This window comes from Saccharomonospora sp. (assembly GCF_027317685.1).
Classification (GTDB): Bacteria; Actinomycetota; Actinomycetes; order Mycobacteriales; family Pseudonocardiaceae; genus Saccharomonospora.
Genome location: NZ_DAHVQP010000044.1, coordinates 1 through 57671 on the forward strand (window position 1 = coordinate 1; position 57671 = coordinate 57671).

A 57671-nucleotide genomic window follows, 5' to 3' on the forward strand; every position below is an offset into this window, starting at 1 on the left:
GCCGATGAACCGGCGGGTCCTGTACAACCGCGCGTCGGCCGACCCCCAAGGCCGACCGTGGAGCGAACGCAAGGCACTGGTGTGGTGGGACGCCGAACGCGGGGAATGGACCGGCTACGACGAGCCGGACTTCGAAAAGCATAAGCCGCCGGACTACCGCCCGCCCGACGGCGCGGTCGGACCCGAGGCACTACGGGGCGACGACCCGTTCATCATGCAGGCGGACGGCAAGGGCTGGCTGTTCGCACCGAACGGGTTGGAGGACGGTCCTTTGCCCACGCATTACGAGCCACACGAATCACCCGTGCGCAACATGTTGTACGGCCAGCAGGGCAACCCGACCCGACAGGTCTACGGCCGCTTGGACAACCCGTCCAACCCGGCGCCCCCGGAAGCGCACTTCGAGGTGTTCCCGTTCGTCTTCACCGCGGCACGGCTGACCGAGCACCACACCGCGGGCGGGATGAGTCGCCAGTTGCCGTACCTGTCCGAACTGCAACCGGAGTTGTTCGTGGAGGTGTCACCGGAGTTGGCCGCCGAACGCGGGCTCCAGCACAGGGGCTGGGCCCACGTGATCACCAGTCGGACCGCGATCGAGGCACGCGTGGTCGTCACCGACCGGATGGCTCCCTTGCGAATACACGACCGAGTAGTCCACCAGGTGTGGATGCCCTACCACTGGGGTCAGCTCGGCCTGGTGACGGGCGATGTGGTGAACGATCTGTTCGGGGTCGTGCTCGATCCCAACGTGTTCATCCAGGAAAGCAAGGTCGCCACGTGCGACATCAGGCCAGGCCGTCGGCCCCGGGGACGGGCGCTGGTGGACTACGTGGCCGGGTACCGCCGCCGTGCCGGGGTCACCATCGAGACAGGCACCAAGATCGCCACCACGGGGGACCTCGACGTGGCCCACACAGAGCCGCGTGACACATCGTCCGGCGCATCGGAGGGGCGATGATCTCCGAGAACAGTTTGTACGGCCCGCTCGACGATCCTGCCGCCGACGCGGGCCACACGGAGCAGCAACCACGGGTCGGTTTCTTCACCGACACGTCCATCTGCATCGGCTGTAAGGCGTGCGAGGTGGCGTGCAAGGAATGGAACCTGGTGCCGGACGACGGGTTCAATCTGCTTGGTATGTCGTTCGACAACACCGGCATGCTGGGTGCCAACTCCTGGCGCCACGTCGCGTTCATCGAGCAGGAACTCCCGCTCGGAGAGCAGGACACCGGTCTGATCGGGCTACCGACCGGCCCGTCAGGCAGCCAGGCCTCCGCCGACGTCGTCGAATCCGCCCTACGGCAGACCGAGCACGGCGGTGGACAGTTGGGGACCAAGCCTGTCGACCTGGGTCTGCCGTCCTTCGACCTACCCGGTGCCGGCACAGGAGCCGAAAGCCGCACCGACTTCCGGTGGCTGATGAGTTCGGACGTGTGTAAACACTGCACTCACGCGGGCTGCCTCGACGTGTGCCCCACGGGAGCGCTGTTCCGCACCGAGTTCAGCACGGTGGTGGTGCAGGAGGACATCTGCAACGGGTGCGGCTACTGCGTGTCGGCCTGCCCCTACGGCGTCATCGACAGACGTGAGGGTGACGGCCGGGCTTGGAAATGCACGCTCTGCTACGACCGTTTGCGGGACGGTCTCGAACCCGCGTGTGCCAAGGCGTGTCCGACGGACTCGATCCAGTTCGGACCGCTGGATGAGTTGCGGGAGCGTGCCGAGCAGCGCGTGAACGAACTACACGACCTCGGTGTCACCGAGGCGAGGCTGTACGGACACGACCCGGAGGACGGAGTGGGCGGGGACGCCGCGTTCTTCCTGCTGCTCGACGAACCGGAAGTGTACGGATTGCCGCCGGATCCCGTGGTACCGACGCGAGACCTGCCGAGCATGTGGAGATACGCGGGGTTGGCGGCTTCGGCTTTCCTCGCCGCGGCCGTGTCGGCGTTCATAAGGCGTGATCGCGGATGACCGACCAGGACCGACTGTTGCGCGAGCCACGCAGTGACGTGGACGCCGCCGATTTCCGTGCTCGCATGTTCAGGGGAGGCCGCAAGCGGCGCGACGATGACGGCAGTCGTGAACCGGAGACCGTGCCCCGCGCCGAGTTCCGGTCCTACTACGGTCGTCCCGTCATCAAGCCACCGGTGTGGGACCACAAGATCCCGGCCTATTTCTTCACCGGTGGCCTGGCAGCCGGGTCGGCCGTGCTGGCGGCGGGAGCGGATCTCACCTCACGTCCCGCGTTGCGGCGATTCGGCCGCCTGAGCTCGCTCACCAACCTGGGACTGAGCACGTATCTGCTCATCGTCGACCTCGGTCGGCCGGAACGCTTCCACCACATGCTCCGGGTAGCCAAACCCACGTCCCCGATGAGCATGGGAACCTGGGTCCTCGTCGCGTTCGGGCCGGGCGCGGGTCTCGCCGCGGTGGCCGAACTGATGCCGAAGCGGCTACGTCGAACGCTGTTAGGGCGGCTGTTGCTGCGCACGGCCCGTCCCGCGGGACTGTCCGCGGCGCTCATGGCTCCCGCCCTCGCGTCCTACACCGCCGTGTTGGTGTCTCAGACGGCGGTACCCGCGTGGCACGGGGCGCATCGTCACCTTCCTTTCGTCTTCACCGGTTCGGCCGCGGCCAGCGCCGGCGGTCTCGCCCAGATCCTCACACCGGTTGCCGAGGCCGGGCCCGGGCGTACGTTCGCCGTCACGGGAGCGGGACTCGAACTGCTCGCCTCGAAACTCATGGATCGCCACCTCGGCTTCGTCGGGCGCGCGTACGAGCGTGGCCGTCCCGGTCGGCTCCGGGCCTGGTCGCATCGCCTCACCGCCGCGGGGGCTGCCGGGTCCCTGCTCGCGGGCGGGCGGAGCCGCGCCGCCGCGGCGCTCTCCGGGCTGGCCCTGCTCGGCGGGAGCCTCCTCCAAAGGCTCGCCGTCTTCGAAGCCGGCGTGGCGAGTGCGGAGGACCCGGAGTACGTCGTCGTCCCACAGCGCATGCGGCTCGACGAGCGGGCAGCGGCGAAAACCGAGCAGCCCGACGAGTGAGCGGACTCTCCGACCGGCCAGTCAGAGCGATTCTCCGGTAATCCGGCCGCCCATACCCCCGCGGGTGAGTCGCTCGGACCGTTCCGAGCTCGTCGTCGCGCAACACCTACTGGTGCCTGCGGACCCCTCCGCAGCCGGAGTCGCGGTGCTTTCCCGGACCCGACACCTCCTCACCCGGCCCGATCGGATCGCGCCCTGGCAAGATCGATCCCGTGCCGGCCACGGCGAGTCGAGGAGGAACATGACGACGACGGCCCCCGACCATGAGGGCAGCTCGCACGGTGATGCGGCAGTGGAACCCGTCCGCTTCGCCCTACCGACGCGTTCCCTGCCCATCCACGCCGTGGAAGAGGCCGTCCGGCACCAGCTGATCACCGATATCGGTGCCGAACGACTGGAGGCGCTGTCCCAATCCTTGGACCGGGTGACCTTCGGTGTGGTGCTGCACTGGTTGTCCAGCTACCAGCGGCGCTCCCTGGACACCAAACGCGGCTACGCCGACGACATCCTGCGGATCGCGGAATGGTTCACCTCCAGTACCGGCCGGCGCCCGGCCGAACTGTTGACCGGCCTCACGTTCGACACGGTGACCGCCTGGTCGTTGTACGCCAAGAGCAGAAGCTGGTCGGCACGGACTCAGCGCCGTTACCTGTCCGCGTTGTCGTCGCTGTTCGAACATGCCCGCCGTGTGCACCGGATCGACGTGGACAACCCGGTACACCTACCCACTCATGCCCCACCGCTGGGCACGTCCACCAACGGCCGCCCGCCCGGCGCGACTCGGGTGCTCGAGTTGTCCGAGGTCGCCGCGTTGGCGGAGGCGTGCGACAGCGCCGAGGACCACCTGGTGTTCGAGTTGCTGTTCGTGCAAGGGCTACGGGAGTCCGAAGTGGTCTCGCTCGATATCGAGAACCTCGACCGTTCACAGGTTCCTCCCGTGTTGTCGGTGGAACGCAAGGGCGGCAGGTGGGTGCGTCGCAGGCTCAGCGATGCCGCCGCCCGGCACCTCGACGCCTATCTCGGCGCCCGTGACCACGGTCCGGTGTTGATCCACCCGCGCACAGGTCAGCGCCGCGACCGGCACCAGCTCATCAGCATCACCCGACGGCTCGCCCGCCACGCCCGCCTGCCACAACCGCAGAAGGTCACCCCGCACGTGCTTCGTGCCACGGCCATCACCAACCTGTTGGACAAAGCCAAACCGCTGCAGGAGGTACAGGAGTGGGCCGGCCACGCTCACGCATCCACCACACGTGGCTATTGGGAGCGTCGCAACAGCATCCAGCGTGATGCCGCGCTGTCGTTCTCGCTGGCCGCCGATCTCGCCGAAGCCGCGGCGGGTCTGGACCGGCACTGACCTGGTCCAGACCAATCCGGTGCCAGGCACTACCCGATCAGCGTCGCCGCCGTCCTCACCACCGCGTCGCGGACACCCGTGCCATGCCGTAGGACGCTGATCCGTCCCAGCCAGCGGACAGCCGTCGCGATGCGCTGGGTTGGTTTCCGTCGCAGCCGACCGGGACGACACGTTCGCCAGGCACCGGGCCAGAACCAGCCCGTCGAGCAGCGTCTGACACGCACCCTGCCCCAGGTCGGGGGTCATGGTGTGCGCGGCGTCGCCGAGCAGTGCCGTGCGTCCGATGGCATACCGGGGCAGTGCCGAGGCGAGATAGGTCAGTGAATGCCGCAGTGTCCGCGTCAGATCGGCGTGCCGCAGCACGCTCGGTACGGGCTCGGCCCACCGGCCGAACCGCTCCCACAGCAGTTCTCGTTCCACGTCCGGGCTGCCCCGTCCGGCCGGGATCGGCAGGACTGCGTAGAAGTTGGTGCGACCGTCCCGCAGCGGCGAGTAACCGAACTTGGCCGCGGGCCCCCATACTTCACCGGCTTGGTCCACGCTGGCCGAGACCACCCCGCGCCACACCGTGTGCCCTGTGGGACGTAGGCCGTGGGTGGGACCGAACAGCCGTTCTCGCACAGCGCTGTGAGCGCCGTCCGCACCGATCACCACGTCCGCGTCGCATTCGAAGGGGTCGGGGCCCGGCCGACCGAAGCGCACCGTGCCCTCGGGCAACGCCCGGAAGAGCAGGTCGAGCAGTTGTGGCCGTGCCACGACGTACACCGTCTCCCCGGTACGGCGCCGGATACGTTCGGTGTCGATGGTGACGAGCCGACGCCCGTCGGGCCGCAGGATCGATCCCGGCTCCTGTGGCGCACCTCGTCGGCGTAGTTCCTCGACCGATCCGAGCCTCTCCAACGCCGAGACCGCCTGTGGCCACATGCCCAGCCCCGTGCCGTCGTTCGACAACGCGGCCGCCCGCTCATCGACCGTCACCCGCCAGCCGGCCCGGGTCAGCCCGACCGCGGCGGCCAATCCTCCGATGCCCCCACCGATGATCCGTGCATCCATCACCCGACACTACTACGCCCGTAGTGCCACTGACTACGGGTGTAGTGTTCGGGTGTGACCACGCGCAGGGACCAGGTACTCGACGCCGCGGTTCGCATTCTCGGCACGCGGGGAATACGACAACTCACCCATCGGGCCGTCGACGCCGAAGCTCGTCTATCCGAGGGCTCTACCTCCAACTACTTCCGCAACCGCGACGCGCTCGTGGCGGGCGTTCTCGACCGGCTCGTCACACAGGACGAACAGGCGTGGGGCCTGTTCTCTGCGGACCTGAGCAACACCGAGTTGACCTTGGACGGATTCGTCGACGCCGTGGTGCAGTTCGTGGTGGAACTGGCCGCCGCCGCGCGGATCTCCACCCTCGCCCGGCACGCGATCTTCCTGGAGGCCGCACACCACGAGCATCTGCTTCGCCAGGTGGAGTCGCGCAGGAACACGCTACTGACCTGGGGCGCGACCTGGCTCGAACAACTGGGCTCCCCTCATCCCGAACGTGATTTCGCGGTTCTACGGTCACTGTTGGACGGCCTACTGATACACCAGTGCACGCTGCCCGACCCTGATTTCGACCCGACGTTCGCCATCCGTGCGCTGTTCGACGGATTACGGAGACACTGGTAACCCCAGCAGCCTCAGGACGACCATCGCGTTCCCGAGCGCATTACCCGGGCAGGGGGCGGGTATCGCTCACGCGAGCCGTCAAGGGAGGACACGATGAAATACCAGAACCTCGTCGAGTCCGTACAGGACCGCACACTGCTCGACAACAGCGAGAACGCCCGCGAGGCAGTGGAGGCCGTGCTGACCACCCTCGCCCATTGCGTGACACCGGATGCTCGGACACAATTGGCCGAACACCTTCCCGGTTCGTTGGAGCAGACGATGGAGGTGCCGGGCGAGACCGAGATCCGTGACAGTAACGCGCTGTTGATCGAGATCGCCCACAGGCTCGACAGCACCCCCGAACACGCCCGCTATGTCGGCCAGGCGGTCATCGATTCGCTGCGCACGGAAGATCCGGGGTTGGTCGACGAACTGCGTGGGGAGCTGCATTCCGACCTTCTGGCGGTGCTGGAGCCTGCGGGTGAGCCGCCTCATCGGGCGCGCAGTGTCGACCCCGGTGTTCCCACCGAACTGTCCGACGCCGACGTCGAACAGGCCTTGCGCCGGTTGCCGGAGTGGACCGGGGACCACAGCGGCATCCGACGCACGGTCGTGCTACCCCAGGACCGCCACATTCCCCTGGTCAACGGGGTGCAGACCGAGGCGCGCAAGACCAACGACCACGTGCGGGTCGATCAGGACGGTGACAGCGTGACGTTCACGCTGAACACGGGCCGCGAGGGGGTTGTGACCGAACCCGACCTCGAACTCGCCGAACGCATCGACCGCGTGGTCGCCGAAGTGGGATCCGGAGGTAGACCCGGCTGACCAACCAGGGCACGGCAGAGGGCCCGTTGACTGACGAGCTTCTACGCCACAGTGAGCGATGGCGTGGCCGAGGCCAACGACCTCGATGGGAAGTCCGAGCTGCCACCGCTGAAGGGCCTGCCGCAGACGGACTTTCCCGAGGACGTCGCTGCGATGGCGAGCAGGTCGACTCCGCCGCCGTTGAACGCGCGATTGCGGACCTTATGGCCCTGGTACGGGTTACCGGGGAGGCGATCGACAACGACGAGTATCAGGTGCGAGCGGGAATTGACTGGACCGGCGGGCAACCATTCACGATCCTGACACTGGACAACATGGATTCGATGATGTATCGGTCCCCTTGTACCGCTTCACGCGAGTCGAAACGACCGTGAATGCCGTAAACCTGGTCTGGACTTCCGCTGACACGTGCATGACCTAGCCCAAGACTGCGTCAACCAGGGCGGCATCTCGCGTGTACGCATGATCGAACCGCTGCCACATGAGGACTGATCACTTCGTCGTGCCCGTGACACCTGCAACTGGTGGTGGCACGTGGAAAAGGCAGGGATAGGACACGTCGCATTCCCTCGCATCGAGCCTATACAGGCAGGCAAATCCATCTGGCCGGGACCACGTGGAGCATCCGGTCGTCATCAGTCCAACACCAGTGCCGACCACGGTGACCCTGTCGAGCGTTGCCGAGACTAAGGCATCGGTGAGCGTGACTCCAGCATCTCATCGTCGTCATACACCGGAGTGTCGGCAGTGCCTTATTGACGCTTGATGTAAATGGGATTAACTTTTTTGTACTCGCTTACAGCGATAGTTCAGGCAGTCGTGTCGATGCTTGGGATCCACTCAGCGAGTTGGTCGGGTCCATGAAGCGGCGCACCTGATCTGGGCGGCATCGCCACCTCGGAGCTTGAGGAGGGCTGCCTATCCATGGGGCCTCGGACACGAGGCAGGAGGCGAGAGTTTCGCTCTCGAAAGCCGCATGTCGCAGGTCGACCGAGGACGCAGGCGCCGCGAGTGGAGGCGAAGCGGAAGCGATGGCCATGGCTAGCCGCCGCTAGCTTGATCGTGAGTATCGTGGCAATTATCGCGTCATTTTTTACCAATCCGGTGAATGATAAGTTACGCGATATCGAGCTCGCCGAGAGGCCTGCCCTGATTGCAGAAGTGCGTGAATCATGGAATGACGGGTTAGATGGCTGGACCTGGTATTTCCCCAACGGGATATCTCGCGAAGAGGTAGAGTCCCTGGAGGAAACCCATAACACACTCGCATACTCGCGCACTCGCGATAATTGGGACGAAATTGATCGATCTATCGATAACATCATGCGCGAAGCGGGCGGCAAGCGTGTTGGCCTCTAAGAGGAAAGTAGCGCTTCACGGCACCGTGTGGATCTCGTCGGAAACCGACGCCATAAGGTTCGCATAGTTGATATGCACGTTAATGTCTTGGAACGAGACCCTGTTCCCCCGGCGGGACTCTGATCATGCTTTCCGTGCAAGGTGGAGGGCCTGTTGACGTCGTTTCGGTCGACCTTGACAGTGATGATACTCGTCCCTATAAGACCGAATGGGCCCCGGACGGGAGCGGTAAGACTACACGCCCGTTCCTCGATACGCAGGCAAGGCATGCAGAGGAAGGGGAAATGCTTCCTTTTGAGTTCGTTGCCACCACAGAGAGTTGTTGGTGCAAATGGGAGATTGTCGTAAAAGTGGCCTACGACGACATGGAAGAAACGGTTGTGGTTCGAAGCGATGGCACAGAGAATGGCCCTCCTTTCGAAACCATCGACTGGTCCTTCGACGATGATTTCGGCTATGACAGCATCTATGATGATCGACCTGGGAACAGGCCAATGGGTTCCGTGCGACTCCAGCGAGCCCAGCTTTTCTGGCGCGTGCGAGGGGCTTTGAATTAGCGTTCATGCAGTGCACGGTGGTCTGATCTTTTGCATTGACTGTGCGCCTTCTCATAGGCAATCCCACGCACGCATGGAGCGCGCTCCTGGTTGGACGGCCATCCACCCACCACCGACGGCGACTGGGCGGAAGTAGCGCGACAGGTGCTATGCCTACACGAGCTCACCGCTGATTACCCGATGCCGAAATACGCTGTTTGCGCCTGTCGTCAGGTATGGCGAGCGCTGGCCGGTAACCCCACCGCGGTGGTCCATGGTGACCTTTCCGCGCACAACCTCCGGATCAACCAGGGCCGAGTTGGTTTCCTCGACTGGGACGAAGCACGTGTCGACCACACCGCGCTCGACCTTGTCGACCTGCCGGCTCATGACCTCATCACTGGTCCCCGGCACCTGGCACAAGCAGCCTCGGCGGCTTGGGAAGCAGCAAATGGATGGGCCGCAGAACCCGATTACGCCCGAAGCCGCCTCACCGAACTGCGCCGACTCCACAACGCCACCGACACGGGATGCCGGTGAACAACCTCGAACCGGCGATGAGAACCGCCTTACGTTGCGAGGTTTCTTCACGCTTAGGTCCCTTCACCCTGTGTGGTGAGTAACGGCCCCAGGCTCCGCCGGCATTGCGGACTCGGCAGTCGGTGGTTCGCCGATGCGCGAGCGATGGATGCCTGCGACCAAGACGAACGGGTTTTTGCATCAGACTGTGGCCAAACAGGCGCAATACCGGGTTGCAAACAAGCCAGGCGTGCCAGGCTGGGCGCATGTCTTCCGTCTCCGAAAACTCCGCCAGGCCCGCCGACGGGGCCCGCACCGAACCGGCCAACGACTACGACACCTTCGCCGAGGCGTACACAGCCGAGAACGAGGACAGCCTCATCAACGCCTACTACGCGCGGCCCGCGATCATGAATCTGGCCGGGGACGTGGCCGGGCGGCGGATCCTCGATGTCGGCTGCGGTTCCGGCCCCCTGGTCGCCGCGCTGCGCGAGCGGGGCGCCATCGTGACCGGCTTCGACTCCAGTGCGAAAATGGTGGAGTTGGCCCGGCGGCGACTCGGCGCCGAAGCCGACCTACGCGTCGCCGACCTGGGCGGGCCGCTGCCCTATCCCGACAGTGCGTTCGACGATGTCGTCGCGTCCCTAGTGCTGCACTACCTTCGGGATTGGACCGCGCCACTGGCCGAGTTGCGGCGCGTGCTGCGACCCGGCGGCCGACTGATCGTCTCCGTCAACCATCCCCTCATCTTCAAGCTAGTCCATCCCGACGCCGACTATTTCGCGACCTGCCAGTGGTCCGAGGAATACACCTTCAACGGACAAAACGCCGTACTCACCTACTGGCACCGGCCGCTGCACGCGATGACCGACGCCTTCACCGCCGCCGGATTCCGCACAGCTGTCATCAGCGAACCGCCCCCGGCACCGGGTGCCCGCCAGCGGTTCCCCGACGAACTCTCGGATAAACCGGCCTTTCTGTGCTTTTTGTTCTTCGTCCTGGAAGCCGTCTAACCGCATCGCCCCGCCTGAACGGCGTCTGGCGCGACACCATCCTGCTCGAACGCCGATTCCCGGTCCGCTGAACCAGCCGGGACACAAACGTGTTCGACGACTGATGCAGGATGGCGGCATGACACAGCGCCCCCGATGGTTCACCGACACCAAGCCAGGCCACTCCCAGTGGTACATCGAACGGTTCCGGACGATGGCCCGCCAGGGCGCAGACCTGGAAGGCGAGGCCCGCCTGATCGACGCGATGGTCCCTCCGGGTTCACGCATCCTCGACGCCGGTTGCGGGCCCGGTCGGGTGGGCGGAGCGTTGCACCGGCGAGGGCACACCGTGGTGGGCGTCGATGTCGACCCGGCCCTGATCGAAGCCGCCGAGCAGGATCATCCGGGGCCGCGGTGGGTGGTCGGCGACCTGGCGACCGTCGACCTGGCCGCGATAGGAGAGCAAGAGCCGTTCGACCTCGCCGTGATGCCGGGGAACGTGATGGTGTTCCTCGCTTCGGGCACCGAGCGCGCCGTACTGCAGAACCTGTCCGGCTGCGTGCGCCCCGGTGGGCGGATCGTGATCGGCTTCCGTCACGAGGAGACGTATCCCTACGAGAAGTTCGACACGGACATCGCCGCTGCCGGACTGACTCTCGAACACCGGTTCTCCACCTGGGAGCTCGACCCGTTCACCGACGACTCCCAGTTCGCGGTGAGTGTCCTGCGGGTGAGGTAGGCGGTACCAGGAGCCCCTCGCCCTCCCGCCCGGTTCTCACTCCTCCGTTTCCGGGTTCCAGTCGAGCAGCCGAACCTTGGCCACCGTGCGCACGTGACGTCGCATCGCGGCGGCCGCTCGCGCGGAATCACCGAGACTGATCGCATCGAAGATCGCCTGATGCTGTCGCAGCGAACGGTTCGGCCTGCCCGGTTGACGCAACGACTCGGTACGACTCTCGCTGACCTGCTCAGCGATGGACCGCATGAACTCGGCGAGCAGCGCGCTCCGAGCCGCGGCCGTCACTGCCGCATGGAACCGGCGGTCACCCTCGGTGCCGTAACCGCCCGCCTCGACCTCGGCACGCATGTGGCTCAACGCGGACTCGAGCTCGTCGAGGTCCTCCCGCGTACGCCGTTCGGCGGCGAGTTCGGCGAGTTTGGCCTCGATCGCCTCCCGCGCCTCCAATACGTCCGGCAACCGTCGGCGGCGAGCAACGAGCTGGTCCACCGGTTCGGCGTCGAGGGTGTCGCGCACCAGATAGCTGCCGCCCCCGTGACGGGTCTCGACCAGCCCCTGCACCTCCAACACCACGATGGCCTGCTTGACCGACGCCCTACTCACACCGAGCCGCTGTGCCAGTTCCCGCTCCGCGGGCAACCTGTCGCCCGCGCGCAGCCGCTCCTCGGCGACGTATTCGCGCAATCGGTCGATCACCTGCTCGTACAGCCTCGGCCGCGACATCGGACGCAATGCGTCGGACACGTCCACTTCCCTCGCTGGTCACACGGTTTCCCACTCGGTCGTCCACGGAGCCTAACAACGAAAACTGGCTGAGCCAGTAAACCAGTCGCCCCTTGACAAGTGCGGCGAGGGAAAGCAAAAGTGGTTCAGCCACTCGGCCACCCGGCCAGTGCACGAGGGCAGTCCCAACGACGGGAGCGCACGTATGTCCCCACAGCTCGTCGCGATCCTCGTTCTCGCGCTGGTGTTCCTCGTCTCCACCACACGATCGATCAACATGGGGGCGATCGCCTTCGCGGCCGCGTTCGGTGTGGGAACACTCGTCGCCGACATGGACGCCGATGCGATCTTCGCGGGCTTCCCCGGTGACCTGTTCGTGGTGCTCGTCGGAGTCACGTACCTGTTCGCCATCGCCAAAGCCAACGGCACCACCGACTGGCTGGTGCGAGCGGCCGTCCGGCTGGTGGGTGGGCGACTCGCGCTCCTGCCCTGGGTGATGTTCGTACTCACCGGAGCACTCACGGCCATCGGTGCCGTCAGTCCCGCCGCCGTGGCCATCGTCGCACCGCTGGCACTGGGCCTCGCAGCGGAACACGGCATCAGTCCGCTGCTGATGGGAACGATGGTCGTCCACGGCGCGCAGGCAGGCGGGTTCTCCCCCATCAGCGTCTACGGCACGATCGTCAACGGAATCGTGGAGCGTGAGGGGCTGCCGGGCAGCGAAGTGGTGTTGTTCCTCGCGAGCGTCGCCGCGAACCTGATCATCGCCGCGATCGTGTTCGTGGTGTGCGGAGGTCTCCGACTCTCCACGACAGCCATGGCGACACGCCAGTTGACCACCGCCGGCAGCGGGAGCGGTGGCAGCGGCGGGAGCAGCGTGAGCGATGGACCTGGCGCCACCGCCCCGATGGGCATGCCCGACACCGCTGACGACTCCTCCCGGCTCACCCCGCCCCGCGTCGCCACCCTCGTCGCCCTGGTCGCGCTGGTGGTGTGCGCGCTCGGATTCGGCCTCGACGTCGGGCTGACCGCTATCACCCTCGCCGTGGCGCTGGGTGTCTTCTGGCCCGAGACGAGCAAGCAAGCCATCGGACAGATCACCTGGCCGACCGTGCTCCTCATCTGCGGCCTTCTCACCTACGTCGGTGTGCTGCAGGAGATGGGGACGATCGACTACGCGGGCAATGCTGTGTCCACTGTGGGCATTCCGTTGCTGGCCGCGCTGTTCATCTGCTATATCGGCGCGATCGTGTCCGCGTTCGCCTCGTCGGTGGGCATCATGGGTGCCCTCATTCCACTGGCGGTTCCGTTCCTGTTGGAAGGCACCGTCGGACCGATCGCGATGGTCGCCGCGTTGGCCATATCGTCCACAGTGGTGGATGTGAGTCCCTTCTCCACCAACGGTGCACTCGTGCTCGCGAACGCTCAAGGAGTGGACCGGGACCGTTTCTTCCGGCAACTCATGGCTTACGGAGGCGTCATCGTCGCGGCAGCGCCCGCGGTGGTGTGGTTGATACTGGTCGTACCCGGATTCGGGTGATCGGCAGCCGGTTCAGACGACGGTTGCCGACGATGTTCGAAAACGAGGAGATCGTGTGAGTGTGCTCTTCCCCGCTCTGAACACAGCGCAGTCCGAACCCGCTCTCCGGTTCGGTGATCGCGCCCTGACCTACGGCGAACTCCGCGCTGTGGCGGGCTCGCTGGCCCACCGACTGCGGGCTCTGCCGGGTGAGTCGCCTCGGGTCGCCGTGTGGGCCACGCCGAGCCCGGAGACCGCCGTGGCCACGGTCGCGGCCCTGCTGGCCGGAGTGCCCGCCGTGCCGATCAACCCCAGGATCGGGGAGCGCGAGCTGGCGCACATCGTCTCCGACAGCTCTCCCGCGCTCGTGCTCACCGAGCCCGGTGTCACACTGCCGTCCGGTCTGGACTCCGTGCCCCGTGAGGAGGTCCCGCTCGACGGGACGGACACGTCCCTGCCCGAGGAGCCGGACGCGGAAGCACCAGCGCTGATCATCTACACCTCCGGCACCACCGGTGCGCCGAAGGGCGTGGTGCTGCCCCGGCGAGCCATCACCAGCACGATGGACGCCCTCGCCGACGCCTGGCAGTGGACGTCCGACGACGTGCTCGTCCACGGCCTGCCGCTGTTCCACGTGCACGGGCTGATCCTCGGCACGTTGGGACCGCTGTACATGGGCGGCAGCGTGCGCCACGCCGGCCGGTTCTCCCCCGAAGCCGTCGCGGCGGAGTTGGCCGACGGAGCCACCATGATGTTCGGCGTTCCCACGATGTATCACCGGCTCGCGGACGAGGTGGAGCGCAATCCTGAGCTGGCGGCCGTGCTGCGTGGAGCCCGCCTGCTGGTGTCGGGTTCGGCGGCGTTGCCCGTGCACGACCACGAACGTATCGCCGCGGCGACCGGGCAGCGTGTCGTCGAACGTTACGGCATGACCGAAACCCTTATGAACACCAGCGTCCGCGCTGACGGAGAGCGCAGGCCGGGCACCGTGGGCCTGCCGTTGCGTAACGTCGAGCTGCGGCTCGTGGATGAGCACGGCAACCCCATCGAGGTCTGGGACGGCGAGACCGTCGGCGAGATCGAGGTGCGAGGCCCGAACCTGTTCAGTGAGTATCTGAATCGCCCGGATGCCACGGCGGAGGCGTTCCACGATGGGTGGTTCCGCACCGGCGACATGGCTGTCCGCGAATCCGACGGGTATGTACGGATCGTGGGACGCAAGGCCACCGACATCATCAAAAGCGGCGGCTACAAGATCGGCGCCGGGGAGATCGAGAACGCGCTCCTGGAACATCCGGGAGTCGCCGAGGTCGCGGTGACGGGCGAGCAGGACGACGACCTCGGCGAGCGGATCGTGGCGTGGGTGGTGCCGCGCGGAACTCGGCCGACCGAACGCGAGCTGGCCGACCACGTCGCGCGCCTGCTCACCCCGCACAAGCGGCCCCGAGTGGTGCGCTATCTCGACGCCCTGCCACGCAATGACATGGGCAAAGTCATGAAACGGGCGCTCCATGGCTGAGTCGGCTCGGGAACTCCTGACGTCGCTCACGACCACGTTCGCCGAGCTTCCGGGCGACGTCGGGGTCTCTGCTGTGGACGGTCCGATCGGCTGGCATGGCTACGGCGACGCTCGCACGGCCGCCGCCGATCGCACCGGTGAGCGCGAGTCTGTGGTGTGTGGTGTGGGCACGGTCGGCGACACCGAGGCCGTGCTCATCGCCTTCGAGTTCGGTTTCCTGGGCGGTTCGATCGGCGAGAGCACGGGACGCAGGATCGAGTCGGCCTTCCAGCACGCTCGTTCCTCACGTCTGCCGGTGGTGTCGTTGATCGCCACCGGTGGCAGCCGCATGCAGGAGGGTATGCGCGCACTCGTCCAGCTCCAGCGGCTGGCCCGCGCGTCGGCACTCACCAGGAAGGCCGGGCTACCGCAGATCGCGGTGTTGTGCGGCCCTACCACGGGTGGTGGTTGGGCGACGCTGGGCGCCGGAGCCGACGTGGTGCTCGCTCTGCCGGAGAGGCAAGTGGGGTTCGCCGGTTCGCGCGTACGACCACCCGGCGATCCTCACGCCTACACCGTCGAGGCCCACGTCGAGGCCGGTCAGATCGACCAGGTCGTGGAGCGGTCCCGGTTACAGGAATCGCTGGAACGTTGGCTGCGGCTGTTGACGACCCCGGCGGCCCACGCTCCCCCTCCGCCGCGTGCGCTCGGCGCCGACCTCTCGCTACCCGAGACGGGATGGACCGCGGTCACGCGAGCACGGGACGCGAACCGGCCTCGCGCCGGCGCGTACGTGGACGACTACTTCGACTGGCGTGAGGAGATCCGGGGCGATCGCTGCGGCGGAACGGACGACGGCGTGGAATGCGGCTTCGGCTGGCGTGCCGACGGATGTGTGGCCTACGCGGCGCAGAAAGGCACCGCGACACGGCCGGCGGGGTTTCGTACGGCCGCACGGTTGGTGCGGTTGGCCGATCGTCTCGGCATCCCCGTGCTGACGTTGGTGGACACACCGGGTGCCGCCAACGACGGTGACGCCGAGCGCTCGGCGGTGGGCCCGGCAATCTCCGAACTGTTCGAGGCGTTGGCCTCGATGCAGGTTCCCGTGACCACGCTGCTGATCGGAGAGGGTGGTTCCGGGGGTGCGCTCGCCTTCGCGGCGGCGGATCGCCTGTGGGTGACTTCGGATAGTTACTTTTCGGTCACATCTCCGGAGGCCGCGGCGTCCATCCTCAAACGACCGGACGACGCGATCCCCACCACCGCTGACCAGCTACGCTTGCGTCCACAGGACCTTGTGGAGCTCGGTGTCGCCAAGGGAATCGTCGGCCGTTGACCCGCCTCAAGGCGGGTCAACGGCCCTTCCAGAACCGCTTCCGCTGCGTACACTGTCGCGCTGACCCATACCCGAATGCGGGAGGAGCGCCGGTATGGACTCGCTGATGGACGCCGTCAGCGAAGTGAACGACGGGTTCTGGACCTATCTCGTCATCCCACTGTTGGCGTTGCTCGGCCTGTACTTCACGGTGCGGACGAGCGGCATGCAGTTCCGGATGATCCCCGAGATGGTCCGTGGCCTGCGCAGCGCACCGGAGCGTGCCCAGGACGGCAAACGCGCCATCTCGTCTTTCCAAGCGTTCTCCATCTCGGCCGCCGCTCGCATCGGCACCGGCAACATCGCGGGTGTGGCTCTCGCGATCGCCATCGGAGGCCCCGGCGCCGTGCTGTGGATGTGGATCATGGCGATCCTCGTCAGTTCCCTGGCGTTCGCGGAGTCCACTCTGGCCCAGCTGTTCAAGGTGAAGGACCGCGCGGGTTACCGAGGAGGGCCCGCCTACTACATGCAGCACGGGTTGAACGCCCGCTGGATGGGCGTGGTGTTCGCGGTCGTCATCCTCTTCACGTTCAGCTTCAGCTTCAACATGGTCCAGGCCAACAGCATCGCCGAGGTCGTGTCGAACTCGGTCACCACGGTCACCGGCGCTGCCCAGCCCGCGGGATGGCTGGCCCCGGCGATCGGCCTGGCACTTGTCGCCCTGGTGGCCGTCGTGGTGTTCGGTGGGGTACGGCGCATCGCGACGGTGGCGGAGAGAACCGTCCCCTTCATGGCACTGATCTACCTGCTGCTGGGCCTGGTGATCGTCGGCATGAACCTGGAGAAGCTACCCGCCGTGTTCTCCGACATCATCGGTTCGGCGTTCGGCTTCGAACAGATTGGTGGCGCCGCCGTGGGAACCACGATCATGCAAGGAATCCAACGCGGCCTTTTCTCCAACGAGGCGGGTATGGGTTCCGCGCCCAACGCGGGGGCAACGGCCGCTGTGAGCCACCCGGTCAAGCAGGGACTGGCTCAGGCTCTCGGCGTCTACTTCGACACCTTGGTCGTGTGCTCCGTCACGGCGTTCATCATCCTCGTCTCGGACCCGACCTACGGCGAAGCAGCAGGCGCGACGGTGACCCAGAACGCTATGGAAACCAATCTCGGTACCTGGTCGCTGCACCTGTTGACTTTCATCGTGTTCCTGCTCGCCTTCACCTCGGTGCTGGGCAACTTCTACTACGGCGAAGCCAACCTGCGATTCCTCATCGGCGACGACCGGGCGGTGCCGATCTTCCGGATCGTGGTGCTCGGCATGCTGTTCCTGGGCGCGGTCAGTTCCCTGGAGCTCGTATGGGGTATCGCCGACGTCACCATGGGAGTGATGGCGGTGGTGAACCTGCTCGCCGTCGCACCGCTCGGAGCGCTGACCATACGGTTGCTCAAGGATTACCAGCAGCAGCGCCGAGCGGGTCTGGAACCGGTGTTCACCCGTGACCGGATGCCCGACGTCCGGGGCGTGCAGTGCTGGGAGGTCGACCGGGAGACCGCGCCCGAACGCTCGTGACGGCGCGGAGCGGAAAGGATGCGAAAAACACGGACTGACTCGCGCCGAATGGACGTCCGGGTCGGTCCGCCATATCGGGACGTTCCCGTTTACCTCCTGGCAAGGCCGGGAAGACCGACGGAAAAGGTGTCGTGGCGCCGAACCGGGGAGCAGTCCGATGGCTAGGCAGGCCAAGCGCATTACGTACCGTCGGATTTACGACGATCCCGATCCCTCGGACGGGACTCGGGTCCTGGTCGACCGGGTGTGGCCACGGGGTGTGAAGAAGGAGAACGCCCACTACGACGAGTGGCTCCGCGACGTCGCGCCCTCCACCGAACTGCGTAAGTGGTACGGCCACGATCCCGAGAAGTTCGCCGAATTCCGCCGACGCTACCTCGCGGAACTGCGTGACGACGAGCACGCCGAGCACGCCGCTCGGCTCCGGGACATCGCCGACCACGGCGGTGTGACCCTGTTGACCGCCAGTCGCGACATCGAGCACAGCCAGGCCGCTGTCCTCGCGGAGTGGCTGGACGAAGCCACCCATTGAGCAGGCCACCGAGATCCGGTGCGATGTCCACCGGCACCGACCGAGGGAACCCGAAACGCCCTGAATCGGATACCGGTGGCCGCCGCTGACACCGGATCTACATGCGCCCTCGAGCGTGGCGGAAGATCGTGAGGAGACGATGCAGAAACTCTCGTTGGAAGCACTCGCCAAGAACCACTTGGAACGCGCGGTCAACGCCAGTTCAGGCCGGAGCGCGAGCACCGTCTACGGCGGTCACGAACACGTCCTTCGGCAGACGGTCATCGCGTTGACCGCCGGGACCCACTTGACCGAACACGAGAATCCCGGCGAGGCGACGCTGATCGTGCTCCGTGGGCGCGTGCGACTGCACTCCGGAGGTGCCGAGTGGGACGGGCGCACGGGGGATTTCATCGCGATCCCCCAGGAACGCCACAGTCTCGAGGCGCTGGAGGACAGTGCCGTCCTCCTCACGGTCGCGAAGTAGAGGTGGGCTCGCCCGCCACTCCGATGTCGTCCAGCAGTACCGTGCCGCCGGTGGCCCCGTCGAACTCCAGTGTCACGGTGGCGAGTTCGGCCGCATCGAACGCGGTATCACCACCGACGTCCTCGAGCGGGATGCGGTAGGTCTGCGGCACCGGTTCGTTCAGTGCCGTGCTCTGCAACCACGGTGCTACGAGATACTGGCCCGGCACCGAGCCTTTCAGCGGCAGACGGTCGGCCAGCGACACGCTCACCGACTCTCCCGCTTCGTCCACCAGTCGCACGGTGACACTGTCGGCGAGGTCGGTGCCAGGGGTGGTCGCGACGGCGTCGAACACCACGGCCTCGATCTGGCCTTCGGATCTCACCGGTGTCGTCACGGTCGGAGTCTGTCCCCCCTCCCACGTCAACCGGTGCACGGTGTCCTGTCCGGGGCCGCTACGCAGGGGCAGAGGCGTGGTCGTGAAGTCGCTGCCCCCTTCGGCGCGAACAGTGCCGTCGTCGGCGACCACGGTGGTGGAGTCGGTGAACCGACTGACATAGTTGGTCTCCGGCAGCCACGGCTCGGCCACCCGGTAGTCGCGGAACAACTCCAGCATGTCCTCGTTCCCCAGGAGGGTGCCGGTGAAGAACGCGGTGGAATACAGCTTCGCGACGCGCCTTTGGTCCTCGGCGGACAACAACGCGTCGTCGTCGAGCAACATCGCGGGCAGGCCGTAGCCGATGTCGTGACGGCCCCAGCGACTGTTGAACTGTCCGTGGTTGGCTCGTTCGACGGCGAGCGCGGCGGCGAACCGGTACTCGTCTCCGTCGAATGTGGTGCGTGCGTACTGGTTCAGTCCACCGAAACCGACGACATCGGCGTCGTGCGAGCCCTGCAGGACAAGGTAATCGACGTTCCGCAGGGTGATCAGCCCGTCGTCGGACCGATACTGTCCTTCGGAGGGCGCGAGCGCGAGCAGTGAACGGATCGTCATCCCCGAAAGGCCGTCTCGCTGTGCCAGGTGAGTGGCGGTGACGATAGCTTCACCGCCACGGGAATGGCCGAGCAGCCCGACATTGACGAGATCGACCTTGCCCGTGAACGGCGTGCCCTCTTGTTCGTTCCACGCTTTCCACGTTCGCAGGTGTTCCAGCAATAGCCGGCCGCGTGCCTCCTCGACACCGCGAAGACCACCGTCCCGGTCGAGTACCCCGGTGTTGAGGAAGTTCTGGTCTACTGACACCGCGATGACACCGTGGCCGGCGAGCTGCTCGCCGAGGTAGCGGAAACCGTCCTCGGAGTGAGTGGCGTTGCTTTTGTTGCCGTGCACCAGCAACACTAGTGGGAAAGGCCCGTCGCCGTGTGGGTACCACACCCGTGCGTTGAGCGGCAGTTCCTCGATGGCGAAGCCCCACAAAGCGCGTCGGTCCTCATCCCAACCCTGGATGGTCCGCGACGCGTCCACGGTCTCTGTGATGAGGTCGGCCTCGTCGCCATAGGCGGGGCGTGGGTCGGTGCCGCTGCCGTAGGTGAGTTCGGTGCTGGAGAACGGACCCGGCGCGGACGGGTCGCTCGGCAATGTGTGGTCGACCGTTCCGTCGTCGACGACGGTCACCGGGTCTTGTCCGGCCGTGGCGAGCCAACTCGCTGGACCGATGAGGACTAGCACCGCGAGCGCGAGCGTGCCGAGTCGTCGATCCCAGCGCCTCAGTGGTGGGCGCCCACGGTGTGGCAGCAACTCGCCGAGTGCCGCGCCGAGCAGGGACGAACCCACTACGAGTACCGCGACGGCGACGTACCAGCCGAGTGGACTCGCACCAGCGCCGCCAGAACGGGCGGCGGGACCGTTCGCTCGTGGTGTCCACCGTGTCGTCGCCGGACGGAGTGTCGTGCTGTCGTACACCGTCTCCCCAGGCCTGTTCCACTGGGCAACCGTAGCAGCCGAAGACGCTCGGTTTTCGGCCTAACGCGAGTTCTGCACGGGGTACGGAAACGCCTAATTGTTCGGTCTAGGCCGACCACCGCCGCGGGACTCCAGACGTACCACGGGCTCCATCTCTGTGGAGGCACAGGATGTCACGGCCGGTTCTCCATGCCACGGCACACAGCGGTGACTCCACGATGGACGGTACGGATGAAACATCGACGTCGCCCCACGTGGTCCCGGCCGGAGGAACCACGCGCACGGACATCAACCACGCGGGGGCGCGGGTGGGGCGTCCTGGATGCCCCCTTGCGCGGGGAGAACGCTGATCATGCCGTTGGGTTCCAGGTAGGCGTACCTGACCTCACCGATGTCCTCGATGCCGTGCAGCCGCAACTGGCTGAGCACCTCCTCAGTGGCCATGAACTCCCGCTGCAACACCCGGTGGTTGAGTTTTCCCTCCCGGATCAGAGCCCGTGGCCGGGCCTTGGTCACCACCGAGAACCAGGGGAACCGATACGCGGCCGCGTCCACGGCCACGCTGCACAGCAGAATGGTGGTGACGAGCACCGCGGCGTCGGTGATGCTCTGGGAATCACCGGCAAGCCCTCCACCGACGGCCTGCGCGAGCAACACGATGATCAGCACATCGGTGATTCCGAGGCCGCCGGCTTCTCTCTGTCCGAAGACCCGTATCAACAGCAGCAGCATCAGATAGATGACGACCCCTCGGACCACGAGTTCGAGAATCGGCGTCTCCAAGCGGAACATGCTCGTCCAATCAGCCATGAGCCCGGGTACCCGGAAAGACACCCCGGAACGGCGGACAGGACGGTGTCGACCACTGTCGGGTCACCGGGAAGTGGGAAGGCCACCACTCCACGCGTACCGCCGCGGTCCCCCGCCTTCCGGCTCACCGACGTACGGTGACCTGCCGGTGATGCGCGGATGACGGCCACGTTGCGAGAAGCCGGTCGCTGCACCCTCCCGTCCGGCGTCCGAGTAGTCTCCGCTCACCTGGAACGATCACCGAGCGAGGAGCCCGGATGAGCACCGTTGGCAGTGGCCCGTCGCCCGCGACCGACGCCCGTCAGCGCAGGCGCGAACAATGGGGTTGGTACTTCTTCGACTGGGCGAACTCCACGTTCTACACGTCAGTGATCACCGTGTTCGGTGCGCTGTACATGAGTTCGGTGGCAGCGCAGGACGCGAAGGCGCACCCGGAACGCAACGGGCCGACTCCGTGCGTGGACGACCGGGGTGTCGACAACAACCTGGTGAACTGCGACATCAGCCTGTTCGGGCTGACCTTCCCCGCCGGGTCGTTGTGGGGCTACCTGTTGGCGGCGTCGACCGTGATCCAGGTACTCATCCTGCCGATCACCGGCGCGATCGCCGACCGCAGCCAGTACAAGAAACGCATCCTGGGGGCCTTCGCGTTCCTGGGCTCGGCGGCATCGGCACTGCTGTTCTTCGTCTCCGGTGACCGCTGGGAGCTCGGCGTGGTGCTGTACATGCTGGGCAACATCGGCTACGGCGTGTCCGTCGTGACCTACTACTCGTTCCTGCCCGACATCGCGACGCCGGACGAGCGCGACGAGGTGTCGTCGCGCGGATGGGCGTTCGGTTATCTCGGCGGTGGTGTGGCGCTGGCAGTGCAGTTGGCGTTCTATCTGAGCCGGGACGCGCTCGGGGTGAGCGAGGAACTAGCGGTACGGATCTGTTACCTGAGCTCGGGTGTGTGGTGGGCACTGTTCACGCTGATCTCTCTGCGCCGGTTGAAGGAACGGCAGCGGCCGCGCGGACGCGAGTCCGGGGTGTCGCTGGTGCGGACCGGGTTCGCGGAGCTGCTGGACACGTTGCGGTCGGCGAAGGCGTTCCCGTTGACGTTGGCGTTTCTGGGTGCGTACCTGGTGTTCACCGACGGCATCTCGACGGTGGTGTCGGTGTCGGCGCAGTACGGCTCCGAGGAGCTGAAGTTCGGCAACGAGGTACTGATCGCGACGATTCTGGTGATCCAGTTCGTGGCGTACGCGGGCGGGATGTTGCACGGACTGGTGGCGCGACGGTGGGGTGCGAAGAAGACCATCCTGGCGAGCCTGGTGGTGTGGATGGTGGTGATCACGTCGGCGTACTTCATCGAGGCGGGGCAGCAGTTCCAGTTCTACGCCGTGGCGGCGGGGATCGGCCTGGTGTTGGGTGGGACGAACGCCTTGTCACGGTCGCTGTTCAGCCAGATGATCCCGCCGGGCAAGGAAGCTCAGTACTACTCGCTGTACGAGATCGGTGAGCGCGGCACGTCCTGGCTGGGGCCGTTGGTGTTCGCGGCGGTAGGTCAAGCGACCGGTTCGTTCCGGTACGCGATTCTCGCGCTGCTGGTGTTCTTCGTGGTCGGGTTCGTGCTGTTGGCGCTGATACCGGTGCGACGGGCGATCGCCGCGGTGGGCAACCCGGAGCCGTCGGTGCTGTAGCGGCCGACGCGTCGCGGCGGTTCTCACTCGGTGTCGTGCGAACGCTGCGCGGAAGTACGGATAGGGTGCTGCGTCGTGACGCTGCATGACGACGACACCGACCCGACCGATGCCCTCTCCCCCGTACCGGGTGCTGTGCGGCGGCGCGAGTTACCGATGACGGGCAGAGTGAAGTTCTCCTACGGTCCGATGGACTGTGGCAAGTCGACGTTGGCATTGCAGATCGACCACAATCTGGCTCGCCAGGGCAGGCAGGGGCTGTTGCTGGTACGCCACGACCGGTCGGGGAACGCCCAGATCACCAGTCGTATTGGGATCACGCGGCAGGCCGTCGAGTTGGAGGCCGATACCGACGTGCGGGCGGTGGTCCGGCAGGCCTGGGAACAGGGTAGACACGTCGACTACCTGATCGTCGACGAGGCACAGTTCCTGTCGCCTGAGCAGGTCGAGCAGTTGACGGAGCTCGCGGACGAGTCGTGTATCGACGTGTATTGCTTCGGGATCGCGACGGATTTCCGCAGCGTCTTGTTCCCGGGAGCCCAACGGTTGTTCGAGCTGGCCGACGAGCTGCAGCCGGTGCAGGTGGAGGTGCTCTGCTGGTGTGGCAGGCCGGGACGTTTCAACGCACGCGTGGCCGACGGTGTCGTTCTGCGCACCGGGGACACGGTGTTCGTGGCGGACACGGGACCGAATTCGGCCTCCGGGTCAACCGGTGAGGTGAACTCGAGCACGACACGCTCGTCGACGGAGTTAGCTACGGTCCGTTACCAGGTACTTTGTCGTCGGCACTTCCGTCTGGGCGAGGTGGGGCCGGATGCGTCCGGTCAGGGGCAGTTGCAGCTGGCATGACCAGCAATGCCCCCTCGCCCGAACGGGTGATACCAGGAGAAGGGGAATCGTTGCCGCGTCACAGTGCCGCATGCAGCGTCTCCCCTGAGAAAAGGCAGTTTTCGACTTGGGTGACGTGGTTCACTTTGCGTAACGGCGGGTCGTTGGGAATTCAACCGACGGTCCCTGCCGTTGCATAGGGTGAGCATCACCCTGGCTTTCCTGCGGGAGCCGACCGAAAGGACCCATCATGGCCGACCGTGTTCTTCGTGGAAGCCGGTTGGGTGCGGTCAGTTACGAGACCGACCGCAATCACGACCTAGCCCCCCGACGTACCGTGCGCTACAAGTGCCCGAAGAACCACGAGTTCGAGGTGCCGTTCTCCGACGATGCGGAAGTTCCCTCCACCTGGGAATGCCGCTTGCACGGCAGCGAGTCGAAGATCGTCGACGGCGGGGCGCCTGAGCCCAAGGAGACGAAGCCGCCCCGCACACACTGGGACATGCTGCTGGAGCGGCGGTCGATCCCGGAGTTGGAGGAACTGCTCAACGAGCGACTCGCCGAGTTGAGGAACCGCCGGGGTCGCTCCGCATAGCGCACGAACCGACTTCCATCGGTTTTTTCAGGGCCGCCTCCCCGTACATCGGTTACGGGGAGGCGGCCCTTACTGCATCGGACGGGGCCGGGTCGGGTCAGCGCCGCACTCGCTGGAGCAGGGAACGCGCCTGTTCGGCACGGCGGCGCAGTCCCCACTGGGCGACCTTGACGACGGCCTCACCGATGATGGCGCCGCTCATCTTGGACTGGCCGAGCTCGCGCTCGGTGAAGGTGATGGGCACCTCCAGGATGCGAAAGCGCTCCCGATCGGTGCGCCAGGTCAGGTCGATCTGGAAACAGTAGCCCTGCGAGGCGATCTCATCCAGTGGCAGGGTCTTCAGCACGGCACGGCGGTACGCCCGGAACCCGGCGGTGATATCGGAGACGGGCACGCCGAGCGCGACCCTGGAGTACAGATTCGCCATGCGGGACAGCAGCTGCCGGTGCGGAGGCCAGTTGACGAGCGCGCCGCCGGGCACATAGCGGGAACCGATGACGAGGTCGGCGTCACGTAGCGCCTCGAGCAGGCGTGGCAGGTCCTCCGGCGCGTGGGAGCCGTCGGCGTCCATCTCGACCACGGTGGCGTAATCGCGGTCGAGGGCCCAGCGGAACCCAGCGATGTAAGCGGCACCGAGTCCGGCTTTCTCCGTGCGGTGGAGTACGTGGATACGGTCGTCGTCGGCGGCGAGCTTGTCGGCGACCTCGCCGGTACCGTCGGGGCTGCCATCGTCGACCACGAGCACGTGGACCTGCGGCAGCACCGTGTGCAACCTACGCACGAGTGGTGGGAGATTGTCCCGCTCGTTGTAGGTCGGGATGATCACCAGCACCGGGTCGACGTCATCCGTGTGCTGTGTCCCCTCGGCCATGCTGCTCCCCTTCTGTCGCGTCTGCTCGCGTTGCGGCCTTCTTCGTGTGCGACCGGAGCACGAACCCGGCGACCATGGCGGCGAGCGCGGCCCCGACCAGCGCGTACTCGGTCCACGCACCGAGTCGATCCGACAGCGTAGTCTCCCCCCTCAAGGGAACGTCGGCGACCAGGGAGGTGTCGGTGTAAAGGCTGGTGGAACGGGTGACGGTGCCATCGGGCGCGATGATCGCGCTGATGCCGCTGGTGGCGGCGACCACGACGGCGCGGCCGTGTTCGACGGCTCTGACCCGGGACATGGCGAGTTGCTGGTGGCTCATCTCGCCGGGTCCGTACCAGGCGTTGTTGGTCGAGGTGACGAGCAATTGCGCTCCGACGTCGACGGTGTCGCGCGCGACGTAGTCGTAGGCGACCTCGTAGCAGATGACCGAGCCGACAGGGGTGCCCGCGACGTCGAGCGTGGTGGCCTCGTCCCCCCAACGCATGTCTCGGGTGTTGTCGACGAACGGGGTGAACCAGCTCGCGATGTCCCGCACCGGCACGTACTCGGCGAAGGGCACGAGTTCCCGTTTGACGTAGTGGTCGGTGATGCCGGTGGGGCTGTCGCCGGGTTGCCAGACGAGAGTGGCGTTCTCGGTGAGGTCGCTGCCGGGTGGCTGGTACAGCGCGCCGATGAGGGCGGGGACACCGAATTCGTCGACGAGCGCGTCGAGTTGTGGGTCGGTGCCGCGCACGTCGGTCGCGGTCTCGGGCCACACGACGAAATCGGGGCGTGGTAGTTCACCCGAGTGGATGCGGTCGAGGAGTTCGGCGCTCTCGGCGAAGTGGTTCGCGCGGATGGTGTCACGTTGGCCGAGGAGGCCGATACCCACGTCGGGGGCGTTGCCCTGGACAACGGCGACGGTGCGGGTGCCGTTCTCGGGGTCCGTGTCGATCGTCGGCCAGACGGCGAGGCCGGCGAGTGGTGGGACCAGCACGGCCGCGACGGGAGTGACCCAGGCGCGGCCGGGGCGGAGTCCCGTGGCACGGATACGCACCAACAGTTGTGCGAGGCCGAATCCGGTGACGAGCACGGCGAAACCCACGAGTGGTGCACCGCCGAGCGAGGCCAGAGACAGGTAGGCGCCCTCGGGCTGGCTGAAGCCGACCCTGCCCCAGGGAAAGCCGTTGAACGGCCAACGCATCCGCGCGGACTCCTGAAGCAGGAACACCAGGGCCATCCACACGGGCGCGCCGGGCAACCGCGCCACGATCGGCATCAACGCGCACGCCAGGGCGATGTAGACGGCGAGCGCGCCGGACAACGCCAACCACGGTGCGGGACCGAATTCCGCGCCCAGGAAGTCCTGGATCCACACGAGATGGGCGAGGTTGAAGGCGAGGCCGAACACGAAGCCATAGCCGGCGCTGCCCCACCAACGACGGCCGTGCAGCGCAAGTCCGAGCCCGGCGAACGCCAGCGGCACCACCCACCACAGTGGCCGTGGGGAGAACCCCGCGTGCAGCAGGAGCCCGGAGGCCGCGGCGAGCGCGACACGGACGGTGACACGCCCGAGTCGGCGACGTCGTGTTGGTCGGGTGTCGGCGGATGGCACGGTGGTGTCCGACGCTGAGGCCGTGGTGGTCACGCCGCCAGCCTATGCGCGGGCCTGGCCGCCGGTGTCCGCGTGAGCGGTGTCGTCGGCATGGTCGTAGATCACCTGTCCGGCACGGACGGTGCGCAGGCAACGAGGCAGGGTGGCGTCGGGGTCCAGCGGTGGGAGGCCGGGGACGCGGGAGCGGGGGTCGGTGGACCAGCGCTGCACTCGGGCGTCCGGGGTGGCGACGACGAGTTCGTCGGCTTCCCACACGGCGTAGTGGGCGGGCGCTCCGGGCACGAGGCTGCCCGTGATCCCGTCGGCCACGCCGGCGGCGCGGTGACCACCGCGGGTGTGAGCGTTGAAGGCGGCGCGCGCCGAGATGCCGGAGCCGGGCGTGTGGTGGTACACGGCGGCGCGCACACTGCCCCACGGGTCCAGCGGCGTGACGGGGGCGTCGGAGCCGAACGCGAGCGGCACCCCCTCGGCGGCGAGCGCGGCGAAGGGATTGAGCGACCCGGCTCGGTCAGGACCGAGCCGGGTCGCGTACATGCCGTGCGCGCCGCCCCAGGCCGCGTCGAAGGCGGGCTGCATGGAGGCGGTGACGTTCCAGCGCACCAGGGCCGTGGCCTGCTCGGCGGTGATCATCTCGACGTGTTCGAGCCGGTGCCCCACTCGGGCGAGGGCACGCTGTCCGGTCGTCTTTTCCGCCACGGCGAACGCCTCGACGACCTCGGTGACGGCGGCGTCGCCGATGACGTGGAAACCGGCCTGGATTCCGGCTTCGGTGCAGGCCACGATGTGGTCGGCTATGGCCTGTCCGGAGAGGTAACGGGTGCCGCTGGTGTGGGGCCGGTCAGTGTAGGGCTCGTGGAGCGCGGCGGTGTGGGAGCCGAGGGCGCCGTCGACGAAGAGGTCCCCGCCCAGTCCGCGGAGGCCGAGTTCACGGGCGAGGTCGACAGCGGCGGCGTCGGCGAGCGCTCCCCAATAGGGCACGACCTCGGGATACCCGGGTTCGGCGGCGACTTCGAGCAGGGCACGCAGGTCGTCCTCTCCGGAGATGGTCGGACCCGCGCACTCGTGGACGCTGACGATGCCGGCAGCCGCGGCGGCGCGCAGGAAGGCTCGTTGTGCACGCTCGCGTTGCTCAACGGTGATCGCGGCGTGCGCGGCGACGCGGACGAGGTGGTGGGCATCGCGGGTGAGCGGCCCGTCGGGCGAGTAGCCCTCGGCGTGAGCGGCGTCCGGGGCGAGGTCGAGCAGGGCGCTGGTGACGAGTGCGGAGTGGACGTCGACCCGACTGAGGTAGACGGGCACGGCACCCGCGGCGTCGTCGAGTTCGGCGCGGCTGGGCAGACGGGGGTCGGTCCAGGTGGTCTCGTCCCAGCCGTGGGCGATCAGCACCTCTTCGGGGGCGGCGGAATCGGCGGCGGCGCGGACGGCGGCGAGCAGATCGGCGGCGTCGCGGGCTTCGGTGAGGTCGAGTCCGGTCAGGTGCAGGCCGGTGTTGGTGGCGTGGACATGGGCGTCGACGAACGCCGGCGCGACGAACGCTCCGTCGAGGTCGACGACCTCGGCGTCCGGGTGCAGCGCGCGGCCGGGGCCGTCCTGGCCGACCCAGACGACGACGCCGTCGGTGACGGCCATGGCGGTGGCGTCGGGCGAGCTGGGCGTGTGGATGCGGCCGCCCACGAGAAGGGTCGTGTTGCTGCTACTCACGCCCCCGAGTCTGCCACCTCCATCATCACGAGAAGTTTTGCGTCAGCGGGGCAATATGACAGGATAATTTTCACGAGCAGTCGAAACTGAGGAGCAGAAGTGACTGTCATCCAGGAACCTGCTACCGAGCTCGCGGAACAGCCCTACACCTACCGGCGGGCCGAGCTGGTCGAACCCGACTGGCGACGCTTCCCGGGCTGGCGCGACGTGACGGAAGCCGAGTGGCGGGACGCGCAGTGGCAACGGGTCCGCTGCGTACGCAACATCAAGCAGCTTCGCGCCGTCATGGGCGATCTGTTGGAAGAACGGTTCTACGAGGACCTCGTGGCCGACCAACAGCAGATGGCGACGATGTCGATGCTGTTGCCGCCGCAGATGCTCAACACGATGGCACCGCACGCCGGCACCGACCCGACGGAGTTCACCGAAGCGTTCTACGCCGATCCGATCCGTCGTTACATGCTGCCCGTACGCAGCGACCGTCACCCGGACTGGCCGAGCCACCCGCACTCACAGCGCGACTCGCTGCACGAGGCGGAGATGTGGGTCGTGGAGGGCCTGACCCACCGCTATCCCACCAAGGTGCTGGCCGAGCTGCTGTCCACCTGCCCGCAGTACTGCGGGCACTGCACGCGGATGGACCTGGTGGGCAACTCCACCCCCCAGATCGACAAGCACAAGCTCACGCTGAAACCGGTCGACAGGCAAGACGCCATGATCGACTACCTGAAGCGCAGCCCGGGAGTGCGCGATGTGGTGGTGTCCGGCGGTGACGTGGCCAATGTGCCGTGGCACCAACTGGAGTCGTTCCTCATGCGACTGCTCGACATCGAGACCGTGCGCGACATCCGCCTGGCCAGTAAGGCGTTGGCGGGCCTGCCGCAACACTGGCTGCAGCCCAAGGTCGTTGAGGGCCTCGCCCGGGTCGCGGGCACCGCTCGCCGTCGCGGGGTGAACCTCGCGATCCACACCCATGTCAACCACGCCCAGTCGGTGACCCCGCTGGTCGCCGAGGCCACCCGCGCCGCGCTGGAGGTCGGGGTACGGGACGTGCGCAACCAAGGAGTGCTGATGCGGGGCGTCAACGCCACCCCCGCCGACCTGCTCGACCTGTGTTTCGCCCTGCAGGGCGAGGCGAACATCCTGCCCTACTACTTCTACATGTGCGACATGATTCCCAACGCCGAGCACTGGCGGCTGGCCGTGTGGGAGGCGCAGGATCTCCAGCACGCCATCATGGGGTACCTGCCCGGCTACGCCACTCCGCGCATCGTGTGCGACGTGCCGTACGTCGGCAAGCGGTGGGTACATCAGGTCGCCGAGTACGACCGCGAGCGCGGCATCTCGTACTGGACGAAGAACTACCGCACCGGCATCGAGCACGACGATCCCGAGGCGCTGCGCCGCCGCTACCCGTACTACGACCCGGTGTCGACTCTGCCGGAATCGGGTCGGCAATGGTGGCGCGAGCAGCACTGAACTGTCCCACCTTTCGGTGATTGACAGCGCGGTTACTATGCGGCATGCCCATCCGGCGTCGATCATCGCGGCCCCTGCCGCTGTTGCCGTGGCTGTCGGCCCCACGTGCGGCGTTGTCGAGCCCGCTCACCCTGATAGCCGCCGCGGTCACCGCGTTGCTGTCGTGCTTCCTCGGCATGGGCGCGGTGCTGCACACCTCGGCCGCGGGTGGCGCGACGCTGGACTACCAAGCCGATACGGCGTGTCCCGACCACTACGGACCGGTGTTCATCAAATCCAGCGCCGAACCAGAGCAGGTCGAGGCCCTGGCCGAGGCCGTGACGCGGCATGCTCCCGCCCACGGTTTCGGCCGGCCGAGCGTGAGCCTGTTCAGTCACCTGGTCCACGACGTCGACTTCGGCACCGGAAAGACCTACACGGTGCGAGTCGCCTACAAAGACGGCGGCACGGACCACCTGGAGTCGGTGCGCGGTACCGACGCCCCGGGACTGTGGATGGGCCGTGACCTGGCGAACGCCGGCGGTCTCGGGCCGGGTGACCGCGCCGTCGATCCCTCGTGGCCGGCGATCACGGGGGTCTACGCCGATCTGTACAACCCGGCTCCCCGCTGGTGGTGTTCCGTGCAGGATCTCGCGGTACAGAACCGCCTGGTCGACCACATCGCCACCGGAGCGGTGTTGTTCGCCACCGACCGCGCCACCTTCGACGAAGTCACCCGTCACCAATCGCGGCTGGAACGGTTGACCATCACCTTCCCCACTCCCGCACCCCGCACGTTGGCCGAGGCGGAGGACAACCAACACCGTGCCGAGGCTCTGATCGCCGATGTGCGTGAGGAACTGCGTGCCCGAGGTGTCGGAGACGCGCTGATGTCCACCCCGTTCGCGCGGTCGGTGGAGCTGGCGCAGCAGGCTCAGGCGACGGTGACGTGGTCGATCCTGCCGTTGGCCGCCCTGAGTGTCGGCGTCGGCTTGCTGGGCACGGCCACCGTCGGCCTCCAGTGGTACCACCGCCGCCACGCGCAGGTGCGGCTGTACTCCGCTCGGGGACACGGGCCCTTGGCCATCGGGATGGTGGCCGTGGCCGAACTCGGCCTTCCCATCGTGCTCGGTGGTGTGGCCGGAGCCGTACTCGCCCGCGCGGCCCTTCCCCTCTACGCGCCACCGGGGCGGTTCGGCGTCGACGCGGAGCTCATCGGGACGGCGGTGGCCGCGGGCGTACTCCTGGCGACCCTGGCGTTGCTGGTGGCGGTGGTGGCCGTGCGCACCCACCGGGAGTTCGCGCTCGGTCTCACCGCCCCTCGCCGCCCACGCCGACTGTGGCTGTTCCTGCCGTGGGAACTCGGCACGGCCGGGGTGGCGCTGCTGGGCTGGCTCCGCCTCCCTCGTTACGGCGACAGCGCCGCCACGGACCCGGTGCCTGAGACCGACCCGTTGGCGTTGCTCTATCCCGTGGCTGTGGTCCTGACCGTCGGCTTGGTGGTCGCACGGCTGGCCTGGTGGACGTTACGTGCCTCGCATCGACTGCGTTGGTGGTCCCGCCCGACCGTGCAGTGGGCCGTGCGGCGTTTGGCGCACGCCCGCGCTCCCGTCACGGGCGTGTTGGTGATCGCCGTGCTCGCGGTGGGCACACTGGCCGCCGGGTTCTCCATCGCCGCAGCCCAACAACAGGCCCTCGCGGTGAAATCGGGTGTGTTCGTCGGCGCCCATTCCCGAGTCGACGTCGAGAACCCGGTCGGCCGGGGCGAAGTCCCCTTGCCCGCGTCGCTGCGGTCGAACAGCACGATCGTCGGCGTCGTGAGTGACGACGGCACCGGGAAGGTCCTCGTGGTCGACCCGGGCACGTTCGGCCACGCCGCCTACACCGATCACCTGCCGCAGAACGAACTCGACCGGATGCTCGAGGAATCGGCCACTCCCGAGTCCGGGTCACTACCCGCGATCCGGGTGGGCGATGCACTGTCCACCAGGGACACCGTGCTCGGCGAGGTCCACACGGTGGGCACAGTGGACACCGCCCCGATGCTGGGTGGACAGCCGGGCCACATCGTGTCCCGCACCGCGTTGGACGCCGAGCAACTCGATCGGATCCCCCGGTGGACGCTACTATCCACGAAGTCCGCCGAACAGGTCGGTGCCGCGCTGAGGCAGGCTGCGATCGTGCACATGAATTCGGTCGACCGGGACACCGCCTTCAATGCCCTGCCGTTCTACGTGGTCGAGTGGACGTTCTCGTTCGTGGCGTTACTCGGTGTGGTGCTCGGCGTGGCCGCGGCCCTGGCGATGCTGATCGCGGTGGAGGTGCGGCGTCGACAGAACGCGCTCACGGGCGCGTTGGCACTACGCATGGGACTGCGCCAACGCTCGTTGTGGTCGGGTCACCTCACCGAGCTCGGAGCTGTGGCGCTGCTCGCGCTGGCCGCCGGCCTCACGTGCGGAATCACCGTGGCGGCGGTGTCGGTGGCCCGATTCGACCCGGCTCGCTGGCTGCCTCCGGTGTCGGAGCTACCCGATCTGCTTTCCTTCGTCCTGACCGTGGTCGCCTGTGGTGCGGCGGTGGTGACGCTGGCCTGCTGGATCGCGGTGCGCTCGGCACGCACCGCCCGAGTAGCGGAGCTGCTGCGTGACTGACACCCCGATCTTCCAGCTCGAGAACGTGGGCGTGGACTACCCGCTGCCCAGCGCCCGCAAGGGGGACGTCGCCGGGGTCGTCGGGCTCGACGGTGTCGATCTCACGATCCCCAGGTCGGGGCTGACCGTGTTGGCCGGACCGTCCGGCTCCGGGAAGTCAACGTTGCTGAGGGTGCTGTCGCTGTTCCAGACGCCCACGCGCGGGCGAGTCGTGTTCGAGGGCACCCCGGTGAGTTCCTCACCTCGCCGTCGGCGTGCCCTGCGCCGCGACTCGATCGGACTGGTGTTCCAGACACCGACCGAGAACCTTCTGCCGCACCTGTCGGTGGCCGACAACCTGCACGCCGCCGCACAGTCGGCACGCCGCCGTTGCGACCCCGCGGCCCTACTCGACCGACTGGGCCTCGGCGGCACCGAACAGTGGCGGATCGGCGCATTGTCCGGCGGGCAACAACAACGGCTGGCCTTCGCGTGTGTACTCGCTCGCGGCTGCCCGGTCGTGCTCGCCGACGAACCCACCTCCCAACTCGACGACTCCTCCGCGTCGCACGTCCTGGACGCGATCGCCCTGCTCCAGGCCGAGGGCGTGGCCGTGGTGGCCTCCTCCCACGACGAGCGGGTGCTCGAGCAGGGTTCCCGCGTGTTCCGGCTCCGGGCCGGCCGAGTGATCGAAGAGGAGAACGAACCGTGACACTCGAACACTCCGCCTCCCCCTCCCACTCCGCCACCCAGGGGCCTCGGACGGGCCGGATGCCCGCCCTACGCGCGGTGGGGCTGCGACGTCGCTTCGAGCACGGCGAGGTGGACGTGCTCCGGGGCGCCGAGCTGCACGCCGACTCCGGGGAGATCGTCACGATCACGGGTCGGTCCGGGTCCGGCAAGACGACCCTGCTCACACTGTTGTCCGGGTTCGACACCCCCGACGAGGGCACGGTCACCTTCGGCGGCGGCTCCGGCGAATCCGCCGTCGACGTGCCGTGGTCGGTGTGCGCCGTACTGCCCCAGGCCCTCGGGTTGGCGGCCGAGCTGACCTGCGCCGAGAACGTCGCACTGCCGCTACGACTGCGCCGCGCCCCACATCGCGAGGTCGAGGCCGTCGTCACGGCACTGCTGGAGGAGCTGGGCCTGGTCGAGCTAGCCGACCGCTACCCCGCCGAACTGTCGTTCGGACAGCAACAACGGGTAGCGTTGGCACGCGCTGTGAGTGTCCGACCTTCGGTGCTGCTGGTGGACGAACCCACCGCTCACCTCGACCCCGAGTCGACACGCGTGGTGCTGACACTGCTACGTCGTATCGCCGACGAGGGCGCCGCCGTCGTGGCCGTCACCCACGACCCGGTGGTCCAGGACGTGGCCGACCGACGGCTACAGCTCGCCGATGGCGTGCTCATCCCTACTTGAGATCACATCAGAAATGGTCGAGCAGCTGCCCGAACCGCTCCACCGTCACCAGCCGTTCCGCCGTCGTGTCCAGTTCGGCGTGCTCCAACACCCACGTGTTGTCGTTGGGGATGAGAACGGCCCCCATGCCTGCGGCCAGAGCCGGCAGGATGTCGGAAGCCGGGGAGTTACCCACCATCCACGTCGACTCCGGCGACAGTTCATATCGCTCGGCCAGCCACGTGTAGTTGGCGGTCGTCTTCTCCCGCACCACGTGCACTCCGAGGAAGTGGCTTTTCAGACCGGAGCGATCCAGCTTGCGCCACTGTTCCACCACATCGCCCTTAGTCACCAACACCAGCGGATAGCGCTGCTGTAGCGCGGTGAGCGTGTCGACCACCGTCGAACAAGAGGAAACAGCCAGTGCCGAACACGCGATTCCTCCGGCTCATGACAGTCGACCGGCCTGCGCATCCTTCCACGCGCGCCTCGAGATCAGCCATACCCCCGGTAGAATGATCGACCGTGCGGAGAACTGGCTGGGTACTCGGCGCGATCGCGCTCGTGGCGGTCACCGTCCTGGTCGCCGTGTTCGTGTTCACCGGCCCCGATTCCGACTCACCCGTCGATCCACCCGGGCCGCCCGGCACGGGACCACTCACCGTGGTGTCCTTGGGTGACAGCACCCTGTCCGGGGAAGGGGCGGGCGACTACACGGCGGACACCGACGGTAAGGACGGCAACTGGTGTCACCGTTCACCGCACGCGATGGTGCACCAGATCGAACTCACCGGTGTGACCGAGTCGGTGAACCTGGCCTGTTCCGGCGCCCCGTCCCCGCACGTGGGTCTCGGCGACGTCACGCAGTACACCGAGCCGTCCCAGGCGGGGCAGTTGCGTGAGCTGGTCGACGACCACCGGGTCGCCGCCGTGGTCGTCGCGCTCGGCGCCAACGACGACCCGCGTTTCTCCCGGCTGATCTCCGAGTGCTTCACCTCGTGGTTCCTCGACCAGGAGGCCCCCTGTAGCGACAAGATCAAGCAGGACTGGCAGAGGCGACTCGACGCCATGGTGCCCAAGGTCGTCGCCGCGCTCGAAGACATCAAGCAGGTGCTGAAGGAAGCCGGTTACGAACGCTCGGACTACGAGCTCGTCCTGCAGTCGTATGCCTCCCCCATCGGCCCCGGCATTCCGGAGAAGTGGCGCAACCTCAACGGCTGTCCGTTCCGCACCGAGGACCTGCAATGGGTCGCCGAAACCGGTGCGGTGTCGCTGTCGGACGCCCTGCGCGGCGCGGCGCAGCAGGCCAACGTGCGATTCCTGGACCTGTCCCGCGCGGGCGTCGGTCATGAGGCGTGCAGTGGCGGCGACGACGCCGAGGACGAATGGTTCACCCGCTTCACAGTGCGGTGGGACGACCTCAAGGATGTGGAGCGCGCGTCCCATGCGGTGCAGGAGTCGTTCCACCCCAACGCCGCCGGACACGAGCAGTTCGCTCGTTGCATGAGCGAATTCCTCGCCACCAGCGACCGCGAGGCCGCCTGTCTGAAAGGCGAGGATGGCAATCTCCACGCCGCCCCCGCCGCGCCCTCACTCACCGACAGCTGAGTAGCCGACCTCTCAGGAACACCCAGCCCTTCAAGCCTGACGGCCCGTGTGGTCCGGCCGTCACGCGCACATCGGGTCGCAAAGGCCGGTGCGCGGCGACGACGCTCACAGGTTCGGCGAACGGCCCTCGAACGGGGTGGACAGCACCACCGTGGTGCGGGTGGAGACCTTGGCCGCCTCCCGGATGCGGCGCAACAAGTCCTCCAAAGCCAGTGGGGACGCCACTCTCACCAGCAACACGTACGACTCGTCGCCAGCCACCGAGTAGCACGACTCGATCTCGGGGATGTGTTCGAGCCGCTGCGGATAGTCGTCGGGGGCGGCCGGGTCGTTCGGTGTCAGTGAGATCAACGCCGTCAGGGGAAGTCCGATCTGTTCCCCGTCGAGCCGGGCGGTGTATCCGCGGATCACTCCACGCTGCTCCAGCCGCCGCACCCGCTGGTGCACGGCCGACACCGACAACCCGACCCGCTCGGCCAGGTCAGTGAAACTGCGGCGGCCGTCGGCGGCCAGCTCCCGCACGATGGCTCGGTCCAGCGGCTCCAGTCCTCCACCCGTCATGCCGGAAGAACGACCAGTTCGTGCGGCCGCGTGTTCAACGGCTCGACCCCGTCGGCGGTGACGACAACGATGTCCTCGATGCGAGCGCCCCAACGCCCGGCGTGGTAGATACCCGGCTCGATGCTGAACACCATGCCGGGCTCCAACGGCAGGTCGTTACCCGCCACGATGTAGGGCTCCTCGTGCACGTCGAGGCCGATGCCGTGACCGGTGCGGTGGATGAAGTTGGCGCCGAATCCCGCCTCGGTGATGAGGTCGCGGGCAACCGCGTCGATCTCCTGTGCCGTCACACCGGGCCGTACGGCGCGCACGGCGGCGTCCTGCGCACGCTGCAACACGGCGTAGGTGTCGGCCACATCGGCGTCCCGGGGTTCCCCCACCGCGTAGGTGCGTGTGCAGTCGGAGTTGTAGCCCTCGGCGATCGGACCTCCGATGTCGACCACCACCACGTCACCGGGCTGGATCACCCGGTCGGACACGTCGTGGTGGGGGCTGGCGCCGTTGGGTCCGGAACCGACGATGACGAAGTCGGCGTGCGTGTGGCCCTCGGCGACGATCGCCTCGGTGATGTCCGCTCCCACCTCGGCTTCGGTACGGCCCGAGCGCAACCATTCGCCCATGCGTGCGTGAACCCGGTCGATCGCCTCACCCGCTTTGCGCAACGCGGTGAGCTCGGCGGCGTCCTTGCACATCCGCAGTTCCCGCAGTACGGGCCCGGCGAGGGTCTGTTCGGCGCCGGATACCGCGTCTCGCAGCCCGAGGACGTGCAGGGCGGCCATGGTGTCGCTCACGGCCACACGGCCGGGTCGACCCAGCCGGTCGGCGACCATCCGGTACGGGTCGTCACCGTCGACCCAGGTGACCAGCTCCACGCCTATCTCGTCGAGGGGGATGTCGGCGTAGCCGGGAGCTTCCAGCTTCGGCAACACCAGAGTCGGTACGGCCTCGTCGGACGCGGGCACGACCAGTGTGGTGAGCCGCTCGAAGGAGCCGCCCGCCTGCCCGATCAGATACCGCAGGTCGGAGCCGGGCGCGACCAGTAGCGCGTCCGTGGCGGCGTCGGCCGCGGCTGCCCGGGCGCGGTCGAGTCGGGCACGCAGGGTGGAGGCATCGGGTGCGGGTGTGTGCAGCGAACGACGCGACATGGCCGAAAGCCTAACCTTCCTGCACGACAAGTGCCCGCACACCCACCACGCGTACGGCGGTGTGGCACGCTTGGACGCGTGACCGCCCCGCTGGTGCTACTCGATGCCGCGAGCCTGTATTTCCGTTCGTTCTTCGCGCTGCCCGAGTCACTGACCGCTCCCGACGGCACTCCGGTGAACGCCGTGCGCGGGTTCGCCGACACCGTGGCGCGGGTGCTCACCGATCGACGTCCGGCACGGCTCGTGGCGTGTCTAGACGCCGATTGGCGTCCCGAGTTCCGGGTGCGGGCGCTGCCCAGTTACAAGGCGCACCGTGTCGCCGAGAGCTCCGAAGACGGCTCGGACGCCGAGGAGGTGCCCGACACGCTCGCCCCGCAGGTGCCGATCATCCTGGAACTGCTGGAAGCGGTGGGGATCGCCACTGCGGAAGCCGAGGGATTCGAGGCCGACGACGTCATCGGCACGCTGGTCGCCGGGGAGTCACAGCGGCCGGTGGAGGTCGTGACCGGTGACCGCGACCTGTTCCAGCTGGTGCGTTTCGAACCGAGTCCGGTGTCGGTGATCTACGTGGGTAAAGGTTGGGCCAAGGCCGAGGTGTTGGGCCCGGCGGAGGTCGCCGACCGCTATGCGCTTCCCGTCGAACACGCCGGCAGCGCCTACGCCGACATGTCGATGTTGCGGGGCGATCCGTCCGACGGGTTGCCCGGGGTTCCCGGAATCGGGGAGAAGACGGCCGCGAAACTGGTGACCCGGTTCGGGTCGCTGGAGGCGTTGCTGGAGGCGGCACGAGAAGCTCATCCCGATGTGCCGCCCAGGGCACGGACCAAGCTGCTGGAGTCCGCCGACTACCTGGCGGCCGCGCCACTGGTGGTGCGGGTGGCCACCGACGCGCCCGTGACCGGCCCGGTCGACGACCACGTGCCCGCCGAACCCGCGGCCCCGGAACGCGTGGCCGAGTTGGCCGAGCGCTACAACCTCGGCGGATCGGTGACGCGTCTGCTGGCCGCTCTCCCTGGTCAGACCGGCAGACCGACCTCGTAGAGGCCGTCGTCGTCCACGATTTCGATGGGCACACGTTTGTTCTCGCCCTCGATGACGGCGGTGCAGTCGAAGGTGGCGCCCTTCCGCACGGTCGGCCGCAGCGGGCAGCTCACTTTGTCGACATCACTGATGCCGTAGCTGCCCGTGAGCACCACCCGCACCGACTTCTCCACCGACGCACCGTTGAGTGCCTTCGTCACGGGAGTCGGAGACTCGGACAGCTCCGTGGAGGTCGTCCTGATGCTGGTGGGGTTGACCGGGATGGTGCCCTGCTCGGCGGGCTCGGTGTCTCCGTCTCCCCCGGCGCAGGCGCCGAGAGCCAGGACCGCACAGATGGATATGAATCCTCTCCACACACCGCGTACCCGCACGGCCGGACACTCCACAACGCTCGTTAATGCTCGTCAGTGCTCGTCAATGCTCGTTACCGAGAAACCTCCCGGTCAGAAAAACGTACCGCACCACGGAGCCGACCGCGTGCGGGCCAGGTCGTCCATGAGCGGTGCGACTTCGGCAGCACGCACGGTGATCCTCCCGGCGTCGACCAAAGCCGAGGGACGCCACCCGCCGACGAACATCATCGCCAACGTGTCCACACCGAGGCGGGCATCGGCAGGCTGGTCTGTTCGCGTCACACCGGTCGGTCCCACCCGGTATCGGCCGGTGTTGTGTTCCAGTATCGGATCGGTGATCTCCAGCACGAGCGGCTCACCGTGCCAGACCCGCGCCCGTAGTGCGGCCTCGACGTCCACCAGCCGTAGCCACGACTCGTCCCCCACCTCGGTGGTCTCGCATACGCGGGGATCGGTGAACAGCAATTCCAGCGGCTCCTCAAGGGAGCGTTGGCGTACCACGATGGTGTCGACGAGGTCCACGCCGAGCAGGAAGCGCCACAGCCCCGCGAACGCGGACGCGTCCGCGGCATGCAAGTCCATGACCTGCATGGCGCCGAGCTGACCGGACTGCCGAGTCACCCGGTAGACCGCGAATCCGTCCGGCCCGTCCGTGCCGTGATGCACGAGCGTCGCCACGGGTTCGTCGCTCTGCCACAATCGCGCGAACAGGCGCGCCCACCACCGCTCGGGCCGAGTCATCATCCCGGGCCGTAGCGGAATCCGCGCGTACACGTCGGGCAGGCGGCGCTCGGCTTCATCGAGGTTGAGCAGCTCGATCCGACCCCCTGCGGGGACCTCGGGCCGCAGCCGTGCCTGCCGCCGGTGCACGGTGCAGGAGCGTGAACGGGTGGCGACGCCGTAGCCGAATCGCCCGTAGATCTCACCCTCGGTGGCGTACAGGAGAGCGGCGGTGACCTCCCGTTCGGCGAGATCGGTGAGCTGGCGGTGCATCAACGCCGTCAGCACTCCGCGCCGGGTGTGGTCGACCCGAACCCCAACACCCGTGACAGCCGCCAACGGGACCCGCGCCCCACCGGGCACGACCAGTTCGGCATCCGTCGAGCGAGTCGTGCCGATCAGCTGCTCGTCGAAGGCCCCGAACACCCGCCCCGGCTGGTGCGTGGGACGGAGACGCTCCCACTGTTCGTCGGTGGCGGGGCCGTGGTGCAAAGCACCGCGGAACAGCGTGTATGCCGCACGGAACTCATCGTCGCGCAGAGGGCGGACCACAACATCGTTCATGCATCGCTCCCTGTCGTGCCGGGATAAGTCGAGGAAACGCGGTGCCTCAGATCTCGGGTTCCGAGTTCCGGTTCCGAGTTCCTCAGCCTTCAGACGTCGGCTTGTCCACGGTGTAACGACCCTCGTCGTTGACAACCGTGATCTTCACGCTCTGCTGCTGGCCACCCACGGTGGCGTCGCAGGAGAACGTGTGCCCTTCCTCGACCTTCTGGTCACCGGGGCAGCTGACGCCGTCGACCTGCAGTCCGTAGCTTTCCTGCAACACCCGTTGGATGTCGCTTTCCATCTGTGCCCGGTCGAACACCGTCGAGTTCAGCAGACCCGGTTTCCAGAACAGCACCACACCGGCGGCTGCGAGCACCACCACGGCCACGGCGACACCGATCCACAGTCCCTTGCCGCCCGACTTCTTACCCGGCTGCTCCCCCCCGGGCTGAGGTGCGCCGTAGGGCTGCCCGTACCCGGGTTGCTGACCGTACGGGGGCTGCTGGCCGTACAAGTTCTGCTGACCGTAAGGAGCGGACTGGTCGTACGGGTTCGCAGCGGGCTGTTGGCCGTACTGGGGGTCACCGTAGGGCTGACCGTACCCGGGCTGCTGACCGAAGGCGGGTTGCTGGCCATACCCACCAGGCTGGGCGAAGCCACCGGATCCGGGATTCGCGGGCGGTTGCTGACCCCATTGCCCGGGGTTGTTGCCTCCGTACGGCGTGCTCATCGTGTTGCCTTTCGCCTGCTTTCGCCTATCCGACTGCCACAGCCATGTCAGGTCACGCTGTCACGGCAGGTCCGCCTGCGGGCTGCCGCCCCGAAATACAATCACACTCGCCGCGCGGCTTACAGCTCCCCTGCCGCGACCACACCGCGTCGAAGTAAGCGGGACGCCTTCCCGGCCGCACCGCCGACTGGGTGTTCCTTACCGAGCACGTCCCTGATCTGCTCCAGTAGGTCCACCACCTGCCGAGACCATCGTACGAAGTCCCCCGCGGACAGTTCCTGGCCGTTTATCTCAGCGGAGGTGAGGACCTTCTCCAACGACTCGCCACGTGCCCACCGGTACACCGGCCAGGCGAACCCGGCGTCCGGTTCGCGGGTGCGGTCCAGGCGGTGTCGCCGCTCGTCCTCCACCAGGTCGCTCCACAGCCGCACCGTCTCCTGCCACGCCGCGCTGACCGGGCCCGACGGCACCTTGGCCTCGGCGGTCGAGTCCCGACGCGCCTCGTACACCAGGGTGGAGACGACAGCGGCGAGTTCGGCGGGCGCGAGACCGTGCCAGACACGCTGCCGGATACACTCGGCAGCCAACAGGTCCGACTCGCTGTACAGGCGGGAGAGCAGCTGCCCGTGTTCGGTGACGTCGTCACCGCTCTCGCCGAGATAACCGCGTTCGACCAACAATCGGCGGATGCGGTCGAAGGCCCGCGCCAGGGAGTGGGTCGTGGCCGCAACCTTGCGCTCGAGTTTCTCGTTGTCCGCCTTCAATCGCTGGTAGCGCTCGACCCAGCGCAGATTGGCCTCCCGGTCCGCCATGCCGTGGACGGGATGGGCGCGCAACTGCCGCCGCAGCTCCGCCAGCTCGGGATCGGAGTGAGCGTCGGAACGCCACCGTTGCCGCTTCGGGGGACGGATGCCGGTGTTACGCAGCGAGGAGGCGATGTCCCGACGCGTCTTCGGCGAACGCAGCTCGACGTGCTTGGGCAGCCGCATCCGTCCCAACGGTTCCACTGGAGTCGGGAAGTCGGACAGCGACAGGGCACCCGACCACCGGTCCTCGGTGACCACGACGGGCCTCGGTTCGTCGAACTGATCCACTCCCGGGTCGACGACCACGGCCAGACCCGCGCGCCGACCCGACGGCACGGCGATGACATCGCCCTTGCGGAGTTTCTCCAAGGACTTCGCGGTCTGAGCTCGTCGCGCGGCCGTGTTCTGCTTCGCGAGTGCCTTCTCCCGGTCCGAGATCTGCTTACGCAGGTCCAGGTAGGACAGCAGCTCGTCGAAGTCGCCGGTGACAGCGTCGGCGTAGCCGCGCAACGCCTCGGTGTTGCGCTCGATGCGCCGCGACAACCCCACCACCGAACGGTCGGCCTGGAACTGCGCGAACGACTGTTCGAGCAGCTCCCGAGCCTTCGCCGCGCCGAATCGGCCGACGAGGTTGACGGCCATGTTGTAGCCGGGACGGAACGACGAGCGCAGCGGATACGTACGCGTGGAGGCCAGGCCGGCAACCTGTCTCGGGTCCACCCCCGGTTGCCACACGACGACCGCGTGCCCCTCGACATCGATGCCGCGCCGTCCCGCGCGACCGGTGAGCTGGGTGTACTCGCCGGGAGTGAGGTCGACGTGCGCCTCACCGTTGTACTTGACGAGCCGTTCGAGTACGACGGTGCGGGCGGGCATGTTGATGCCCAGGGCAAGGGTCTCGGTCGCGAACACGACCTTGACCAACCCGCGAACGAACAGCTCCTCGACCGTCTCCTTGAAGGCCGGCAGCATTCCGGCGTGGTGGGCAGCGATGCCCTGTTCCAGGCCTTCCCGCCATTCCCAGTAGCCCAACACCTCCAGGTCGCTGTGCGGCAGGTCCGCGGTGCGTTCGTCGACGATGCGCCGCACCTGCTGGACCTCGTCGGGAGTGTTGAGACGCAACCCGGACCGCAGGCATTGGGTCACGGCAGCGTCGCAGCCCGCGCGGGAGAAGATGAACACGATCGCGGGCAACAGCCCGGCCCGATCGAGCCGGTCGACGATCTCGGTGCGGGACGGAGGTCGGTATCGCGGTCCGCGGTAGGGGGCGCCGCCGCGCTTGCCGCGTCCTCGCAACCCGGCGGGGGCGTGCATACGCGCGGTCTCCTCGACAGCGCGGAGCAACCGGGGGTTGAGCTTGGCCTCGCCGGTCTCGGTGTTCTCCCCGACGAACAAATCCAACAGGCGCCCACCGACCAGCATGTGCTGCCACAGCGGCACAGGTCGATGCTCGTCGACCACGACGGCGGTGTCGCCGCGCACCTCGACCAGCCATTCCCCGAATTCCTCGGCATTGCTGACGGTCGCCGACAACCCGACCACCCGCACGTAGTCGGGCAGGTGCAGGATCACTTCCTCCCACACCGCACCGCGGAAGCGGTCCGCGAGGTAGTGCACTTCGTCCAACACGACGTAGCCGAGGTCGTCGAGCGTGGTGGACTCGGCGTACAGCATGTTGCGCAAGACCTCGGTGGTCATCACCACGATCTGCGCGCCGCCGTTGATGGAGGTGTCACCGGTGAGTAGGCCGACGACATCGGAGCCGTAGCGCTCCACCAGGTCGCCGTACTTCTGGTTGGACAGCGCCTTGATCGGGGTGGTGTAGAAGCACTTGCGTCCCTCGGCCAACGCCAGGTGGACGGCGAACTCGCCGACGACCGTCTTGCCCGCACCGGTCGGAGCGCACACGAGCACACCGTGCCCGTCCTCGAGTGCCTCACAGCCCTGCAGCTGGAAATCGTCGAACTCGAACGCCACGTCGGCTGCAAACCGAGCGAGTTGCGGGTAACGGCCGCGCCGCCGCGCCGCTGCGTAGGCCTCGGCCGGGCTCGGGGATGTAGTGGAGGAGTCCACGAACGCCAGGGTTTCACATCCCGCTGAACACATGCACGGGGTGGTGTCGTAGTGAACGACCACACCGAGGTCGGGCCCCGGAAAACGACCTCCGAGCAGGTTCTTGGGCCTTTCCGACCATGGGTCCCGAACGTAGGCGAGTCACGCCGCACCGTGCGCACGGCGTCCCACTCTGCGCGGTTTCGGCCACTGCCTCGTTCGGCTGCCACGCGTCATCGACGTCGTATCCGTGGCTCGGAATCAGGCCAGGACGTGTAAGGCTTCCGGCGTACACGTCACCGCCACCGGAAGAGTGCCCAATTCGTCACCGTCGGCGAACACCGGCCATCGCGTCCCACCTTCGGTGTCTCCACCGTGGACTTCGATCCGCACCCGCGAGGCACGCAAGGTATGCACGGCGGGATGCCGCACGTGGGCTCCGGTGCGTAGACGGGGCAGTATCCGCGCCAACTGCAGCCTGCTCACCCGCCCCACCACCGTGACGTCGAACAGTCCGTCGTCGGGCCGCGCGCCCGGACAGATCGGCACACCACCGCCGTAGAACGCCGTGTTGCCCACCGCCACCAGAGTGGCCTCGGTGGTCACCCGGCCCGCGTCGGTGTCCACCACGATCGGCTGCGCACGCAGCGACATCAGCTCCCGTATCAGGGCAACGTCGTAGCGCCGTGCTCCGGACGGCCAGGGCAGACGATTGGCGCGCGCGTTGACGGCCGCGTCGAAACCCGTGCACAGCACCGTGCCGAACCGACGTGCCGTCCCCGAGCCGACACCCTCCGCCCGGCCCACATCGACCAGCCGGCGCCGTCCACTTCGTAACGCTGCCAGCAAGTCCTCCACGGCCTTCGCGGGGTGGGTGGGCAGTCCCAGGGCCCGGGCGAAGTCGTTCCCGGTCCCCAACGGCACCAGCCCCAACGCCACCTCGGTGTCGACACAGCACTGCACGGCCTGGTGCATGGCACCGTCCCCGCCGAGTACGACGAGTGCGTCCAAACCCAAAGCGCGGCACTCCGCCACCTGCTCACGGAATCGCTGCGGCGTGTCCGCGGTGATCAGCACCAGGTCGTCGACCTCCGCGCGCAGGCGCTCGGCGACCGTGCCGGCTATGCGTGCAGCCGCCCCCTGCCCGGAACCGGGGTGCACGGCCAACGCCACTCGTCGTCCCATGCGTTACGTGATGTCGTCGATGTTGGTCTTACGGCCACCGGAGGCGGTGTCGGACTCGTCGTCGATCGTGCTCGGCACGTAGTCGAACGGGGCGGGCTCGTCGTCGGCGAGCTTGTCCCAGTCCTCCTCGCCGCGTCGCCGGGCCTTGCGTTTGTCGTGGATGCGGGTGACCTGCAACGCCAGCTCCAACAGCAGGGTCAACGCACCCGCCAACGCCAGAATGGAGAACGGGTCGGCCGGGGTCACGAAGGCCGCGAACACGAACGCGATGAAGATCAGCCCGCGCCGCCACTTGCTCAGCTGCGCATAGCTCACCACGCCCACCCGGTTGAGCATGATGACCAGCAGGGGTACCTCGAAACTCACCCCGAAGATCAACAACAGGGACAGTACGAACGACACGTACTTGTCACCGGTGAACCAGGTGTCGAACGCGTCACCGCCGAAGTTCACCAGGATCTCCAGCGCGAACGGCACCAGCACGTACGCAAGTACCGCGCCCAGAGCGAACAACGCGCTCGCGAATCCCACGAACGTGAGCGCGTAACGGCGTTCCCTCGAGTACAGCCCCGGGGCGATGAACGCCCACAGCTGGTACAGCCACACCGGGGAGAACAGCACCGCGCCCGCGGTCAGACCCACCTTCAGCTGGATCATGAACGCTTCGAACGGCACGGTCTGCAACAGCCGACACGGTGGGTCCTTCGGGAACCGTTTGTCGGCCGGGATCGCGCAATACGGGCCGGTGACGAGGTCACCGAGGGACGGGATGGGGCCCACTCGGTTGGAGAACCAGAGGAATCCCAGGACACCACCCGCGACGATCGCGAGCAGCGCGAACCCCAGGCGACGGCGAAACTCGTAGATATGCTCGATCAGCGTCATCGTGCCGTCGGGATTGTGCCGACGACTGCGTTTGCGCCGCTTGCTCTCGCGACTGTTCGAGGAGTCCGCCACGAACCGTGTCCGTTCTCGTCCCGTGTTGTCGAATCAGACCTGAAAAGGTGAACCGTGGTCAGCTCGCGTTCTTCTGCTCCTGCTGCTGCGCGGCCTGCTGCCGCTTCAGCTCGTCGAGCTGCCGCTGCAGCTGCTCCACCTTCTCATCGGTGCTCGTGCTGCTCGCCGCCGGCGTAGTGGTGGACTCGGGCAGCTGGCGGGTGTCGGGCTCGGTCGTCGCGGACGTGGCCGTCTCCGAATCAGCGGCCTGACCGGATTCCCGCATCCCCTTGGTCTCGGCCTTGAAGATCTTCATCGACTTACCGATCGACCTGGCCGCGTCGGGCAGGCGCTTGGCGCCGAACAGCAGAACCACGACAAGAACCAGAATGATCAAGTGCCACGGCTGCAACGCATTAGCCATCGCCTGGCCTCCTTACTCGTTCAGAGTCGATCGTACTGTGGTGCCGTGCTGTCGCCTCGGCGACGGCGGCGTTCCGTGATCGCGACACGTACCGCCGCGGATCGCGCCCGCAACAACCCGACCCGATCGCTGGTGTGAGCCGCCACCATGCTGGCCGTCACACGATAGGTGCGCAAGAGTCGAAGGACGCGAAAACCGACGAGTCCACAAGCGGCTGCCGCGACCACAACCAGCGCAACACTCACCACGTACACCACAGCGACCAGCCTAGCCAGCCAAAGTTGCAGCGAGGTGACGAGTTCGGGCCAACGCCTCGGCCGCCCGCTGTCGTACAGCTTGCGCCACGTGTTCGGGCCGCTCCACCGTCGCCTCTCCCCGCAACCGCAGAATCAGCCGCACCAGCCAGGACTCGTCGCCGTACCGCATCCGCACCCGCAGTCGGCCGCCCTCCAGTTCGGCCAGCTCCTCACACGGGTAGTACTCGGCCACCCACCGCGCGTCGGGCTCCAGCACCAGCTCGGCCTCCGGGTACTCCGGGCTCTGCGGGAACACCCCTTCCGACAAGTCCTTCGGGGTGGCGGTCTCGGGCGGGGCCGCTTGCTCGGACAGCATCGTCAACTCGTCTATCCGATCCAGCCGGAACAGTCGCACCGCCTCCGCCCGGCGACACCACGCCTCCAGGTAGCTGATGCCCTGCACGATCAGCAGTCGCATCGGGTCCACCGTGCGTTCACTGAGCGCGTCCTTCGACGCCGTGTAGTAACGCAGCCACAGCGCTCGCCGCTCCTGCAACGCCTCCCGCACCCGTTCCCTAGTCTCAGCGGTGCTCTCCGCCTCGCGCACACCGTGGCCCACCACCACGCCGGACGGGCGGGAGTCCCCCGAGGCGGCCTCGATCTTGCCGATCGCCCGATGTACCGCGTCGACGTCCACCGCCCCCGGAGTCTCCGCCAACGACCGCAGTGCGATCAGTAACGCGCTCGCCTCCGCTCCCGTCAGCCGCAACGGCCTGCGCATCCCGGCGTCGTAGGTCACCGACACCGTGTCTCCGTCGAACGACAGGTCGATCAGGTCTCCCGGCCCATAGCCGGGCAGGCCGCACATCCACAGCAGTTCCAGGTCCTTGCGCAACTGCCTGGGAGTGACATCGAAGTCCCGCGCCACCTCGTCGATCCGGACACCCGGCCGGGCCAGCAGGTACGGGACCAACGTCAGCAAGCGGGGCAACCGATCGCCCGAGCCGCTCACCGCGACACCCCCTGCACCACGCGTTCCCACCGGTCGGCCACCGCCTTGGCCAACACGTCCGGTTCCAGCACGAGAGCGTCAGGGCCGTGTCCGGCGATCCAGTCCGCCGCACTCTCCGGAAACCACAGGTCCAGCTCCACCACGTCGCCGTCCACGTCGGCCACCGTCCTACGCCCGACCACGCGGGCCTGGCGGCGGATCCCCACCGCACGGCCTTCCGCCAGCCACAGACGCGCCCGCATCACCGGCGCCGTGTTCCGCTCCCCGCTGCCGACACCCGCCACGAACTCGACGAGGTTCACATCGGCGGGCCTGTTCACCACACCGGGCCTGCCCACCGTCCGTACGGGCCCGGTGATCCGCGAAAGCCGGAAACACCTCGGCGCGTTCCGGTCCCGGTCATGCCCCACCAGATACCAGCGGGCTCGCCACGACACCACGCCCCATGGCTCGACCACGCGGGATCGCCGCTCCGGCGAATCCGCACGCCGGTAGTCGAACCGCACCGCCTGCCCCCGTTGCACCGCCGACAGCAACGGCGCGAACGCGGGCTCCGCGTGCACCCTCGGCTCCACGGGTGTCGTCGCGTTCTCGTCGACCTCCACCCCCGCGGCACGCAATTTCACCAACGCGCTGTGCGCCTGTCCCGTCAGCTCGGGCGAATCCCACAATCGTGCGGCCAGCCCGACCGCCGCGGCCTCGTCCGGCGACAGCTCGATCTCCCCCAGCTCGTAGTCACGCCGCGCGATCCGGTATCCCTCGACCGCGTCGAACACCGAATTCCGGCCGGTCTCCAGCGGGATACCCAGCTCACGTAGCTCCGCCTTGTCCCGTTCGAACATGCGGCCGAACGCCTCGTCGCTCGGGGCATCGACGTATCCGGGCACGATGCCGCGAATCCGCTCGGCGGTCAGGTATTGCCGCGTCGACAACAGGGCGAGCACCAAGTTCACCAGGCGCTCAGCACGGGCAGTGGACATCCCCACAACCATATCGCCCACCCCACCCGCCACTTGTAGGTCAGGTCACCATCGGTTGGGGTGGGCTCGGGTGGGTCAAGGTCGCTGCGGCCCGACCCACTCGGCACTCACAACGAGTTGATCAGCCGTTCCACCCGTTCGTCCACCGACCGGAACGGGTCCTTGCACAGCACCGTCCGCTGCGCCTGGTCGTTCAACTTCAGATGGACCCAGTCCACCGTGAAGTCCCGCCCCGCCTCCTGCGCCGCGGCGATGAAGTCACCCCGCAACTTCGCCCGAGTGGTCTGCGGAGGGCTGTCCTTGGCCAGCTCGATCTCACCATCATCGGTGATCCGACGTACCAGGCCCTTCCGCTGTAATAGATCGAACACGCCACGCCCACGCCGAATGTCGTGGTAGGCCAGGTCCAGCTGGGCCACCCGCGGATCCGACAACGTCAAGTTGTGCTTGCTGCGGTAACGCTCCACCAGCCGGTGCTTGATCGCCCAGTCGATCTCGGTGTCGATGCCCGAGAAGTCCTGCTGCTCCACAGCATCCAGAGCCCGACCCCAAAGATCGATCATGTACTGCGTCATCGGCGACCCGCCGGTCGACTCCACATGCTGCACCGCACGTGCGTAGTACTCCCGCTGGATCTCCAACGCCGACGCCTCCCGGCCACCGGCCAGTCGAACCTGACGCCGTCCCGTCAGGTCATGGCTGATCTCCCGGATCGCCCGAATCGGATTGTCCAGTGTGAAGTCCCGGAACTGCACGCCCTCCTCGATCATCTGGAGGACGAGATGCACCGAACCGACCTTCAACAACGTCGTCGGTTCCGCCATGTTCGAATCCCCGACGATCACATGCAGCCTGCGGTACCGCTCCGCATCGGCGTGCGGCTCGTCCCGCGTGTTGATGATCGGACGTGACCGCGTCGTCGCGCTCGACACGCCTTCCCAGATGTGCTCGGCACGCTGGGACAGGCAGTACACCCCGCCACGGGGAGTCTGCAGCACCTTCCCCGCCCCGCACACCAACTGCCGCGTCACCAGAAACGGCAGCAACACGTCCGCCACCCGCGAGAACTCACCCGCACGTGTCACCAGATAGTTCTCGTGACACCCGTACGAGTTACCCGCCGAGTCGGTGTTGTTCTTGAACAGGAAGATATCGCCGCCGATCCCCTCGTCGGCGAGGCGGCGTTCCGCGTCGATCAGCAGATCCTCCAGAACCCGCTCGCCCGCCTTGTCATGCGTCACCAGCTGCGTGAGGTCGTCACACTCGGCGGTCGCGTACTCGGGATGCGACCCCACGTCCAGGTACAGCCGGGAACCGTTGGACAAGAACACATTCGAGGACCGACCCCACGACACCACCCGCCGAAACAGGTAGCGCGCCACTTCGTCGGGGGACAACCTGCGCTGTCCGTGAAAGGTGCAGGTGACCCCGAACTCGGTTTCGATCCCAAAGATCCGCCGCTGCATCCTTCAAGGGTAGGCGCTTTTCGCCACGGTACGGTGAACGAAACAGATTCAAGACCGAGGTGGCCTAATCATCGACCTCCGCACCACCCGACTGACGCACCGTTTGCGTCACGTCAGCGCCGTCGATCGTCACGCCATGCGCTACAGCGCGGCGCTCCCTCACAGCCCTGCCGACACCGCGCTCACCAGACTCAGCCGTTTCGCGGACAAGGGCAAGTTGTGGTGGCTCATCGCCGCCGCTTTCGCCGTCCGCAAAGGCCCGCCCCGACGCGCGGCTCTCCGCGGGATCGCCGCGCTCGTCAGCGCCAGCGCCCTCGCCAACCTCGTCGGCAAACCCCTTCTTCCCCGCCGGCGCCCCGCCGCCGAGGTCGTCCCCGAACCCCGTCGACTCCACATTCGCCCCACCTCGTCGTCGTTCCCGTCCGGACACGCCGCTTCCGCCGCCGCGTTCGTCACCGCCACAGCCCTCGAAGCACCCCGCCTCGGCGCCGTGCTCGCTCCGCTCGGCGCAGCCGTCGCCTACTCCCGTGTCCACACCGGCGTGCACTGGCCCAGCGACATCGGCGCGGGAGCTATCCTCGGCGTACTCACCGCTCTCGCCACCCGACACTGGTGGCCCCTGCATCCAGACAGCCGAGCGGACACCACCCATCCCGCCGACGTACCGGAACTCCACGACGGAGAGCACATCCTCACCGTCGTCAACCGCAGCTCCGGAATCACCCCCGACGACCCCACTCCCGCCATCCGCAGACGCTGGCCCCGCACCGTCTTCCTCCACGCCGAACCCGGCGTCGACCTGCGGCTTCAACTCACCGAGGAACTCCGCCGCCGTGCCGGACACATTCGCGCACTCGGCGTGGCGGGAGGCGACGGCACCGTCGCAGCCGTGGCCTCAGTGGCCGCCGAGTACGGCCTTCCCCTGGCCCTCATCCCCACCGGAACGCTCAACCACTTCGCCCGAGACCTCGGCATCCGCCAGCTCGCCGACACCGACACCGCCACCCGTACCGGCAGTGCCGTGGGCATCGACCTCGGCGAAGTGGAGATCGACACCGACCATCGGACCATCCACCGCCGGTTCGTCAACACCGCCAGCCTCGGCGGCTACCCCGAGATGGTGCGTCTTCGTGAAACCATCGAACGTCGCCACCCCAAATGGCCCTCGGCCATCGTGGCCATGGTTCGTACTCTCCGGCACGCCCGCCCTTTACATGTCCGGATCCTCGGCGAGGACATGCTCGTGTGGATGCTGTTCGTCGGTAACGGCACCTACACCCCCAAGGAAGTCATCCCCTCACATCGGCCCGCACTCGACACCGGTCTGCTCGACGTGCGTTACCTCCGCGCCGACAAACGCTATTCCCGGACCCGGTTCCTGCTCGCCGTCATCACCAACACACTCGGCACCAGCCACGTCTACACCCAACGCGACCTGCTCGCACTCGATGTGACTCTCCTCGACGGCAACCGCCGTATCGCCACCGACGGCGAGGTCGGACCATTGGGCAATCGGTTCCGTTTCCGCGCCCGACCCAGCACGCTGAGCGTCTACCGCCCCCGCACCCACCCCACAGCGTGACTAGCGTGACTCAGCCGCAACAGGCTCAGGGCTCGGCCCAGCGCGTCACCCGTAGCTCGTCCCCCACGGCCACCGTGCCCGGACGGGTCACCGCGAACCGCACTCCCAGTGCCACCCCACCGGAGATCCGCCGATACTCCGCCAACGTGCGCAACGGCTCCGGACCCACGCGTTCACCGCGTCGTTGATCGACTGTCGTCACAGCGCAGCGGACCGCGAGCTTGGTGAATCCGAGCTCCGCCGAGCCTACTTCGAACCGACGCACCCGGTCCTCGACGTGCGGTTCCTCCCAGCCGTCCACCACGAAATTGGCGCGGAACCTGTCCATAGGCAGCGGCGCAACACCTCTGTCGGCCAGACGCGCGTTCAACTCCGCCACGCTGCGCTCGGCCATCACCAGCACCGCGCTACTGTCGGCAAATCCCGCCGTTCCCGGTGTCTCTCCGCTGGTCACCCGGTCGAGTTCCGGCGGCACCCCCACCAACCGGCACGGTCGCCCCAGCACCGTCGACAACCATTCCGCGGCCGGATCGCCCTGATCGACACCCCGGAACGGTGCGCCGTGCATGCGGACGTCCCGGCGCGCACCATTGACATCGACCTTGATCTCGATGGCTTCCGCGCCGGGCGCCGTCAACATCAACCGCGTACCGTCGTCGTCGATCTCCGGCCGCACCACGGCCATCCGAGGAGCATTGCGCTGACTCACGAACCCGCCGTCACCGTCGTCCACCACCATGAACGTGCGGTCGTGGTTCAATCCAGCCGCCCCCAGGCCGCCCTCACGCAGCGCAACACCCGCACACCCTTTGACGGGGTAGGAGAACAGCCCGACGATTCGCGCCATCAGGCTCAGCTTTAACCACCGTCACCGGACGACTCATCCGCACCACCGGACGAGCCCTCCTGCGACTGAGCCGGCATCAACGTGTCCAACTCAGCGCCCATGATCCGACGGAACTTCCGGCCGGGCCGCTCGCGGTCGAGCACCGCGACCTCCAACTTGCCCGGCTCGGCCTCACCGCCTGCCCCTCCCGACGCAGCAGGGGCGCGCAACGCCTCGACGGCCACAGCCAACGCGTCCCCCAGTTCCATGTCGTCGGAGAACGTCTCCCGCAACTTCGTGTTGATCGCGTCGGTCTGGCCGCCCATGACCACGAACTTGGGCTCGTCCATCACGATCGACCCGTCATAGGTCAACCGATACAACTCGTCCTCGCTCGAGTTGTTGCCGACCTCCGCCACACAGATCTCCACCTCGAACGGCTTCAACTGCTCGGTGAAGATCGTGCTCAACGTCTGCGCGTACACATTCGCCAACGCACGCGCGTTCACGTCCCGCCGGTCGTACATGTACCCCTGCAGGTCCACGTGTCGGATCCCCCCGCGCCGGAGGCTCTCGAACTCGCTGTACCGCCCCACAGCGGCGAAACCGATCCGGTCATAGATCTCCGAAACCTTGTGCAACGTCGGCGAAGGGTTCTCCGCCACGAACAACACGCCGCCTCGGTACTTGAGCACGACGACGCTCCGTCCCCGCGCGATGCCTTTTCTCGCGAGCTCCGAACGCTCGCGCATCAATTGCTCGGGTGAGGCGTACAGCGGCATCGTCACTGGCGTTGGCTCCGCTCTGCTCGATAGTCTGACAGGACTACAGGAAGGATTACCTACTCGGCCGGGCCCCAGACGTCAGCCCAGCTGACCGGGCCGTTCCGAGCGCTCACGCACCACGGCCTCGGCGATGGCCGCCGTCTCCTCGCTGGGCAACACCACAGCACCGCGCTCGGCGGTGATCGTCACCACCGTGGGGTAGATGCGGCGCACGAGGTCAGGGCCACCGGTGGCGGTGTCGTCGTCGGCGGCGTCGTACAACGACTCGATCGCGGCACGCACCGCCGCCTCCGCGTCAGCCTCCGGGTCGTACAGCTTCTTCAGCGACGACTTCGCATACGCCGATCCCGACCCGATTGCGTGGAACCCGGCGTTCTCCTCGTAGCGACCACCGGTCACGTCGAACGACACGATCCGCCCCGCCTTCTTCGGGTCGTCCGCATCGATGTCGTACCCCACGAACAACGGCAACACGGCCAGACCTGCCAGAGCCCCGTCCAGGTTGCCCTTCACCATGTTCGCCAGCTTGTTGGCCTTACCGTCCAACGACAGCGAGACGCCCTCGATCTTCTCGTAGTGCGCCAACTCCACCGTGTAGAGCCGCACCAGCTCGAGGGCGATCCCCGCTGTCCCCGCGATACCCACCGCCGAGTACGCATCGGTGACATACACCTTTTCCAGATCGCGGCTGGCGATCGTGTTGCCGCTGGTGGCCCTGCGGTCACCGGCGATCAACACGCCGCCGTTGAACGTGGACGCCACGATCGTGGTCCCGTGCGGAGGCTCGAATGCGCTTCCTCCACCCGGAACAGCGGGCATGTTCCCCATCCGCGCGCGAGGCAACAGTTCCGGAGCCTCGGCCTTGAGGAAATCGATGAACGACGACGTCGTCGGCGACAGATACGCAGCGGGCAACGTGAAGCCCGCGCTTCGCGGCGTGTGTTCCATGCGTGCTCGTGGTTCCCCTCGACGAGGATGAACAGGACAACAGCTTATCGACCTTCAGTGATCGACAAGCCTAGGAGATGGGCCCGCGCCGCCTACTCGCCGCCCTTCTGAACATAGGCACGCACGAAGTCCTCCGCGTTCTCCTCCAACACGTCATCGATCTCGTCGAGGATCGTGTCCACGTCCTCGCCGACCTTCTCCTGACGTTCCTGGCCCGCAGCGGCGTCGACCTCGACGTCGTCGGAGTCTCCACCACCGTGCTTCTCGATGCGCTCCTGAGCCATACTCGCCTCCCGATCCGGCACTTGCTTCCTAGCCTACCCAGAGTCGCGCACTTTCGGGGCCGCGTCGGCAGCGCGTCGACCCGTGGTCAGTCCTCGATCGCGCCCCGGCCGAGTTATTTCGCCGAGGTCAACGCCTCCACGAGTTCCTCGGCGGTCTCCGCCTCGTCCAACAACTGCCCCACGTGCGCCTTGGTTCCTCGCAGCGGTTCCAAGGTCGGAATCCGTACCAACGACTCCTTACCCACGTCGAAGATCAGCGAATCCCACGACGCCGCCGCGATCGAGTCCGCGTACTTCTCCAACGCCCGGCCCCGGAAATAGGCCCGGGTGTCCGGCGGCGGGGTCGTCATGGCCGCCTGCACCTCTTCCTCGCTGACCAGCCGCTTCATCGACCCGCGCGCCACCAACCGGTTGTACAGACCCTTGTCCAGCCGCACGTCCGAGTACTGCAGGTCGACCATGTGCAGACGCGGCGCAGCCCACCCCAGCGAGTCCCGCTCGCGATACGCCTCCAACAGCCGCAGCTTCGCGGGCCAGTCGAGCCGATCGGCGCACTCCTGCGGATCCCGGGCCAACGCATCGAGCGTCTCGCCCCACAACCGCAGGATCTCCTTCGACTGTTCGTCAGCGCCCACCCGCTCCAGGTGCTGCGCCGCCAGATCGTGATAGGCATACTGCAGATCAAGCGCCGTGTACCGACGCCCGTTGGCCAGTTCCACAGTCGTCTTCAGCGTCGGGTCGTGGCTGATCTGGTGCACCGCGCGCACCGGCTCTTCTAACTTCAGGTCGTCGAACCGGACCCCGTGCTCGATCATGTCGATCACCAGCGCGGCGGTGCCCAACTTCAGATACGTGGCGTATTCCGCCAGATTCGCGTCCCCGATGATGACGTGCAGGCGCCGGTACTTGTCGGCGTCCGCGTGCGGTTCGTCCCGGGTGTTGATGATCCCGCGTTTGAGCGTGGTCTCAAGCCCGACCTCGACCTCGATGTAGTCGGCGCGCTGCGACAACTGGTACCCAGCCCGCTCACCCTGCTGGCCGATACCCACCCGCCCCGAACCGGTGATCACCTGACGGGAGACGAAGAACGGCGTCAGCCCCGTGATCACCGCCGTGAACGGCGTCGAGCGCTTCATCAGATAGTTCTCGTGCGTGCCGTAGCTAGCACCCTTGCCGTCGATGTTGTTCTTGTAGAGCTGCAACGGCGACTGACCCGGCACGGTGGCCGCGCGTCTCGCGGCCTCCTCCATCACACGTTCCCCCGCCTTGTCCCAGATGACCGCGTCCCGGGCGTTCGTCACCTCGGGAGCGGAGTACTCGGGGTGAGCGTGGTCGACGTAGAGCCGAGCACCGTTGGTGAGGATCACGTTCGCAGCCCCGAGATCCTCCATGTCGGGGTCCTGCCCCTGCTGCGTCGGACCGGCGAGGTCGAACCCTCGCGCGTCCCGCAACGGTGACTCCACCTCGTAGTCCCAGCGAGCCCGGCGTGCCCGCGGAATGTCCGCGACCGCCGCGTAGGCCAACACCACCTGAGTGGACGTCAGCACCGGGTTCGCGGTCGGGTCACCCGGTACCGCGATCCCGTACTCCACCTCGGTTCCCATGATCCGGCGCATACCCCCAGCCTACGGGTCTTCGACGGAAAACCCTCGACGAAACAGCGGCTGAGTGAAGAACACCGTCCCGTCTCGCCCGAGTGCAGTACTCGGCGATCCGAACGGTCACCGCCAGATCAGCGCCGACCGTTCAGCCCAGTACTCCTCCGGAGTCCGCGCCAACACATCGAGTCCGGACAGGGTGTCGGCCCCGAGTGACACGGCCGCACCCGCGAGATTCGAGCGGAGTTGGTCCACACTCGCCGGGCCGATGAGCACCACGTCCGCCCACGGCTGTGTGTACACGGCGGCCACCGCCACCGCGTCGCAACCGACTCCGTATCGCCGCGCAACCTCGACCAGCGGTGCCGGCGGGTCCACGGCCAGGCGACCGTTGGCCAGGGTCTCCTTCACCTGCACGAGGACACCGGACTCGTGCGCTTCCCGCAACGCCGTGCCCGCCGAACGCTCCAGTAGGTTCCACGTCGACTGCACGGCTGTGAACACCGGGCGACCCTTGACCTCGAGCTCCAACGCCCGTCGGATCGTGTCGGCCTGCTTCGCACCCGAGGTCGAGAACCCGACCCGCACACCGGTGTCCGCGAGCTCAGCCAACGCTGCCAGCAGCGCCTGGTCGGTGAACAGCGGGCTGTCGAGCGTCAGCGAATGCACCTGGTACAACGACACCGTTTCACCCAGCAAAGAGCGCGTCCTCTCCCACTGGGCGCGGAACCGTGGCAGCGAGTGTTCCTTGACCTCGTGGACTTCGGCGTCCATACGCCACTCGCCCACGTAGGCGTACCCCCACTTGCTGGAGACGACGACGTCGTCGTAGCCCCGGTCGTCCAGCCACGCTGCGAGGAACTCCTCCGCACGGCCGTACGAACGCGCCACGTCCACTCGTCGGACACCCTCGGTGTAGGCGGCGTCCAACACCGCGTACGTCACCTCGCGCATGTCCGACACCTCGCGCCCGGACGGCAGGACTCCCGCCCGCCCCAGATTGATGTAAGCGGGCCGCCCGATCGCCGCGAGCCCTATGGCCGTCCGTGCGAGTGCGTTCATAAGTGTCACCGTAGTTGTCAGACGTCGACAAAGGGGAATCGAACAGTCTCATGCCTACGCGTATAGGTCGTTATACATTTTCGGCGCGGCGACGCATCAGTTCGAGGAACTGCTCGGACGACAGCACCTCGCGATGCAGCTTTTCCAACCGCGCCGCCGGCGCCCTCACGTAACCCTTACCGAACACCGGCGCGATCTGCCGCAGACTCGCCCCTGCCTCCCTGGCCGCCAACAACGCCCAGTCCGAGGCGTTGGCACAGGCTGTCGACGCCTGCCGCAACTGCCCCAACAGGTCGATCAGCGCATCGGCGTCCAACTCCCCCGCGCGCACCGCCTCCGCCGCCTCTTCCAGCCAGGCCAATACATCGGCCGCCGTGACCGGCGCGCGTAGACGATCGGCGGACGCTGCGGATGTCACCTCTTCTGCCATACGCTCGATCGTATAGGTCGTTATACATCCCTCGTGGGATTACGCGCAGGCGTGTCACCACGCAAAGGCGGGGCTCCCGCAGCACCTGCCACGGGAGCCCCGTGAACCCACCTCCGCAAAACCCTCAGAGGTACTGACCGGTGTTGGTGGCCGTGTCGATCACCCGTCCGGACTCCTGGTTCTTGCCGGTCACGAGCGTGCGGATGTAGACGATCCGCTCGCCCTTCTTGCCCGAGATCCGTGCCCA

The 57671-nt window shown here is 67.2% G+C and carries 55 protein-coding genes and 1 pseudogene (1 of these 56 running past the window's edge); 27 read left to right on the top strand and 29 right to left on the bottom strand.

What is annotated here, in order from left to right:
* The 4 genes from M7H19_RS04805 to M7H19_RS04820 form a co-directional block, all read left to right on the top strand.
* The coding region (locus tag M7H19_RS04805; protein ID WP_298177536.1) for a molybdopterin dinucleotide binding domain-containing protein at positions 1–958 on the top strand (958 nt) is incomplete at its 5' end.
* Complete coding sequence (locus M7H19_RS04810; protein WP_298177538.1) at positions 955–1974, top strand: 4Fe-4S dicluster domain-containing protein; 1020 nt, start codon at positions 955–957, stop codon at positions 1972–1974. The genes M7H19_RS04805 and M7H19_RS04810, both read left to right, overlap by 4 nt.
* Positions 1971–3044, top strand: coding sequence for an NrfD/PsrC family molybdoenzyme membrane anchor subunit (nrfD, locus tag M7H19_RS04815; RefSeq protein ID WP_298177541.1), 1074 nt, complete (start codon positions 1971–1973; stop codon positions 3042–3044). Before M7H19_RS04810 ends, nrfD begins: the two co-directional genes overlap by 4 nt.
* A gap of 241 nt (positions 3045–3285) precedes the next feature.
* Positions 3286–4401 (top strand): site-specific integrase, encoded by a 1116-nt coding sequence (locus M7H19_RS04820; RefSeq protein ID WP_298177542.1) that lies wholly within the window; start codon positions 3286–3288, stop codon positions 4399–4401.
* A gap of 213 nt (positions 4402–4614) precedes the next feature.
* Here the strand turns inward: M7H19_RS04820 and M7H19_RS04825 are convergent.
* Positions 4615–5454: pseudogene (locus M7H19_RS04825) on the bottom strand (FAD-dependent monooxygenase); the annotation flags it as partial.
* A gap of 54 nt (positions 5455–5508) precedes the next feature.
* Between M7H19_RS04825 and M7H19_RS04830 the strand changes: the two are divergent.
* The 7 genes from M7H19_RS04830 (at position 5509) to M7H19_RS04860 (ending at position 11030) form a co-directional block, all read left to right on the top strand.
* The gene (locus M7H19_RS04830) at positions 5509–6075 is read left to right on the top strand and encodes a TetR family transcriptional regulator (RefSeq protein ID WP_298177544.1); all 567 of its coding nucleotides are present in this window, start codon (positions 5509–5511) and stop codon (positions 6073–6075) included.
* 93 nt (positions 6076–6168) lie between these two features.
* Positions 6169–6885, top strand: coding sequence for a DUF2267 domain-containing protein (locus M7H19_RS04835; RefSeq protein ID WP_298177546.1), 717 nt, complete (start codon positions 6169–6171; stop codon positions 6883–6885).
* A gap of 1062 nt (positions 6886–7947) precedes the next feature.
* The gene (locus M7H19_RS04840) at positions 7948–8244 is read left to right on the top strand and encodes a hypothetical protein (protein ID WP_298177548.1); all 297 of its coding nucleotides are present in this window, start codon (positions 7948–7950) and stop codon (positions 8242–8244) included.
* 125 nt (positions 8245–8369) lie between these two features.
* Positions 8370–8801, top strand: a complete 432-nt coding sequence (locus tag M7H19_RS04845; protein WP_298177550.1) for a hypothetical protein — start codon at positions 8370–8372, stop codon at positions 8799–8801.
* A 90-nt stretch (positions 8802–8891) separates the two neighbouring features.
* Positions 8892–9320 carry a phosphotransferase gene (locus M7H19_RS04850; protein ID WP_298177552.1) on the top strand — a complete coding sequence of 143 codons (429 nt, stop codon included), beginning with the start codon at positions 8892–8894 and terminating at the stop codon, positions 9318–9320.
* Between the two features lie 245 nt (positions 9321–9565).
* A complete protein-coding gene (locus tag M7H19_RS04855; RefSeq protein ID WP_298177554.1) occupies positions 9566–10312 on the top strand; it encodes a class I SAM-dependent methyltransferase in 747 nt (248 codons plus the stop codon).
* Between the two features lie 118 nt (positions 10313–10430).
* On the top strand, positions 10431–11030 hold the full coding sequence (locus tag M7H19_RS04860; protein ID WP_298177556.1) for a class I SAM-dependent methyltransferase: 600 nt from the start codon (positions 10431–10433) through the stop codon (positions 11028–11030).
* 36 nt (positions 11031–11066) lie between these two features.
* On the opposite strand, the gene M7H19_RS04865 is transcribed toward M7H19_RS04860, so the two are convergent.
* A complete protein-coding gene (locus M7H19_RS04865) occupies positions 11067–11774 on the bottom strand; it encodes a FadR/GntR family transcriptional regulator (RefSeq protein ID WP_298177558.1) in 708 nt (235 codons plus the stop codon).
* A gap of 184 nt (positions 11775–11958) precedes the next feature.
* Here M7H19_RS04865 and M7H19_RS04870 point away from each other — a divergent pair, with 184 nt between their 5' ends.
* The 6 genes from M7H19_RS04870 (at position 11959) to M7H19_RS04895 (ending at position 18653) form a co-directional block, all read left to right on the top strand.
* Positions 11959–13293: an SLC13 family permease gene (locus tag M7H19_RS04870; protein ID WP_298177560.1), complete on the top strand. Its 1335-nt coding sequence runs from the start codon at positions 11959–11961 to the stop codon at positions 13291–13293.
* A 55-nt stretch (positions 13294–13348) separates the two neighbouring features.
* Positions 13349–14791: an acyl-CoA synthetase gene (locus M7H19_RS04875; protein ID WP_298177561.1), complete on the top strand. Its 1443-nt coding sequence runs from the start codon at positions 13349–13351 to the stop codon at positions 14789–14791.
* Entirely contained in the window at positions 14784–16106 is a 1323-nt protein-coding gene (locus M7H19_RS04880) for a carboxyl transferase domain-containing protein (RefSeq protein WP_298177562.1), read from the top strand. The genes M7H19_RS04875 and M7H19_RS04880 overlap by 8 nt, the downstream gene beginning before the upstream one ends.
* Positions 16107–16200: 94 nt before the next feature.
* Positions 16201–17655, top strand: a complete 1455-nt coding sequence (locus M7H19_RS04885) for an alanine/glycine:cation symporter family protein (protein ID WP_298177563.1) — start codon at positions 16201–16203, stop codon at positions 17653–17655.
* 157 nt (positions 17656–17812) lie between these two features.
* The gene (locus tag M7H19_RS04890; RefSeq protein WP_298177564.1) at positions 17813–18187 is read left to right on the top strand and encodes a DUF488 domain-containing protein; all 375 of its coding nucleotides are present in this window, start codon (positions 17813–17815) and stop codon (positions 18185–18187) included.
* A 139-nt stretch (positions 18188–18326) separates the two neighbouring features.
* The gene (locus M7H19_RS04895) at positions 18327–18653 is read left to right on the top strand and encodes a cupin domain-containing protein (protein ID WP_298177565.1); all 327 of its coding nucleotides are present in this window, start codon (positions 18327–18329) and stop codon (positions 18651–18653) included.
* On the opposite strand, the gene M7H19_RS04900 is transcribed toward M7H19_RS04895, so the two are convergent.
* Both M7H19_RS04900 and M7H19_RS04905 read right to left on the bottom strand, forming a co-directional pair.
* Entirely contained in the window at positions 18637–20406 is a 1770-nt protein-coding gene (locus M7H19_RS04900; protein WP_298177577.1) for an alpha/beta hydrolase, read from the bottom strand. The genes M7H19_RS04895 and M7H19_RS04900 overlap by 17 nt on opposite strands.
* Before the next feature lie 417 nt (positions 20407–20823).
* Positions 20824–21345, bottom strand: a complete 522-nt coding sequence (locus M7H19_RS04905) for a YetF domain-containing protein (RefSeq protein WP_298177579.1) — start codon at positions 21343–21345, stop codon at positions 20824–20826.
* A 257-nt stretch (positions 21346–21602) separates the two neighbouring features.
* Here M7H19_RS04905 and M7H19_RS04910 point away from each other — a divergent pair, with 257 nt between their 5' ends.
* From M7H19_RS04910 to M7H19_RS04920, 3 genes are all read left to right on the top strand, one after another.
* Positions 21603–23027 carry an MFS transporter gene (locus tag M7H19_RS04910; protein ID WP_298177580.1) on the top strand — a complete coding sequence of 475 codons (1425 nt, stop codon included), beginning with the start codon at positions 21603–21605 and terminating at the stop codon, positions 23025–23027.
* A 156-nt stretch (positions 23028–23183) separates the two neighbouring features.
* Positions 23184–23876: a thymidine kinase gene (locus M7H19_RS04915; protein WP_298177721.1), complete on the top strand. Its 693-nt coding sequence runs from the start codon at positions 23184–23186 to the stop codon at positions 23874–23876.
* Positions 23877–24105: 229 nt separating this feature from the next.
* Positions 24106–24450, top strand: a complete 345-nt coding sequence (locus M7H19_RS04920; protein ID WP_298177581.1) for an RNA polymerase-binding protein RbpA — start codon at positions 24106–24108, stop codon at positions 24448–24450.
* Positions 24451–24547: 97 nt separating this feature from the next.
* Here the strand turns inward: M7H19_RS04920 and M7H19_RS04925 are convergent, their stop codons facing one another.
* The 3 genes from M7H19_RS04925 to M7H19_RS04935 are packed head-to-tail and all read right to left on the bottom strand — an operon-like array spanning position 24548 to position 28616.
* Complete coding sequence (locus M7H19_RS04925; protein WP_298177583.1) at positions 24548–25321, bottom strand: polyprenol monophosphomannose synthase; 774 nt, start codon at positions 25319–25321, stop codon at positions 24548–24550.
* Positions 25293–26948, bottom strand: coding sequence for an apolipoprotein N-acyltransferase (gene lnt / locus M7H19_RS04930; protein WP_298177585.1), 1656 nt, complete (start codon positions 26946–26948; stop codon positions 25293–25295). Before lnt ends, M7H19_RS04925 begins: the two co-directional genes overlap by 29 nt.
* Before the next feature lie 9 nt (positions 26949–26957).
* Positions 26958–28616 carry an amidohydrolase gene (locus M7H19_RS04935; RefSeq protein ID WP_298177586.1) on the bottom strand — a complete coding sequence of 553 codons (1659 nt, stop codon included), beginning with the start codon at positions 28614–28616 and terminating at the stop codon, positions 26958–26960.
* A gap of 99 nt (positions 28617–28715) precedes the next feature.
* Here M7H19_RS04935 and M7H19_RS04940 point away from each other — a divergent pair, with 99 nt between their 5' ends.
* The 4 genes from M7H19_RS04940 to M7H19_RS04955 are packed head-to-tail and all read left to right on the top strand — an operon-like array spanning position 28716 to position 34126.
* Positions 28716–30095, top strand: a complete 1380-nt coding sequence (locus tag M7H19_RS04940) for a lysine 2,3-aminomutase (RefSeq protein WP_298177588.1) — start codon at positions 28716–28718, stop codon at positions 30093–30095.
* A 44-nt stretch (positions 30096–30139) separates the two neighbouring features.
* Entirely contained in the window at positions 30140–32725 is a 2586-nt protein-coding gene (locus M7H19_RS04945) for an ABC transporter permease (RefSeq protein ID WP_298177590.1), read from the top strand.
* Positions 32718–33416, top strand: a complete 699-nt coding sequence (locus M7H19_RS04950) for an ATP-binding cassette domain-containing protein (RefSeq protein WP_298177592.1) — start codon at positions 32718–32720, stop codon at positions 33414–33416. Before M7H19_RS04945 ends, M7H19_RS04950 begins: the two co-directional genes overlap by 8 nt.
* 59 nt (positions 33417–33475) lie before the next feature.
* Entirely contained in the window at positions 33476–34126 is a 651-nt protein-coding gene (locus tag M7H19_RS04955) for an ATP-binding cassette domain-containing protein (protein ID WP_298177723.1), read from the top strand.
* Positions 34127–34133: 7 nt separating this feature from the next.
* Here M7H19_RS04955 and M7H19_RS04960 read toward each other — a convergent pair whose 3' ends face one another.
* Positions 34134–34544 (bottom strand): HAD hydrolase-like protein, encoded by a 411-nt coding sequence (locus tag M7H19_RS04960; protein ID WP_363321335.1) that lies wholly within the window; start codon positions 34542–34544, stop codon positions 34134–34136.
* An 86-nt stretch (positions 34545–34630) separates the two neighbouring features.
* On the opposite strand from M7H19_RS04960, the gene M7H19_RS04965 reads away from it, so the two are divergent.
* Positions 34631–35713 (top strand): GDSL-type esterase/lipase family protein, encoded by a 1083-nt coding sequence (locus tag M7H19_RS04965; RefSeq protein WP_298177594.1) that lies wholly within the window; start codon positions 34631–34633, stop codon positions 35711–35713.
* Positions 35714–35818: 105 nt separating this feature from the next.
* Here the strand turns inward: M7H19_RS04965 and M7H19_RS04970 are convergent, their stop codons facing one another.
* Both M7H19_RS04970 and M7H19_RS04975 read right to left on the bottom strand, forming a co-directional pair.
* Positions 35819–36274, bottom strand: coding sequence for an Lrp/AsnC family transcriptional regulator (locus M7H19_RS04970; protein WP_298177595.1), 456 nt, complete (start codon positions 36272–36274; stop codon positions 35819–35821).
* Positions 36271–37419 (bottom strand): Xaa-Pro peptidase family protein, encoded by a 1149-nt coding sequence (locus tag M7H19_RS04975; RefSeq protein WP_298177596.1) that lies wholly within the window; start codon positions 37417–37419, stop codon positions 36271–36273. Before M7H19_RS04975 ends, M7H19_RS04970 begins: the two co-directional genes overlap by 4 nt.
* A 78-nt stretch (positions 37420–37497) precedes the next feature.
* Here M7H19_RS04975 and M7H19_RS04980 point away from each other — a divergent pair, with 78 nt between their 5' ends.
* A complete protein-coding gene (locus M7H19_RS04980) occupies positions 37498–38460 on the top strand; it encodes a 5'-3' exonuclease (protein ID WP_298177598.1) in 963 nt (320 codons plus the stop codon).
* On the opposite strand, the gene M7H19_RS04985 is transcribed toward M7H19_RS04980, so the two are convergent.
* The 11 genes from M7H19_RS04985 to pafA all read right to left on the bottom strand — a co-directional run bounded on the left by M7H19_RS04985 (position 38436) and on the right by pafA (position 49909).
* Positions 38436–38831, bottom strand: a complete 396-nt coding sequence (locus M7H19_RS04985; RefSeq protein ID WP_298177600.1) for a DUF4333 domain-containing protein — start codon at positions 38829–38831, stop codon at positions 38436–38438. The two genes, M7H19_RS04980 and M7H19_RS04985, sit on opposite strands and share 25 nt — an antisense overlap.
* A 72-nt stretch (positions 38832–38903) precedes the next feature.
* Complete coding sequence (locus M7H19_RS04990) at positions 38904–40097, bottom strand: GNAT family N-acetyltransferase (protein WP_298177602.1); 1194 nt, start codon at positions 40095–40097, stop codon at positions 38904–38906.
* Positions 40098–40179: 82 nt separating this feature from the next.
* Positions 40180–40812 (bottom strand): DUF4333 domain-containing protein, encoded by a 633-nt coding sequence (locus M7H19_RS04995; protein WP_298177604.1) that lies wholly within the window; start codon positions 40810–40812, stop codon positions 40180–40182.
* A 119-nt stretch (positions 40813–40931) separates the two neighbouring features.
* Positions 40932–43691 (bottom strand): DEAD/DEAH box helicase, encoded by a 2760-nt coding sequence (locus tag M7H19_RS05000; protein ID WP_298177606.1) that lies wholly within the window; start codon positions 43689–43691, stop codon positions 40932–40934.
* A gap of 240 nt (positions 43692–43931) precedes the next feature.
* Positions 43932–44855: a diacylglycerol kinase family protein gene (locus M7H19_RS05005; RefSeq protein ID WP_298177608.1), complete on the bottom strand. Its 924-nt coding sequence runs from the start codon at positions 44853–44855 to the stop codon at positions 43932–43934.
* 3 nt (positions 44856–44858) lie between these two features.
* The gene (tatC, locus tag M7H19_RS05010) at positions 44859–45812 is read right to left on the bottom strand and encodes a twin-arginine translocase subunit TatC (RefSeq protein ID WP_298177611.1); all 954 of its coding nucleotides are present in this window, start codon (positions 45810–45812) and stop codon (positions 44859–44861) included.
* Between the two features lie 58 nt (positions 45813–45870).
* Entirely contained in the window at positions 45871–46215 is a 345-nt protein-coding gene (gene tatA / locus M7H19_RS05015) for a Sec-independent protein translocase subunit TatA (protein WP_298177613.1), read from the bottom strand.
* A gap of 20 nt (positions 46216–46235) precedes the next feature.
* A complete protein-coding gene (locus M7H19_RS05020) occupies positions 46236–46472 on the bottom strand; it encodes a bacteriophage holin (protein ID WP_363321334.1) in 237 nt (78 codons plus the stop codon).
* Positions 46473–46482: 10 nt separating this feature from the next.
* Positions 46483–47463: a YafY family protein gene (locus tag M7H19_RS05025; RefSeq protein ID WP_298177617.1), complete on the bottom strand. Its 981-nt coding sequence runs from the start codon at positions 47461–47463 to the stop codon at positions 46483–46485.
* Positions 47460–48443 (bottom strand): WYL domain-containing protein, encoded by a 984-nt coding sequence (locus M7H19_RS05030; protein ID WP_298177619.1) that lies wholly within the window; start codon positions 48441–48443, stop codon positions 47460–47462. Before M7H19_RS05030 ends, M7H19_RS05025 begins: the two co-directional genes overlap by 4 nt.
* 107 nt (positions 48444–48550) lie before the next feature.
* Positions 48551–49909 (bottom strand): Pup--protein ligase, encoded by a 1359-nt coding sequence (gene pafA / locus M7H19_RS05035; RefSeq protein WP_298177621.1) that lies wholly within the window; start codon positions 49907–49909, stop codon positions 48551–48553.
* A 136-nt stretch (positions 49910–50045) separates the two neighbouring features.
* Between pafA and M7H19_RS05040 the strand changes: the two genes are divergently transcribed.
* Positions 50046–51491, top strand: coding sequence for a bifunctional phosphatase PAP2/diacylglycerol kinase family protein (locus tag M7H19_RS05040; protein WP_298177623.1), 1446 nt, complete (start codon positions 50046–50048; stop codon positions 51489–51491).
* 25 nt (positions 51492–51516) lie between these two features.
* Here M7H19_RS05040 and M7H19_RS05045 read toward each other — a convergent pair whose 3' ends face one another.
* The 8 genes from M7H19_RS05045 to arc all read right to left on the bottom strand — a co-directional run.
* The gene (locus M7H19_RS05045; protein ID WP_298177625.1) at positions 51517–52338 is read right to left on the bottom strand and encodes an MOSC N-terminal beta barrel domain-containing protein; all 822 of its coding nucleotides are present in this window, start codon (positions 52336–52338) and stop codon (positions 51517–51519) included.
* A gap of 11 nt (positions 52339–52349) precedes the next feature.
* On the bottom strand, positions 52350–53105 hold the full coding sequence (prcA, locus tag M7H19_RS05050; protein ID WP_298177627.1) for a proteasome subunit alpha: 756 nt from the start codon (positions 53103–53105) through the stop codon (positions 52350–52352).
* Between the two features lie 75 nt (positions 53106–53180).
* Positions 53181–54050: a proteasome subunit beta gene (prcB, locus tag M7H19_RS05055; protein WP_298177629.1), complete on the bottom strand. Its 870-nt coding sequence runs from the start codon at positions 54048–54050 to the stop codon at positions 53181–53183.
* Positions 54051–54142: 92 nt separating this feature from the next.
* Entirely contained in the window at positions 54143–54334 is a 192-nt protein-coding gene (locus M7H19_RS05060; RefSeq protein WP_298177631.1) for a ubiquitin-like protein Pup, read from the bottom strand.
* Between the two features lie 113 nt (positions 54335–54447).
* On the bottom strand, positions 54448–55950 hold the full coding sequence (gene dop, locus M7H19_RS05065) for a depupylase/deamidase Dop (RefSeq protein ID WP_298177633.1): 1503 nt from the start codon (positions 55948–55950) through the stop codon (positions 54448–54450).
* 105 nt (positions 55951–56055) lie between these two features.
* On the bottom strand, positions 56056–56994 hold the full coding sequence (locus tag M7H19_RS05070; RefSeq protein WP_298177635.1) for an aldo/keto reductase: 939 nt from the start codon (positions 56992–56994) through the stop codon (positions 56056–56058).
* A gap of 70 nt (positions 56995–57064) precedes the next feature.
* Positions 57065–57424 (bottom strand): hypothetical protein, encoded by a 360-nt coding sequence (locus M7H19_RS05075; protein ID WP_298177637.1) that lies wholly within the window; start codon positions 57422–57424, stop codon positions 57065–57067.
* Between the two features lie 124 nt (positions 57425–57548).
* Positions 57549–57671 carry the 3' end of a proteasome ATPase gene (arc, locus tag M7H19_RS05080; protein WP_298177639.1) on the bottom strand. It continues 1686 nt past the right edge of the window, so 123 of the gene's 1809 nt are visible here — the last part of the coding sequence; its start codon lies beyond the right edge, outside the window — the gene reads right to left on this strand; it ends in the stop codon at positions 57549–57551.

What these genes read in the sequence shown, in the direction of transcription:
- M7H19_RS04970 (WP_298177595.1), bottom strand. Translation starts at nt 36,274, where the DNA reads ATGACGGGTGGAGGACTGGAGCCGCTGGACCGAGCCATCGTGCGGGAG.
- nrfD (WP_298177541.1), top strand. Translation starts at nt 1,971, where the DNA reads ATGACCGACCAGGACCGACTGTTGCGCGAGCCACGCAGTGACGTGGAC.
- M7H19_RS04955 (WP_298177723.1), top strand. Translation starts at nt 33,476, where the DNA reads ATGCCCGCCCTACGCGCGGTGGGGCTGCGACGTCGCTTCGAGCACGGC.
- M7H19_RS05060 (WP_298177631.1), bottom strand. Translation starts at nt 54,334, where the DNA reads ATGGCTCAGGAGCGCATCGAGAAGCACGGTGGTGGAGACTCCGACGAC.
- M7H19_RS05005 (WP_298177608.1), bottom strand. Translation starts at nt 44,855, where the DNA reads ATGGGACGACGAGTGGCGTTGGCCGTGCACCCCGGTTCCGGGCAGGGG.
- M7H19_RS04925 (WP_298177583.1), bottom strand. Translation starts at nt 25,321, where the DNA reads ATGGCCGAGGGGACACAGCACACGGATGACGTCGACCCGGTGCTGGTG.
- M7H19_RS04990 (WP_298177602.1), bottom strand. Translation starts at nt 40,097, where the DNA reads ATGAACGATGTTGTGGTCCGCCCTCTGCGCGACGATGAGTTCCGTGCG.
- M7H19_RS04880 (WP_298177562.1), top strand. Translation starts at nt 14,784, where the DNA reads ATGGCTGAGTCGGCTCGGGAACTCCTGACGTCGCTCACGACCACGTTC.
- M7H19_RS04845 (WP_298177550.1), top strand. Translation starts at nt 8,370, where the DNA reads ATGCTTTCCGTGCAAGGTGGAGGGCCTGTTGACGTCGTTTCGGTCGAC.
- M7H19_RS04895 (WP_298177565.1), top strand. Translation starts at nt 18,327, where the DNA reads ATGCAGAAACTCTCGTTGGAAGCACTCGCCAAGAACCACTTGGAACGC.
- M7H19_RS05045 (WP_298177625.1), bottom strand. Translation starts at nt 52,338, where the DNA reads ATGGCGCGAATCGTCGGGCTGTTCTCCTACCCCGTCAAAGGGTGTGCG.
- M7H19_RS04855 (WP_298177554.1), top strand. Translation starts at nt 9,566, where the DNA reads ATGTCTTCCGTCTCCGAAAACTCCGCCAGGCCCGCCGACGGGGCCCGC.
- M7H19_RS04835 (WP_298177546.1), top strand. Translation starts at nt 6,169, where the DNA reads ATGAAATACCAGAACCTCGTCGAGTCCGTACAGGACCGCACACTGCTC.
- prcB (WP_298177629.1), bottom strand. Translation starts at nt 54,050, where the DNA reads ATGGAACACACGCCGCGAAGCGCGGGCTTCACGTTGCCCGCTGCGTAT.
- M7H19_RS04910 (WP_298177580.1), top strand. Translation starts at nt 21,603, where the DNA reads ATGAGCACCGTTGGCAGTGGCCCGTCGCCCGCGACCGACGCCCGTCAG.
- M7H19_RS05075 (WP_298177637.1), bottom strand. Translation starts at nt 57,424, where the DNA reads ATGGCAGAAGAGGTGACATCCGCAGCGTCCGCCGATCGTCTACGCGCG.
- M7H19_RS04915 (WP_298177721.1), top strand. Translation starts at nt 23,184, where the DNA reads ATGACGGGCAGAGTGAAGTTCTCCTACGGTCCGATGGACTGTGGCAAG.
- M7H19_RS04890 (WP_298177564.1), top strand. Translation starts at nt 17,813, where the DNA reads ATGGCTAGGCAGGCCAAGCGCATTACGTACCGTCGGATTTACGACGAT.
- M7H19_RS04975 (WP_298177596.1), bottom strand. Translation starts at nt 37,419, where the DNA reads ATGTCGCGTCGTTCGCTGCACACACCCGCACCCGATGCCTCCACCCTG.
- pafA (WP_298177621.1), bottom strand. Translation starts at nt 49,909, where the DNA reads ATGCAGCGGCGGATCTTTGGGATCGAAACCGAGTTCGGGGTCACCTGC.
- M7H19_RS04810 (WP_298177538.1), top strand. Translation starts at nt 955, where the DNA reads ATGATCTCCGAGAACAGTTTGTACGGCCCGCTCGACGATCCTGCCGCC.
- M7H19_RS05030 (WP_298177619.1), bottom strand. Translation starts at nt 48,443, where the DNA reads ATGTCCACTGCCCGTGCTGAGCGCCTGGTGAACTTGGTGCTCGCCCTG.
- M7H19_RS04860 (WP_298177556.1), top strand. Translation starts at nt 10,431, where the DNA reads ATGACACAGCGCCCCCGATGGTTCACCGACACCAAGCCAGGCCACTCC.
- dop (WP_298177633.1), bottom strand. Translation starts at nt 55,950, where the DNA reads ATGCGCCGGATCATGGGAACCGAGGTGGAGTACGGGATCGCGGTACCG.
- M7H19_RS04920 (WP_298177581.1), top strand. Translation starts at nt 24,106, where the DNA reads ATGGCCGACCGTGTTCTTCGTGGAAGCCGGTTGGGTGCGGTCAGTTAC.
- M7H19_RS04820 (WP_298177542.1), top strand. Translation starts at nt 3,286, where the DNA reads ATGACGACGACGGCCCCCGACCATGAGGGCAGCTCGCACGGTGATGCG.
- M7H19_RS04945 (WP_298177590.1), top strand. Translation starts at nt 30,140, where the DNA reads ATGCCCATCCGGCGTCGATCATCGCGGCCCCTGCCGCTGTTGCCGTGG.
- M7H19_RS04885 (WP_298177563.1), top strand. Translation starts at nt 16,201, where the DNA reads ATGGACTCGCTGATGGACGCCGTCAGCGAAGTGAACGACGGGTTCTGG.
- M7H19_RS04905 (WP_298177579.1), bottom strand. Translation starts at nt 21,345, where the DNA reads ATGGCTGATTGGACGAGCATGTTCCGCTTGGAGACGCCGATTCTCGAA.
- tatA (WP_298177613.1), bottom strand. Translation starts at nt 46,215, where the DNA reads ATGGCTAATGCGTTGCAGCCGTGGCACTTGATCATTCTGGTTCTTGTC.
- M7H19_RS04995 (WP_298177604.1), bottom strand. Translation starts at nt 40,812, where the DNA reads ATGAGCACGCCGTACGGAGGCAACAACCCCGGGCAATGGGGTCAGCAA.
- M7H19_RS05040 (WP_298177623.1), top strand. Translation starts at nt 50,046, where the DNA reads ATGCGCTACAGCGCGGCGCTCCCTCACAGCCCTGCCGACACCGCGCTC.
- M7H19_RS05070 (WP_298177635.1), bottom strand. Translation starts at nt 56,994, where the DNA reads ATGAACGCACTCGCACGGACGGCCATAGGGCTCGCGGCGATCGGGCGG.
- M7H19_RS04870 (WP_298177560.1), top strand. Translation starts at nt 11,959, where the DNA reads ATGTCCCCACAGCTCGTCGCGATCCTCGTTCTCGCGCTGGTGTTCCTC.